The organism is Cryobacterium sp. PAMC25264 (assembly GCF_019443325.1).
Classification (GTDB): domain Bacteria; phylum Actinomycetota; class Actinomycetes; order Actinomycetales; family Microbacteriaceae; genus Cryobacterium.
In genome coordinates, this window is sequence record NZ_CP080383.1 from 2,571,992 (window position 1) to 2,628,261 (window position 56,270).

At 68.9% G+C, this 56,270-nt stretch carries 52 protein-coding genes, 1 tRNA gene, 5 pseudogenes and 1 riboswitch (2 of these 59 running past the window's edge); of the genes and pseudogenes, 25 read left to right on the top strand and 33 right to left on the bottom strand.

The features are described 5' to 3' along the window. On the bottom strand, nt 1-323 hold the 5' portion of the coding sequence (locus KY500_RS11910) for a folate-binding protein YgfZ (RefSeq protein ID WP_219900760.1). Its footprint begins 859 nt before the window's first position; the window shows 323 of its 1,182 coding nt (coding positions 1-323); it begins with the start codon at nt 321-323; the stop codon falls past the left edge of the window. 177 nt (nt 324-500) lie between these two features. Here KY500_RS11910 and KY500_RS11915 point away from each other — a divergent pair, with 177 nt between their 5' ends. After that, a complete protein-coding gene (locus tag KY500_RS11915; protein WP_219900761.1) occupies nt 501-1,160 on the top strand; it encodes a Pr6Pr family membrane protein in 660 nt (219 codons plus the stop codon). An 11-nt stretch (nt 1,161-1,171) separates the two neighbouring features. Here KY500_RS11915 and KY500_RS11920 read toward each other — a convergent pair whose 3' ends face one another. From KY500_RS11920 to KY500_RS11930, 3 genes are all read right to left on the bottom strand, one after another. Continuing rightward, nucleotides 1,172-2,074 carry an IS982 family transposase gene (locus KY500_RS11920; protein WP_219900762.1) on the bottom strand — a complete coding sequence of 301 codons (903 nt, stop codon included), beginning with the start codon at nt 2,072-2,074 and terminating at the stop codon, nt 1,172-1,174. A gap of 108 nt (nt 2,075-2,182) precedes the next feature. Further along, nucleotides 2,183-2,839 carry an FABP family protein gene (locus tag KY500_RS11925; RefSeq protein ID WP_219900763.1) on the bottom strand — a complete coding sequence of 219 codons (657 nt, stop codon included), beginning with the start codon at nt 2,837-2,839 and terminating at the stop codon, nt 2,183-2,185. Between the two features lie 270 nt (nt 2,840-3,109). After that, nucleotides 3,110-3,346, bottom strand: coding sequence for a hypothetical protein (locus KY500_RS11930; RefSeq protein ID WP_219900764.1), 237 nt, complete (start codon nt 3,344-3,346; stop codon nt 3,110-3,112). 100 nt (nt 3,347-3,446) lie between these two features. On the opposite strand from KY500_RS11930, the pseudogene KY500_RS11935 reads away from it, so the two are divergent. From KY500_RS11935 to pstB, 8 genes and pseudogenes are all read left to right on the top strand, one after another. Beyond that, nucleotides 3,447-4,138: pseudogene (locus KY500_RS11935) on the top strand (DNA-binding response regulator). Then, nucleotides 4,113-5,018, top strand: a complete 906-nt coding sequence (mshD, locus tag KY500_RS11940; protein WP_255579237.1) for a mycothiol synthase — start codon at nt 4,113-4,115, stop codon at nt 5,016-5,018. The pseudogene KY500_RS11935 and the gene mshD overlap by 26 nt, the downstream one beginning before the upstream one ends. A gap of 56 nt (nt 5,019-5,074) precedes the next feature. Continuing rightward, the gene (locus tag KY500_RS11945) at nt 5,075-7,249 is read left to right on the top strand and encodes an RNA degradosome polyphosphate kinase (RefSeq protein ID WP_219900766.1); all 2,175 of its coding nucleotides are present in this window, start codon (nt 5,075-5,077) and stop codon (nt 7,247-7,249) included. Next, nucleotides 7,246-8,190, top strand: a complete 945-nt coding sequence (locus KY500_RS11950) for an NUDIX hydrolase (protein ID WP_219900767.1) — start codon at nt 7,246-7,248, stop codon at nt 8,188-8,190. Before KY500_RS11945 ends, KY500_RS11950 begins: the two co-directional genes overlap by 4 nt. Before the next feature lie 213 nt (nt 8,191-8,403). Further along, nucleotides 8,404-9,501 carry a phosphate ABC transporter substrate-binding protein PstS gene (gene pstS, locus KY500_RS11955; RefSeq protein ID WP_370626804.1) on the top strand — a complete coding sequence of 366 codons (1,098 nt, stop codon included), beginning with the start codon at nt 8,404-8,406 and terminating at the stop codon, nt 9,499-9,501. 146 nt (nt 9,502-9,647) lie between these two features. Then, nucleotides 9,648-10,591: pseudogene (gene pstC, locus KY500_RS11960) on the top strand (phosphate ABC transporter permease subunit PstC). Further along, nucleotides 10,591-11,679, top strand: coding sequence for a phosphate ABC transporter permease PstA (gene pstA, locus KY500_RS11965; protein ID WP_219900769.1), 1,089 nt, complete (start codon nt 10,591-10,593; stop codon nt 11,677-11,679). The pseudogene pstC and the gene pstA overlap by 1 nt, the downstream one beginning before the upstream one ends. A gap of 43 nt (nt 11,680-11,722) precedes the next feature. Then, nucleotides 11,723-12,501, top strand: a pseudogene (gene pstB, locus KY500_RS11970) (phosphate ABC transporter ATP-binding protein PstB). A 311-nt stretch (nt 12,502-12,812) separates the two neighbouring features. Here pstB and KY500_RS11975 read toward each other — a convergent pair. The 4 genes from KY500_RS11975 to KY500_RS11990 all read right to left on the bottom strand — a co-directional run bounded on the left by KY500_RS11975 (nt 12,813) and on the right by KY500_RS11990 (nt 16,608). Next, nucleotides 12,813-13,703: an aminodeoxychorismate lyase gene (locus tag KY500_RS11975; RefSeq protein WP_219900770.1), complete on the bottom strand. Its 891-nt coding sequence runs from the start codon at nt 13,701-13,703 to the stop codon at nt 12,813-12,815. Nucleotides 13,704-14,166: 463 nt separating this feature from the next. Further along, on the bottom strand, nt 14,167-15,120 hold the full coding sequence (locus KY500_RS11980; RefSeq protein ID WP_219900771.1) for an anti-sigma factor domain-containing protein: 954 nt from the start codon (nt 15,118-15,120) through the stop codon (nt 14,167-14,169). Continuing rightward, on the bottom strand, nt 15,117-15,698 hold the full coding sequence (locus KY500_RS11985) for a sigma-70 family RNA polymerase sigma factor (protein ID WP_245976986.1): 582 nt from the start codon (nt 15,696-15,698) through the stop codon (nt 15,117-15,119). Before KY500_RS11985 ends, KY500_RS11980 begins: the two co-directional genes overlap by 4 nt. Before the next feature lie 280 nt (nt 15,699-15,978). Next, nucleotides 15,979-16,608 carry a DNA-directed RNA polymerase subunit beta gene (locus KY500_RS11990; RefSeq protein ID WP_066597405.1) on the bottom strand — a complete coding sequence of 210 codons (630 nt, stop codon included), beginning with the start codon at nt 16,606-16,608 and terminating at the stop codon, nt 15,979-15,981. A gap of 146 nt (nt 16,609-16,754) precedes the next feature. On the opposite strand from KY500_RS11990, the gene KY500_RS11995 reads away from it, so the two are divergent. Then, nucleotides 16,755-16,827: transfer RNA gene (locus KY500_RS11995), tRNA-Lys, on the top strand. Nucleotides 16,828-16,840: 13 nt separating this feature from the next. Here the strand turns inward: KY500_RS11995 and KY500_RS12000 are convergent. Then, nucleotides 16,841-17,164 carry a hypothetical protein gene (locus KY500_RS12000; protein ID WP_219900772.1) on the bottom strand — a complete coding sequence of 108 codons (324 nt, stop codon included), beginning with the start codon at nt 17,162-17,164 and terminating at the stop codon, nt 16,841-16,843. 255 nt (nt 17,165-17,419) lie between these two features. Between KY500_RS12000 and KY500_RS12005 the strand changes: the two genes are divergently transcribed. Both KY500_RS12005 and KY500_RS12010 read left to right on the top strand, forming a co-directional pair. Beyond that, nucleotides 17,420-17,842, top strand: coding sequence for a DapH/DapD/GlmU-related protein (locus KY500_RS12005; RefSeq protein ID WP_219900773.1), 423 nt, complete (start codon nt 17,420-17,422; stop codon nt 17,840-17,842). Nucleotides 17,843-17,923: 81 nt separating this feature from the next. Continuing rightward, on the top strand, nt 17,924-20,236 hold the full coding sequence (locus KY500_RS12010) for an FdhF/YdeP family oxidoreductase (protein WP_219900774.1): 2,313 nt from the start codon (nt 17,924-17,926) through the stop codon (nt 20,234-20,236). A 139-nt stretch (nt 20,237-20,375) separates the two neighbouring features. On the opposite strand, the gene fdhD is transcribed toward KY500_RS12010, so the two are convergent. After that, nucleotides 20,376-21,224, bottom strand: coding sequence for a formate dehydrogenase accessory sulfurtransferase FdhD (gene fdhD, locus KY500_RS12015; RefSeq protein ID WP_219900775.1), 849 nt, complete (start codon nt 21,222-21,224; stop codon nt 20,376-20,378). A gap of 286 nt (nt 21,225-21,510) precedes the next feature. Between fdhD and KY500_RS12020 the strand changes: the two genes are divergently transcribed. Together KY500_RS12020 and KY500_RS12025 are read left to right on the top strand one after the other, a co-directional pair. After that, complete coding sequence (locus KY500_RS12020; protein WP_219900776.1) at nt 21,511-22,356, top strand: ThiF family adenylyltransferase; 846 nt, start codon at nt 21,511-21,513, stop codon at nt 22,354-22,356. Between the two features lie 4 nt (nt 22,357-22,360). Then, the gene (locus KY500_RS12025) at nt 22,361-22,636 is read left to right on the top strand and encodes a DUF6457 domain-containing protein (RefSeq protein ID WP_219900777.1); all 276 of its coding nucleotides are present in this window, start codon (nt 22,361-22,363) and stop codon (nt 22,634-22,636) included. A gap of 106 nt (nt 22,637-22,742) precedes the next feature. Here KY500_RS12025 and KY500_RS12030 read toward each other — a convergent pair whose 3' ends face one another. Beyond that, complete coding sequence (locus tag KY500_RS12030) at nt 22,743-23,075, bottom strand: cupin domain-containing protein (protein WP_219900778.1); 333 nt, start codon at nt 23,073-23,075, stop codon at nt 22,743-22,745. 60 nt (nt 23,076-23,135) lie between these two features. Then, entirely contained in the window at nt 23,136-23,585 is a 450-nt protein-coding gene (locus KY500_RS12035; RefSeq protein ID WP_219900779.1) for a MarR family winged helix-turn-helix transcriptional regulator, read from the bottom strand. Between the two features lie 70 nt (nt 23,586-23,655). Between KY500_RS12035 and KY500_RS12040 the strand changes: the two genes are divergently transcribed. Then, complete coding sequence (locus KY500_RS12040; protein ID WP_219900780.1) at nt 23,656-23,901, top strand: hypothetical protein; 246 nt, start codon at nt 23,656-23,658, stop codon at nt 23,899-23,901. Between the two features lie 403 nt (nt 23,902-24,304). Here KY500_RS12040 and KY500_RS12045 read toward each other — a convergent pair whose 3' ends face one another. The 5 genes and pseudogenes from KY500_RS12045 to KY500_RS12065 all read right to left on the bottom strand — a co-directional run bounded on the left by KY500_RS12045 (nt 24,305) and on the right by KY500_RS12065 (nt 29,230). After that, the gene (locus tag KY500_RS12045; RefSeq protein WP_219900781.1) at nt 24,305-25,312 is read right to left on the bottom strand and encodes a serine hydrolase; all 1,008 of its coding nucleotides are present in this window, start codon (nt 25,310-25,312) and stop codon (nt 24,305-24,307) included. 84 nt (nt 25,313-25,396) lie between these two features. Further along, nucleotides 25,397-25,999 carry a hypothetical protein gene (locus KY500_RS12050; protein ID WP_219900782.1) on the bottom strand — a complete coding sequence of 201 codons (603 nt, stop codon included), beginning with the start codon at nt 25,997-25,999 and terminating at the stop codon, nt 25,397-25,399. 50 nt (nt 26,000-26,049) lie between these two features. Then, nucleotides 26,050-27,366: a DUF445 domain-containing protein gene (locus KY500_RS12055; protein WP_219900783.1), complete on the bottom strand. Its 1,317-nt coding sequence runs from the start codon at nt 27,364-27,366 to the stop codon at nt 26,050-26,052. A gap of 75 nt (nt 27,367-27,441) precedes the next feature. Beyond that, nucleotides 27,442-28,388 (bottom strand): annotated as a pseudogene (locus tag KY500_RS19805) (aldose 1-epimerase family protein). 14 nt (nt 28,389-28,402) lie between these two features. Then, complete coding sequence (locus KY500_RS12065; protein WP_219900784.1) at nt 28,403-29,230, bottom strand: DeoR/GlpR family DNA-binding transcription regulator; 828 nt, start codon at nt 29,228-29,230, stop codon at nt 28,403-28,405. An 85-nt stretch (nt 29,231-29,315) separates the two neighbouring features. Between KY500_RS12065 and galT the strand changes: the two genes are divergently transcribed. The 3 genes from galT (at nt 29,316) to KY500_RS12080 (ending at nt 32,371) form a co-directional block, all read left to right on the top strand. Then, nucleotides 29,316-30,533 (top strand): galactose-1-phosphate uridylyltransferase, encoded by a 1,218-nt coding sequence (gene galT / locus KY500_RS12070; RefSeq protein ID WP_219900785.1) that lies wholly within the window; start codon nt 29,316-29,318, stop codon nt 30,531-30,533. After that, a complete protein-coding gene (gene galK / locus KY500_RS12075; protein WP_219900786.1) occupies nt 30,530-31,690 on the top strand; it encodes a galactokinase in 1,161 nt (386 codons plus the stop codon). The genes galT and galK overlap by 4 nt, the downstream gene beginning before the upstream one ends. A gap of 177 nt (nt 31,691-31,867) precedes the next feature. Further along, nucleotides 31,868-32,371 (top strand): hypothetical protein, encoded by a 504-nt coding sequence (locus tag KY500_RS12080; RefSeq protein ID WP_219900787.1) that lies wholly within the window; start codon nt 31,868-31,870, stop codon nt 32,369-32,371. 43 nt (nt 32,372-32,414) lie between these two features. Here KY500_RS12080 and KY500_RS12085 read toward each other — a convergent pair whose 3' ends face one another. After that, the gene (locus KY500_RS12085; protein ID WP_219900788.1) at nt 32,415-32,897 is read right to left on the bottom strand and encodes a YbaK/EbsC family protein; all 483 of its coding nucleotides are present in this window, start codon (nt 32,895-32,897) and stop codon (nt 32,415-32,417) included. Nucleotides 32,898-33,094: 197 nt separating this feature from the next. On the opposite strand from KY500_RS12085, the gene KY500_RS12090 reads away from it, so the two are divergent. After that, entirely contained in the window at nt 33,095-33,628 is a 534-nt protein-coding gene (locus KY500_RS12090; protein ID WP_219900789.1) for a gamma carbonic anhydrase family protein, read from the top strand. Between the two features lie 78 nt (nt 33,629-33,706). Here the strand turns inward: KY500_RS12090 and KY500_RS12095 are convergent, their stop codons facing one another. The 8 genes and pseudogenes from KY500_RS12095 to KY500_RS12130 all read right to left on the bottom strand — a co-directional run bounded on the left by KY500_RS12095 (nt 33,707) and on the right by KY500_RS12130 (nt 42,593). Continuing rightward, a complete protein-coding gene (locus KY500_RS12095; protein ID WP_219900790.1) occupies nt 33,707-34,591 on the bottom strand; it encodes a bifunctional methylenetetrahydrofolate dehydrogenase/methenyltetrahydrofolate cyclohydrolase in 885 nt (294 codons plus the stop codon). Nucleotides 34,592-34,752: 161 nt separating this feature from the next. Next, a complete protein-coding gene (gene glyA / locus KY500_RS12100; protein WP_219900791.1) occupies nt 34,753-36,066 on the bottom strand; it encodes a serine hydroxymethyltransferase in 1,314 nt (437 codons plus the stop codon). A 15-nt stretch (nt 36,067-36,081) separates the two neighbouring features. Then, nucleotides 36,082-36,171, bottom strand: a riboswitch (ZMP/ZTP riboswitch). A 5-nt stretch (nt 36,172-36,176) separates the two neighbouring features. Next, nucleotides 36,177-36,515, bottom strand: coding sequence for a monovalent cation/H(+) antiporter subunit G (gene mnhG / locus KY500_RS12105; RefSeq protein ID WP_066597443.1), 339 nt, complete (start codon nt 36,513-36,515; stop codon nt 36,177-36,179). After that, nucleotides 36,512-36,784, bottom strand: a complete 273-nt coding sequence (locus tag KY500_RS12110) for a monovalent cation/H+ antiporter complex subunit F (protein WP_084021193.1) — start codon at nt 36,782-36,784, stop codon at nt 36,512-36,514. Before KY500_RS12110 ends, mnhG begins: the two co-directional genes overlap by 4 nt. Beyond that, nucleotides 36,781-37,434 (bottom strand): Na+/H+ antiporter subunit E, encoded by a 654-nt coding sequence (locus KY500_RS12115; protein WP_219900792.1) that lies wholly within the window; start codon nt 37,432-37,434, stop codon nt 36,781-36,783. The genes KY500_RS12110 and KY500_RS12115 overlap by 4 nt, the downstream gene beginning before the upstream one ends. Next, nucleotides 37,431-38,989: pseudogene (locus KY500_RS12120) on the bottom strand (Na+/H+ antiporter subunit D). The gene KY500_RS12115 and the pseudogene KY500_RS12120 overlap by 4 nt, the downstream one beginning before the upstream one ends. After that, the gene (locus KY500_RS12125; protein WP_219900793.1) at nt 38,986-39,528 is read right to left on the bottom strand and encodes a sodium:proton antiporter; all 543 of its coding nucleotides are present in this window, start codon (nt 39,526-39,528) and stop codon (nt 38,986-38,988) included. Before KY500_RS12125 ends, KY500_RS12120 begins: the two are co-directional and overlap by 4 nt. Continuing rightward, entirely contained in the window at nt 39,525-42,593 is a 3,069-nt protein-coding gene (locus KY500_RS12130; RefSeq protein WP_219900794.1) for a Na+/H+ antiporter subunit A, read from the bottom strand. The genes KY500_RS12125 and KY500_RS12130 overlap by 4 nt, the downstream gene beginning before the upstream one ends. Nucleotides 42,594-42,828: 235 nt before the next feature. On the opposite strand from KY500_RS12130, the gene KY500_RS12135 reads away from it, so the two are divergent. After that, nucleotides 42,829-44,286, top strand: coding sequence for an amino acid permease (locus KY500_RS12135; protein WP_255579941.1), 1,458 nt, complete (start codon nt 42,829-42,831; stop codon nt 44,284-44,286). Between the two features lie 85 nt (nt 44,287-44,371). On the opposite strand, the gene KY500_RS12140 is transcribed toward KY500_RS12135, so the two are convergent. Both KY500_RS12140 and KY500_RS12145 read right to left on the bottom strand, forming a co-directional pair. Continuing rightward, nucleotides 44,372-45,637 carry an MFS transporter gene (locus KY500_RS12140; protein ID WP_255579246.1) on the bottom strand — a complete coding sequence of 422 codons (1,266 nt, stop codon included), beginning with the start codon at nt 45,635-45,637 and terminating at the stop codon, nt 44,372-44,374. A gap of 167 nt (nt 45,638-45,804) precedes the next feature. Next, a complete protein-coding gene (locus KY500_RS12145) occupies nt 45,805-46,236 on the bottom strand; it encodes a riboflavin kinase (RefSeq protein ID WP_219900796.1) in 432 nt (143 codons plus the stop codon). A gap of 264 nt (nt 46,237-46,500) precedes the next feature. Between KY500_RS12145 and purU the strand changes: the two genes are divergently transcribed. Continuing rightward, nucleotides 46,501-47,373 carry a formyltetrahydrofolate deformylase gene (gene purU / locus KY500_RS12150; RefSeq protein ID WP_219900797.1) on the top strand — a complete coding sequence of 291 codons (873 nt, stop codon included), beginning with the start codon at nt 46,501-46,503 and terminating at the stop codon, nt 47,371-47,373. A gap of 14 nt (nt 47,374-47,387) precedes the next feature. Further along, complete coding sequence (locus KY500_RS12155) at nt 47,388-47,753, top strand: YrdB family protein (protein WP_219900798.1); 366 nt, start codon at nt 47,388-47,390, stop codon at nt 47,751-47,753. Nucleotides 47,754-47,777: 24 nt separating this feature from the next. Here the strand turns inward: KY500_RS12155 and KY500_RS12160 are convergent, their stop codons facing one another. From KY500_RS12160 to KY500_RS12170, 3 genes are all read right to left on the bottom strand, one after another. Beyond that, entirely contained in the window at nt 47,778-49,037 is a 1,260-nt protein-coding gene (locus tag KY500_RS12160) for an MFS transporter (RefSeq protein WP_219900799.1), read from the bottom strand. 69 nt (nt 49,038-49,106) lie between these two features. Continuing rightward, complete coding sequence (locus tag KY500_RS12165) at nt 49,107-51,002, bottom strand: heavy metal translocating P-type ATPase (RefSeq protein WP_219900800.1); 1,896 nt, start codon at nt 51,000-51,002, stop codon at nt 49,107-49,109. A 230-nt stretch (nt 51,003-51,232) separates the two neighbouring features. Next, nucleotides 51,233-52,447, bottom strand: coding sequence for an NADP-dependent isocitrate dehydrogenase (locus KY500_RS12170; protein WP_219900801.1), 1,215 nt, complete (start codon nt 52,445-52,447; stop codon nt 51,233-51,235). 164 nt (nt 52,448-52,611) lie between these two features. Between KY500_RS12170 and KY500_RS12175 the strand changes: the two genes are divergently transcribed. Together KY500_RS12175 and KY500_RS12180 are read left to right on the top strand one after the other, a co-directional pair. Continuing rightward, on the top strand, nt 52,612-53,064 hold the full coding sequence (locus tag KY500_RS12175) for a GNAT family N-acetyltransferase (protein ID WP_219900802.1): 453 nt from the start codon (nt 52,612-52,614) through the stop codon (nt 53,062-53,064). Nucleotides 53,065-53,082: 18 nt separating this feature from the next. After that, nucleotides 53,083-53,403: an MGMT family protein gene (locus tag KY500_RS12180; protein WP_219900803.1), complete on the top strand. Its 321-nt coding sequence runs from the start codon at nt 53,083-53,085 to the stop codon at nt 53,401-53,403. Here the strand turns inward: KY500_RS12180 and KY500_RS12185 are convergent. After that, on the bottom strand, nt 53,378-54,559 hold the full coding sequence (locus tag KY500_RS12185; protein ID WP_219900804.1) for an NAD(P)/FAD-dependent oxidoreductase: 1,182 nt from the start codon (nt 54,557-54,559) through the stop codon (nt 53,378-53,380). The genes KY500_RS12180 and KY500_RS12185 overlap by 26 nt on opposite strands. Before the next feature lie 297 nt (nt 54,560-54,856). Here KY500_RS12185 and KY500_RS12190 point away from each other — a divergent pair, with 297 nt between their 5' ends. After that, a complete protein-coding gene (locus tag KY500_RS12190) occupies nt 54,857-55,309 on the top strand; it encodes a cupin domain-containing protein (RefSeq protein ID WP_255579247.1) in 453 nt (150 codons plus the stop codon). A gap of 69 nt (nt 55,310-55,378) precedes the next feature. Here the strand turns inward: KY500_RS12190 and KY500_RS12195 are convergent, their stop codons facing one another. Further along, nucleotides 55,379-56,270 carry the final stretch of an ABC transporter ATP-binding protein gene (locus KY500_RS12195; protein ID WP_219900805.1) on the bottom strand. It continues 914 nt past the right edge of the window, so only the last 892 of its 1,806 coding nucleotides appear in the window; its start codon lies beyond the right edge, outside the window; it ends in the stop codon at nt 55,379-55,381.

The following is a 56,270-nucleotide window of genomic DNA, read 5'->3' on the forward strand; positions in this document are numbered from 1 at the left end:
TCGTCGACAAGCGCGATGGCGTACTCGAGGTGCCCGGATGGGTCCAGCAGCAGAGTCTCGGTGGACTGGCCGGGGGTGAGACCGCGCAGCTCCTGGCTGGACATGGAGTTCAGCCACGTGAGCCGGTCGGGGCCGGAGATGGAGAGCACCCCACGGTGGGACAGGTCGACGACTGCAGTGCCGCCCAACAGCCGACGCTGTTCGGCGTTCGGTCCGCCGTAGTGCGCGGCCACGCCGGCGTCGATGCCCTCGGCTCCGACGGCACCGTCCAGGCTCAGCAGCGGTGAGATGGCGGCGGGTACGGACGGGGCGGCGGTGCTCATCGGGTCTCCTTCGTAACGGCGTCTACAACGGCGTTGGGTGGCGGGCACTCGATGCGGCGCCTCGATGCGGGAGGGTCGACAGCGGGAACGCGAGGCCCATATGCTAACCCAACGGGCTGTGCGGCATCGGGTATTCCCGCCCGGCGGCCGGAACCCGTGAGACAACGAAAGTCACCGATGACACTTCCCGCCCGTTACGTCGCGGCCCTCCGCCTGCTCGCGGCGCTGATCACGGTAGTGGCGGTGGCCGCCACGTTCCTGGACACGGCAGGGCGCGGCACGGTGAACCCGTTCAACTTCTTCGGCTTCTTCACCATCCAGGGCAACATCCTGGCGGCCGTCACGCTGGGAATCACCGCCGTGCTCGGTCTGCGGGGCCGACGGGTGTCCCCCGGGCTTGACCTGGCCCGGGCGGCGACCACGGCCTACATGATCGTGGTCGGGCTCGTCTACAACACCCTGTTGACCGGGCTCACCGGCGGGGTCACGCTGCCGTGGGCCAACACCATGCTGCACGTGGTGTTCCCGCTGTATTGCCTGCTGGACTGGCTGCTCGTGGCCGATCGGGGCGCTCAGCCCTGGCGGCGGCTCTGGACAGTGCTGGTCTACCCGGTGCTCTGGACCACCGTGGTATTGCTGCGCGGGGCGACGGATGGCTGGGTGCCGTACCCGTTCCTCAGCCCGACCATGGGGTATGGCTCGGTCTTCGGCTACGTGCTGCTCATCGCGGTGGCCTTCATCGCCGCCGGCGCGGCGGTGTTCGGACTGAGCCGGGTACGCATCATCACGGTGCCGCCGGGGGCCGGCACACCCGGACCGGCCTGGGGTTCCGCCTAGATGAGTGAGTCCTAATGGTCGTAGGCGATGAGGGATCGTTTATTGGGTGCTTGGATGAGCCAGTTGTGCCAGATTCCGGCGGCGAGGGCGAGTAGTCGGCCGGCGATTCGGGAGTAGAGGCCGTGGAGGGTGCGTCCGCCGTGGTCTTCGAGGGTGAGTTGGCCTTTGAGGGTGTCGAAGACGGACTCGACCCATTGGCGGATGCCGCCGAGCTTGCCGAAGCGTTTCTTCTCGTCTTTGCGGTCGGGGCGGATGAGGTGAGCGCCGAGTTCGTTGGTGATGAACGCCTCGAATTCGCGGCCGGCGAAGCCTTTGTCGCCGATTATGACTTGGCCGGGGTGGAGCAGGTGACGGTCGTGTTCAAGCATCGCTTGCGCGGCTTCGCGTTCACCGATTTTCGGGTTGGCCAGGCCCCAGATCACGGGCATGCCATCAGGGGTGCAGATCAGATAGAGCCGGAATCCCCAGAAGAAGCGGGAGTGAGAGGCGCAGTAGCCGTAGCCTGCGTGGCCGGCGAGGTCGGAGCGTTTCACGGTCTCGCGGGACTTACCGCAGGGCACTGGGGTGGAGTCAATCAGGCGGGTGATCTCGCCCCAGGACGGGGTATCGCGGGCCAGCTCCGTGATCACAGCGGAGAGCAGTCCGGAGGCCTGGCGGACGCGTTTGCCCCACCCGGATTGTTGAGGCAGGTTCGGGAACATCTCGCCCAGGTGGCTGTGGGCGTAGCGGATCCATTTACGGTCCGATGCGATGCCGAGCAAGTGTTGGGCCACGACGAGGCAGAGCAGCTCGACGTCGTTCAGGACGGGCTTGCGGCCGGGGTGTCGGTCTCGGGAAAAGCCGAGCGCGGGCATGATGCGGTCGTCGAGATGGACGTAAAGTGTGGTCAGGAGGGTGTTGAGGTCAGTTTTCACACACAGGGTTTAACACCCTCCGTCTTCGGTCCTCGGGATTAACGCGCCGGTAGTTCATATGGACTACAACGAGCCGTCCCCCAGCGAGATCAATTAGGACTCACTCATCTAGGAGGAGGCCCGACTGAGCCGGCCGGAGGCGTGCGTGCGCAGGTCCTGGCCGAGCGCGGCGATGTCCCACGCCCAGAGCAGGTGGCTGTCGACCAGCCCATACAGCCGGGTCGCGGCCGCGTACGGCTTGGCGCCGCTGGTCTGCACGATCGCGTCGGTGGCGAGGTCGATCCGGGGGCCCTTGACCTGGCCGAGGTAGAGCTCCAGGATTCCGCCGGGATGCACCAGGCTCACCTCGATGTCGAAGCCGCCGTCGGCGTTCCGCAGGGTCTCCACCGCCTCGGCGGTTTGGAACGGGGCCGGACCCACACCGGGGAGCAGGCCAGGGCCCGCGTCACCCGCTTGCTGCGGACGGCTGAGCCGCCAGTACCCGGTCTCGGTCACCAGTGGAGTCGCCGCCGGTGCGGGGCCGGGGACGCTGTCGGAGTCCGGGCCGGACGCATCCGTCGTCGGCGCCTCGGGCTCGAGCCAGGTGTACGAGCTGTAGTTGAGGTGCGGCAGGCCGTCATGGCTGAAGCTGATGCGCTGCCCGAACTCGCGGGTGACGGTTTCGCCGTCGACCGTGTAGTCGAGGATTCCCGATCCTTCCCAGACCCCGATCAACCAGGACAAGGGGACGAGCTCGGACGGCAAGCCGACCGGAAGTTCGTACACGTTACCGCTGGCCGCGGAACAGCTTGAACAGCACGACGCCGGAGACCCAGGCGATCGACAGGCTGGCCAGCGCGAGGAGGCCCAGGAACAGGATTTCGAGTGCGAGCGTTGACATGCCCCAACTCTAGCCTCTGGCGGGCGCGGCACGCCGGAATCGGGCGGAGAGTCTGCGGTGCGGTGTCTTCGCGGCCTCACGGGATCTCGACAGGCTGGATCAACGCGACAGTCTCGATCACCGCTACGGGCTCGATCGATGTCTGTGGGGGCGGCTCAGACCAGACCGTTGAGGGCAAACACGCCCGTGGCTGCGGCCAAAACTGTGACGGCGCCGACCACGCTGAGGGTGACCCGGTGCACGTAGCCCTCTTTCTGTCCGGTGGACAGCTGAGCGGCCAGTGTGAGGATGGTGCAGCCCGCCAGCGACAGGCTGACCCAGACCAGCCGGTTTTCCGGGGCGACGAGCGCGCCGGTCAGCACCGCGCAGACCACGGCGACCAGCCAAATCATCACTACACTCAAACGCTTCCAGCTCACTGTCCCATTCTGCACGCCCGAGTGTCTTTCCGTGGCACGCTAGGATTAGCCGCACGATACTTGGAGGACCTGCGTGGCGCAGCTGTTGATCCTAACCTCGGCTATGAACGACGAAGTTCTTCCAGCCCTGGCGTTGCTGTCGCACAGCACACGACTCATTCCGGCACAGCCGGATCAGCTCATCACCGCGCCTGATTCCGACCTGATCCTGGTCGACGCCCGGTCCAATCTGATGGCCGCCAAGTCGCTCTGCCAGATCCTGCGCACCACCGGAAGCAGCGTGCCGTTGCTCCTCGTGATCACCGAGGGCGGCCTCACCGCCGTCAGCCCCGACTGGGGCGTGGACGACGTGGTGCTCGACACGGCCGGACCCGCCGAGGTGGATGCGCGCATCCGCCTGGCCGCCGGGCGCACGCCGCACAACGAGCCCTCCCCACCATCCGTGCCGCCGGCGTCGTCATCGACGAGGCCAGCTACTCGGCCAAGGTGCACGGCAAGCCGCTCGATCTCACCTACAAGGAGTTCGAGCTGCTGCGCTTCCTCGCCGCGCACCCCTCCCGCGTGTTCACCCGCGAGCAGCTGCTCAGCGAGGTGTGGGGCTACGACTACTTCGGCGGAACCCGCACGGTCGACGTGCACGTGCGGCGCCTGCGTGCCAAGCTCGGCGACCAGGAATCCCTGATCGGGACCGTGCGCAACGTGGGCTACCGGTTCAACGTCTATGAGGAGGACGGCGAACGTGTCGCTCACTCTGTCGGCTCCTGACCTCTCCGACACGGCCTTCGCGGCCCGGTTCCACGATGTCGCCGACGCGAGCGCGCACACGGACGGCTATCGCCCGTTCAACGAACAGGCCATGCTCGACGCCCGCTCCGGCCGGCGCTCGCCCCAGCTGCTGATCGAGGGCGAGGACGCCGTCGGCGCCGCGATCTTCGGCCGCGGCGAGATCGACCTGGTCGTGCACCCGCGCTACCGTCGCCGGGGCCACGCCACGGCTGCGCTCCGCCGCCTGTTCGAGGACGAGGGCGGCATGTCGGGCGACCTCACCGCCTGGGCGCATGGCGACCACCCCGCGGCACGCCGCCTCGCCGACAGGTTCGGCTTCAGCGCCGAGCGCACCCTGCTGCAGCTGGAACGCCCGCTCACTGACGCGGACTCCGAGGCCGCCCCGGAGCTGCCGAGCGGCCTGATCATCGACACCTTCCGCCCGGCACCGGCCGGCGACGCCGCGGAGTGGGTGCGGTTGAACGCCCTGGTCTTCGCCACGCATCCGGAGCAGGGCGCCATCACCGAGGCCGACCTCGCCGACCGGATGAATGAGCCCTGGTTCGACGCGGGCGACCTACTCCTGGCCCGCGACACCCAGACCGGCGAGCCCGGCCGGATCGTCGGCTACAACTGGCTCAAGATCGAGCCCGGCGCCACGCTCGGTGAAATCTACGTTCTCGGTGTGCACCCGGATGCCGCGGGAGCCGGCCTCGGCCGCGCCCTCATGCTCGCGGGCCTGGGGCGCCTGCGCGAGCGCGGTTGCACGGCCGTCGAGCTCTACGTCGAGGCCGAAAGCGCCGGCCCGGTGCGGCTGTATCGCAGCCTCGGTTTCGCCGAGGCCACCGTGGATGTGCAGTACCGCAGGGCACCGCGTTAAGACTCCGTTCACCGTGGGCGTCGCGCCCGCTCGGCGCCGGGTGTCAAGATGGACAGATGGACGGCGACAACATCCCAGGCACCTCGGGGCTCGAGAGTGAACTTGACGACGATTTTGACCCTCAGATCGGCAAAAACGATCCGGCACTCCCGAGCGAGCGGTACCTCGACCGCGAGCTGAGCTGGCTGGCCTTCAACCAGCGAGTGCTCGAGCTGGCCGAAGACCCGGCCCTGCCGGTGCTCGAACGCGCGAACTTCCTGGCCATCTTCGCCAGCAACCTCGACGAGTTCTTCATGGTTCGCGTCGCCGGTCTCAAGCGCCGCATCCTCACCGGGCTGGCCGTGCCCACCAACATCGGCCGCGCCCCACAGGATGTGCTCTCCGACATCTCCAAAGCCGCCCACGTGCTGCAGGACCGCCACGCCCACGCGTTCCAGGAGCTCGTGCGCCCGGCCCTGGCGGAGCACGGCGTGGACATCGTCACCTGGGACAGTCTGAACGACGAGGACCGCCGGTCGCTGCGCGGCTACTTCTCCAACCAGATCTTCCCGGTGCTGATGCCGCTGGCCGTCGACCCGGCGCATCCGTTCCCCTACATCTCCGGCCTCTCGCTCAACCTGGCCGTGCGGTTGCACAGCTCCAAGACCGGCAAGCAGGAGTTCGCCCGGCTCAAGGTGCCCTCGATGCTCCCCCGCTTCGTGCGGGTGGACCGCACCGAGTCCGTCGACAAGGTGCGCTTCATCACCCTCGAAGACCTCATCGCCAACCACCTGGGTGACCTGTTCCCCGGCATGGACATCCTCGAACACCACGTCTTCCGGGTCACCCGCAACGAAGACGTCGTGATCGAGGAAGACGACACCGAGAACCTCATCAAGGCCCTCGAGAAGGAGCTGCTGCGCCGCCGGTTCGGCCCGCCTATCCGTCTCGAGGTCACCGAGGACATGGACGAGGTGACCCTGGGCCTGCTCGTGCGCGAGCTCGACGTGACCGAGCAGGAGGTGTACCGGCTGCCCGCGCCGCTGGACCTCGGTGGCCTGTTCGACCTGCGCATCGATCGCCCTGACCTGCACTACACGAAGCACGTGCCCACCACGGCCGCGCAGTTGCTCACCGGCGAACCCAACGAGACCCCGGACATCTTCCGCGCCATCAGCCGCGGCGACGTGCTGCTGCACCACCCGTACGAGTCGTTCGCGACGAGCGTGCAGGCGTTCCTCGAGCAGGCCGCCGCCGACCCCAACGTGCTGGCCATCAAGCAGACCCTGTACCGCACCTCGGGCGACAGCCCCATCGTGGAGGCGTTGATCGCCGCCGCGGAGTCGGGCAAGCAGGTGCTCGCGCTGGTGGAGATCAAGGCCCGCTTCGACGAGCAGGCCAACATCTCTTGGGCACGCAAGCTCGAGAAGGCCGGTGTGCACGTGGTCTACGGGCTCGTCGGGCTCAAGACGCACTGCAAACTCGCGCTCGTGGTGCGCTACGAGAAGGGCGTGCTGCGCCACTACAGCCACATCGGCACGGGCAACTACAACCCCAAGACCAGCCGCATCTACGAAGACATGGGCCTGCTGACCGCGGATGACCAGGTCGGCAAGGACCTCACCCGGCTGTTCAACGAGCTCTCCGGCTACGCCATCGAGAAGAAGTTCAAGCGTCTGCTGGTGGCCCCGCTGCACCTGCGCAAGGCCCTGCTCAAGCGCATCGCCGACGAAACCGCGAACGCGGCGGCCGGCAAGCCGTCGGGCATCCGGATCAAGGTGAACTCGATGGTCGACGAGGACATCATCGACGCGCTCTACCGGGCCAGCCAGGCCGGAGTGCCCGTCGACGTGTGGGTGCGCGGCATCTGCAGTCTCAAGCCCGGTGTGCCCGGCATGAGCGAGAACATCCGGGTGCGCTCGATCCTGGGGCGCTACCTCGAGCACTCGCGGATCTTCTGCTTCCACACTCTGGGCGAGCCGCAGGTGTTCATCGGCAGCGCCGACATGATGCACCGCAACCTCGACCGCCGGGTGGAGGCGCTCGTGCGCCTGGTCGACCCGCGGCACCTCACCGAGGTGGACGCCCTGTTCACCCGGGCCATGGACGAGCGCACCTCGTCGTGGTGGCTCGACGAGAACGGCGAGTGGACCCGGCACCACCAGGACGCCGAGGGCAAACCCCTCGACGACATGCAGAACAGGCTGATGCAGCAAATCGGGCAGCGGAAGCGCCCGGTGAGCCGCCGATGAGCGACGCCGCCACGGCCGTGTACGCGGCCGGCGCCGTGTGCTGGCGCCTGATCGACGGCAAGATGCACGTGCTGCTGATCCACCGCACCGTGCACGGCGACATCACCATCCCCAAGGGCAAGGTCGACCCCGGCGAGACGCTGCCGGTCACGGCAGTGCGGGAGATCGAGGAGGAGACGGGCCTGGCCATCGCGCTGGGCGTGCCACTGGGCGTGTCCGAGTACCCGATGCCCAACGGCAAGGACAAGATCGTGCACTACTGGGCCGCCGAGGTGCTGCCCGAGCACATCCTGCGTTCCACCTTCGTGCCCAACGGCGAGGTGGCCGCCCTCGAGTGGGTGACCATCAAGAAGGCCAGGACCTACCTCAGCTACGGCCAGGACGTGGAGATCATCGACGCGTTCGCCCGGCTTGTGGCGCAGGGCATCACGAGCACCTTCGCGATCATCGCACTCCGCCACGCCAAGGCCACTCCGCCGCACGACTGGTCGGGACCCGACGCCACCCGCCCGCTCAGCGAACGCGGTGTGACGCAGGCCGCGGCCCTGGCCGGCACCGTGAGCGCATGGCATCCGCAGCGCATCTTCACGAGCACCGCCACCCGCTGCGTCACCACCGTCGCCCCGCTGTCGGCGGCCACCGGTGTGCCGTTCAAGCGCACCGACCTGATCAGCCAGGACGCCTGGGAACAGGGCACCTCGGATGTGCGCCACAGCGTGGGCAAACGCGTCCGCGCCCGCAAGACCGCCGTGCTCTGCAGCCACGGACCGGTGTTGCCCGACATCCTGCGGGAGATCGCCCTGGCGACCGGCTCGCCGGTGACCCAGCAGGTCTCCAATGCCGCAGCGCTCGCGCCCAGCGGGTTCTCTGTCGTGCACCTCTCCAGTGACAACCCGAGCGCGGGGATCCTGGCGATCGAGACCCACCCGCCGCGCCTGTAGACCGCCGAGACCAGAGCGTCCGCAGCCCCGGAACGGGCTGCGGGCGCTCTGTCGTCGAGCCCGAAGCGACGGATGCCGTTTACCTCCCGTTCACCCGGGAGGGGGAGTGTCGTTAACCACAGCGAATAGCGTCTGACGAGGGCCAGCACCGGCCCATGTTCGCGGGATTCTCCTGCGATCGCGTTCCCTGTATTCGACCTGAAAAGGATCCTTGTGAATCTCATGCGTATTGGCCGCCCCGCGGTCATTGCCATCGCCGCAGCCCTCGTTCTCTCCTCCTGCGCGTCGAACGAAACACCCGCCAGCACGGGTTCCGACGCCCCGACCGAGAGCACCCTGACCGGCACGATCAACGCCGCAGGCGCCTCGTCGCAGGGCTCGGCCCAGGAGGCCTGGATCTCCGCCTTCCAGACGGCCAACCCGGACGTCACCATCAACTACGACCCGTCGGGCTCCGGCGCCGGTCGCGAGACCTTCATCGCCGGCGGCAGCGACTTCGCCGGTTCGGACTCCTACCTCAACGACGACGAGCTCGCCGGCACCTTCGCCGCCTGCGCGCCGGACACCACGGCGGTGGACCTCCCCGTCTACATCTCCCCCATCGCCGTGATCTTCAACATCGAGGGCGTCACCGACCTCAACCTCGACGCCGCCACCCTGGCCAAGATCTTCAAGGGCGACATCACCACCTGGAACGACCCGGCCATCGTCGCGCTGAACGCTGACGCCAAGCTTCCGGCCACCGCGATCACCGCCGTGCACCGCTCGGACGACTCGGGCACCACCAAGAACTTCTCCGACTACCTCAACCAGAACGCCGCTGACGTCTGGACCGAGAAGCCGGCCGACCCGTTCCCGTACCAGTCCGGTGAGGGCGCCCAGGGCACCTCCGGTGTCGTCGACGCCGTCACCAACGGCACCGGCACCATCGGCTACGCCGACGCCTCGCGCGCCGGTGACCTCGGCGTCGCCAAGATCAAGGTCGGCGAGGAATTCGTCGGCTACACCGCCGAGGCCGCAGCCGCTGTGGTCGCCGACTCCCCCCTCGTTGACGGCCGTGCCGACAACGACCTGGCCATCAAGCTGAACCGCACCACCACCGACGCGACGCACTACCCGCTCGTTCTGGTCAGCTACGCCGTGGTCTGCACCGAGTACGCGGACGCCGACCAGGGCGCCCTCGTCAAGGAGTACGTCAGCTACATGGCCAGCGAGGCCGGCCAGGAAGTGGCCGCGTCCGCTGCCGGCGCCGCACCGCTCTCCAGCGACCTGCAGTCCAAGGTCGCCGCGGTTCTCGACACCCTCAAGTAAACATCCGCTGAGCCCACACCTCAGCACCCTGCCCGGCCGGGCTTCCGCGTTGCACGCGGTCGCCCGGTCGGGCACACTGAGGCGTGGGGTCAGGCTTCAGATCCACCCGTACCGGTAAGACCCAGCCCCTCAGGGAGACGCTCGGAATGACGACCGCAGTTGACCGTATTGCGATCAAGGCCAAGGAACGACCGGGCGACCGTATCTTCTCCACGGCCACCGTGGTGGCCGGCAGCCTCATCTTGGCGGTGCTCGCCGCCGTCGCCGCCTTCCTCCTGATCCAGAGCATCCCCGCCTTCGTGGCGCCGGCGGATGCCTTCAAGGGGGAATTCACCAACTTCTGGTCCTATGTGCTGCCGCTGGCCTTCGGCACCGTCTGGTCGGCGTTCCTGGCGCTACTGATGGCCGTACCCGTGGCCATCGCCGTGGCCCTCTTCATCTCGCACTTCGCCCCGCGCAAACTCGCGCAGGGCCTGGGGTACCTCATCGACCTGCTCGCCGCGGTCCCCTCGGTGGTCTTCGGTCTCTGGGGCATCGGCGTGCTGGCCCCGCTCGTGCAGCCGTTCTACGCCAACCTTGTCGACTGGTTCGGCTGGTTCCCACTCTTCGCCGGTCCGGTCTCCGGGACCGGTCGCACCATCTTCACCGTCGCCATCGTGCTGGCCGTGATGGTGCTGCCGATCATCACCGCCATCTGCCGCGAGATCTTCCTGCAGACCCCGGTGCTCTACGAGGAAGCCTCGCTGGCCCTCGGCGCCACCCGGTGGGAAATGATCACCATGGCCGTGCTGCCCTTCGGCCGTGCCGGCATCATCTCCGCCGCCATGCTGGGCCTGGGCCGCGCGCTCGGCGAGACCATGGCCGTTGCCATGGTGCTCTCCCCAGCCCGCAGGTGATCTTCCAGCTGCTCACCTCACAGAACTCCACCACGATCGCCGCGAACATCGCGCTGAACTTCCCTGAGGCACACGGCGTGGGAGTCAACATCCTGCTCGCCACCGGCCTCATGCTCTTCGTCATCACGCTGGTCGTCAACATGATCGCCCGCGTGATCATCAACCGCCGCAAGGCCTTCTCTGGAGCGAATTGATGAGCACCATGACCGTCTCGGCTCCCGTCAGCAACTCCCTCACCGCCGGTAAGCTGCCCAAGAACACCCCCGTGATGGTGCTCGTCGCCAGCTGGGTCGTCGTGGGTGCGTTCTTCGTGGTGATCTTCCTCTCCGGCGCCACGGAGAGCTTCAACTGGGCCGGCACGCTGTTCTTCGGCACCGTGCTGTACTGCATCGCCCTGTTCCTCTTCTCCTACTTCGTCGAGGGCGTGCGCCGGGCCAAGGACCGCCTGGTCACCGCGGTTGTCGCCATCGCGTTCGTGGTCGCTCTGATCCCGCTGATCTCCCTGGTGGGCACCACCGTCGTCAACGGCCTGCCCGCCTTCCTCACCCCCACCTTCTTCACGGAGTCGCAGCGCAACGTCGTCGGCGCCGGCGGTGGCGCCCTGCACGCGATCGTGGGCACGCTCTTCGTCACCGGGCTCGCCACGCTCATCTCGGTGCCGATCGGACTGCTCACGGCCATCTACCTCACCGAGTACGGTCGCGGCCGGCTTGCCCGCGGCATCACGTTCTTCGTCGATGTGATGACCGGCATCCCCTCGATCGTGGCCGGCCTGTTCGCCTACGCGCTGTTCTCGCTGCTGTTCAACGACCCGGGCATCCGGTTCGGCTTCGGCGGGTCGGTGGCGCTGTCGGTGCTGATGATCCCCGTGGTGGTGCGCTCGAGCGAGGAAATGCTCAAGCTGGTGCCCAATGAGCTGCGCGAGGCCGCCTACGCCCTCGGCGTGCCCAAGTGGCTCACCATCGTGAAGGTCGTGCTGCCCACCTCGCTGGCCGGCATCGTCACCGGTGTGATGATCTCGATCTCCCGCGTCATCGGCGAGACCGCACCGCTGCTGATCATCGCGGGCTTCACCGCCAGCATGAACTACGACATGTTCAGCGAACGGATGATGACCCTGCCGGTGTTCGTGTACAACCAGTACGCCAGCCAGGGTGCCGACTCGCAGGCGTACATCGACCGTGCCTGGGCGGGCGCGCTCACGCTCATCGTGATCGTGATGCTGCTCAACCTCATCGCCCGACTCGTCGCGCGCACCTTCTCCCCTAAACTCGGCCGCTGACGCCGCCACCACTCGCACAGTTCACCCAGATTCGAAGGAATACATGTCCAAGCGCATTGAAGTCAACGACCTCGACGTCTACTACAGCAAATTCCTCGCCGTCGAGGGCGTGACGCTCACCATCGAACCGCGCACCGTGACCGCTCTGATCGGTCCAAGCGGCTGCGGCAAGTCGACGTTCCTGCGCACCCTCAACCGCATGCACGAGGTCATCCCGGGCGCCCACGTGGACGGTGAGGTGCTCATCGACGGCAACAACCTCTACGGCCCGGCGTGGACCCGGTGCTCGTGCGCCGCCAGGTGGGCATGGTCTTCCAGCGGCCCAACCCGTTCCCCACCATGTCGATCGGCGACAACGTGCTTGCCGGCGTCAAGCTCAACAACCGCCGGATGCCCAAGAGCGACGCCGACGCACTGATCGAGAAGTCGCTGCAGGGCGCGAACCTCTGGAACGAGGTGAAGGACCGCCTGGACAAGCCCGGCTCGAGCCTCTCCGGCGGCCAGCAGCAACGTCTCTGCATCGCCCGTGCCATCGCCGTGCAGCCCGACGTGATCCTGATGGACGAGCCCTGCTCGGCCCTCGACCCGATCTCCACGCTCGCGATCGAGGACCTCATCGAAGAGATGAAGACCGACTACACGATCGTCATCGTGACGCACAACATGCAGCAGGCCTCACGCGTCTCCGACCGCACCGCGTTCTTCAACATCGCAGGCACCGGCAAGCCCGGCAAGCTCATCGAGTACGACGACACCACCACGATCTTCTCCAACCCCACCGTGCAGGCCACCGAGGACTACGTCTCCGGCCGCTTCGGCTAAACCCGCACCACGCAGAAACGCCCGGCAGGCCTCTCGGCCCGCCGGGCGTTTCTGCGTCCCAGTCCGCGAGTTGGTCTCACACACGCGCCCCTACGTTGGTCGAGCTCGTCGAGACCCCGCGAGACAGTCCACAAAACGCTCCCCCACGTCGGTCGAGCTCGTCGAGACCTAGTCACCAGGTCTCGACGAGCTCGACCGACGAGATGGGCGCGGAACGAGACACGTCACCTGGTCTCGACAAGCTCGACCGACGGAATGGTGACGTGCCGAGGCACGTCACCAGGTGCTCGACAACCTCGACCGTCGGGCCGCTAGGAGGCGGTGCGGGCCAACAGGGACGCGTTCAGGGTGCGGGTGAGCTCGTCGTCGTGGGGGAACTCCACGCCGTCCAGCGCGGTGACGGCGACCGCGAGGCGCACGCTGGAGACCAGCCACGCCGCATCCGCCGACCGGAGCTCGTCGACCGTGACGTCCCGGTACTCGACGCTCTCACCGTGAGCGGTGAGGTACTCGAACACGCTCTGCTGGGTGGTGCCGTGCAGGATCGCGCCGCTCGGTGCCGGGGTGACGTAGCGTCCGTCGGTGCGCAGGATCACGCTGGAGGTGGGGCCCTCCATGACGTAGCCGTCGTGGGTGAGGAAGATCGTGTCGTCGGCGCCACGTCGCTTGGCTTCCCGCAGTGCGGCCATGTTGATGGCGTAGCTGAGGGTCTTGGCGCCCATCAGCAACCAGGGAGCCTGCTCGGCGACACCACGGGGGTAACCGCGGTCAAGGGTGACAACCTTAACGCCGTTCTCCCGCACGGCCGTGAAGTCGGCGGCCCGCGTGGCGTGCAACCAGGCCGTGGGCGCCGGGCCGTGCTCGACGCCGCGGCTGAGCACGAACTTGAGCGCCAGCTCACCGTCGCCGGGGATGCGGTCGACGGCATAGGCGATCGCCGCCCGCCACTGCGCCGGGTTGGGCACCGGCAGGTCGCAGATCTGCGCCGAGTTGATGAGCCTGCTGATATGCGGCTCGACCTCCTGCGGATGCCCGTTGACCACACTGAGGGTCTCGAAGATGCCGTCGCCGCGCTGCGTGCTCAGCTCGGCCACGCGCAGCGCCGGGGCGCCGGAATCGATCTCGTGGAACGTGTCGACGAAGTCGGTGCGGGTGGAGTCTGCGGGCTCCGGATCGATGAGCAATGTGAAAGGCAGGGTCATGTACCGAGCCTACCGAGTTGCTCCATAACGCCCCCTCGACGCTCGCGAGAGGGACGTTCGCCGCACGTCGCGATGGCGGATGCCCGCGAAGTGCTTCACGATGCTCCCTCCGCTGCCGGGAAGGGGCGCTTTTCCGCACGTCGCGACGGGGGATGCCCGCGAGTCGCTTCAGGGAGCCCTCGACGAGCGGTCTCTAGACCTCCGGGCAGCTCGGCGGCAGGGCAGGCTGAGCGTGCGAGACGCTCCGAGGAGGGGAAGCACGTGAGTTGCCAGTTGAGGCCTCGTGCGACGCCCTGAGAGGGCGGCAACTGGCAACTCACCGGAGTGCACGGGTGTGAGTTGCCAGTTGGGGCCCTCTGGGGCACCGCGACGGGGCCTCAAGTGACATCTCACCGCCAGGGGCGCCAGGGCGGACAGCGCACGCCAGCGCCCGCAAGCCCGCCCGGGCGGCGGGCGCGGGCACCTAGGAGCTTTGGATGGCCACAATCGGGTCGGTGGTGGGCTGCTCGGAGCCGCCCTTGGGTTCGACGGTGACGCCCACGGTGTCGCCGGCGGTCATGGTTCCGTCCAGGACCCGCCAGGCCGTGCCGGAGCCGTCGGAGTCGAAAGTCCCCGCCGAGATCGGTCCGGCCGCGCCGATGTACCAGAGCTGGTAGTCCTGGTCGTCGCCGAGGGAGGGCAGGTCTTCGACGATGATCGCCGACAGGCCGAGCTCGCCCGACCACACCAGGGTGGCATCCTGGCCGGTCGCGGTCTGCGCTGCGGCCCGTTGGCTGTCGGGCGACGCCTCGATCTCGGCCAGGCTCGAGGCCTGCTGCTGGGCGAAGTCGTCGTTCGGGTTGCCGTACAGGGCCTGCCCGGCGACGGTGCCGCCCACGAACAGGGCGACGGCCGCGGCTGCCGCGACGAGGTATCCGGCGGGACGCTGGAACCAGCGGCGCTGGGCACGGTCGGCGGCGGAGCCTGAGCCCCGTCCGTCGCCGGCGCCGGTAACGTCCGAGCCCGACGCTGCCGGGTTCTGGCCCGCAGCGCCCGGTGCGGTGGGCGCAGCATGCGAGGGGGCGGAGCCGATCGGGATGGCCGCGGGCGGCGCATCCGTGGTCGTATCGGTGGGGGTGGGCGGTTCGGCGGCAACCCGCGGAGCAAGCTGGGGGGTGCTGGCAAGTTTGGCCATCAGGCTGGCCTTGAGGGCGCTGGAGGGCTGCACCGGGGCGACGGACAGGCCGAGGGCCACGGCGGTGTCGCCCAACTCGGCGGCCTCGGTGCGGGCCTCAACAGACTGGGCGAGGTAGCGCTCGTACACGGCGGCCTCGTCGGGGCTGAGGGCGTGCAGAGCGTAGGCGCCGGCCAGGTCGGCCGGGTTGTCGACGGAGCCGTTGCCGGTCAGGTCACCGGTGGACTTGTCGTGGTCGTTCACGAGGTCACCCCCAATTCATCTCGCAAGCGGATTAACCCGTCGCGGAGGCGGGTCTTCACCGTGCCGAGGGGGATATGCAGGAAATCAGCGACTTCACGGTGACTGTACCCGCTGAAGTACGACAGACTCACGGCCTGACGTTGCAGTTCGGTCAGTCTGGACATCGCTTTTTCCACCCTTTCGTGCTCGATGCGTACCTCAACGGTTTCCGCGACGTGGTCATACGGCACCGCGAGGTCGCGGATGCCCACTTTGGTATCCCTGTCGCGGCCGGCCTGCGACGACCGGATTCGGTCGATCGCACGTCGGTGCGCCATGGTCATGATCCAGGTCGAGGCCCCGCCACGCTGTGACTCATACCGCGCAGCCGTCTGCCAGATCTCCAGGAAAATCTCCTGGGTCACTTCTTCGGACTGTGCGTGATCGATCAGCACGCGCTTGACAAGGCCAAGCACCCGCGGGGCGATCTGGTCGTAGAGCTCTCCGAACGCCGACTCGTCCCCCTCGGCTACGCGGGCGAGCAGCTCTTCTTTCGAAGGCGCCGTCGACGAGGAGTCGAGGTTGAATTCAGCAGTCATGAGATCCAGCATGTCAGGTCCAGTCCCCTTCCATGCAGAGGGTTCGGTGCCGAGTCCTGCATGGATTGGTGTGGAATCAAAAAATGTTGCGTGTCTGTGACGCCCGCCGGAGCCGGTGAGCGGCATCCGCGGGAGCAGAGTGAAGGCCGGACCGCAGAACGCCTCTCGGCGCGAGGCCGTTCTAGACGGCGAATATTGGAGCCCGGGGTTACTGCGGTCCGGCCAGCATCAAGTGTAAACGACGTGGGCCCCGACTTCATTCCCGGATGCCTCCACGCACCTACTCGAGCGAGTCGCTGCGCCAGAGTCGGGCGCAGGAGGCGAATTCCTGTGCGGTTGTCGAGAATCGCAGGGCGCGCGTGGTGAGCTCGGTGGAGCGGCCCGGTTCGGTGGCGTCGAGGTCGTCGGCCACGCTGGCGCAGCCGGCGCCGATCACCCGGCAGAACGCCGCCGCCCGGTCCAGCGCGATGGCAAAGTCGCCGGTGAACACGCCACGGAGAATCTCGTCGGCGAGCTGAATGATCTCGGCGGGGCCGGTCGGCACGATGGCCCCCGCCACAATCGGGTCGATGGTGACGGCCACGTCGATACCGCGTTGGTACAGGTAAGACGTGCCGTCGGCATCCTGCCGGATCAATAGCCGCACCAGGTAGATGCGCCAGAGCGCGCCGGGCAGGCTGCGCGGCGTGGCCCGGGACCAGAGCTCGGCGACGGCGTCGATGCCGTGCTCGTCGGTGTAGGCCACAAGGCGTTCGACGACCTCGGGGTCTGGACTGTCGCGCACCCGTGCGATCAGGGCCTGCGCCGTCTCGTGCGCGATCCGGCTGATCTGGGCGGGATCCTCTCCGCCCATCATCGACTCGAACTTGGCGCCCGAGAACTTGGTGGGCTTGTGGAAATCGTCGGCCATCGCGCTCCTCCTGGCTGTCTCGGCCGGCGGCGTCGGTGTTGCCGCCGGGTAAATCGTGGGTGGGGTGGTCGTGCCGGCGTCTGTGGCGGATGCATCCACGCTAGTCACAAAAACCGTCCGGCAATCCACGCTAAGTTATTAACCGCGGGCCTCTAGCTCAGTTGGTAGAGCAAAGGACTTTTAATCCTTGGGTCGTCGGTTCGAGCCCGACGGGGCCCACTTTCAGTGTGATTCAGTGTGACCAGGTTTGCCTGACCCACGGACGCCAGGGGCGGGGAAACTGCCGCTCAACCCTGCCGTAGTGGTCCACGGTGAGGATGAGCGATTCGATCTTGCGGTTGAGGATGCTCAGGGCGACGACGAACAGCCACAGACCCCAGGTGACAAAGGTCAGGAACACGTTCAGCCAGAACCTGATGCGCTTCGTGCGCTGCAACACGGCCTGATTGCCGGCCACACTGCTGACCGTCCAGCCCTCGGCCGCGAACCGGGCGACCTCGTAGTTGAGCAGCTCGGTGCGCTGCTCGGCCGTCAAGGTCCCTACGTCCAGCGACATACCCGCCTCATTCCATCGATACGGGCAGCATAAGGCCGTGACGCGATCGGCGCAGCCCCTGATGCGCGCCAGCCCGGCGCGGTCCGAACCCGGCAGTTAGCTGGGACTGGGCGCCCGCACGGAATGTGCTGCGAGAACCCGGTGTTTCCCCCAGTGTTGACGCACGGTCTGTTGTGCTGGGGTACTGCCGCAGCCGCGTATCGTGCGTGCAGCAGCAGAGTGACGCACACAGCGAGCGCCACGGGAGGAGAACCAGTGCGCAAGAACATTGACGTCGAAGTCGACACCGGTGTCATCGAAAAGTACCGTAGGCACCCGAACGGCAACGGCTGGGTATCGGGAAAATCCACCGTGCAACCGAGCGCGTTCATCTCCGAGTCCGCGTACATCGAGTCCGGTGCCACCGTGGGCCGGGAGGCCTGGATCGGCCCGGGCAGCTGGATCGACCACGGTGTCGTCGTGGGGGACAAAGTCTTCATCGGCCAGAACGTGCACATCGGCGAGGGCAGCCTCGTCAGCGGCGGTGCCCACCTGGGCAGCCACGTGCGCATCGGCCGCAACGTGCGCATCGCCGCCGGCGTGCGGTTGGACCGGGACACCCGGGTTCCGGACAACACCGATGTGGCCACCGGCAACGTGGGAGCAGACGGCCGCAGGTCGCACGGTCTGGCCGCCTAGGCATCCGTTTGACCCGGTAAAACCGAAAAAACCCGGCGGGCGCATGTCAGCATCGGGCTCCGAGAGGAGCAGGATGGACACATGACACGTCGCGCACCGGTCAAGGACATCAACGAAGACGACCTCGTCGTCGGCACCCCGAAGAAGGCCGCCGCCGGTCTCGAGGCGGTGGTCGTGGCGCTGGAGCGCGGCATCGCCCAGGCCGGCGTGAGCCGCACCGCCCGGGCGCTGCTTCGCCTCAACCAGCGAAACGGCACCGACTGCCCCGGCTGCGCCTGGCCGGAGTCGACCGGGCACCGCAAGACCGCCGAATTCTGTGAGAACGGCGCCAAGGCCGTGGCCGAGGAGAACACCCTCCGCACGGTGGATGCGGCCTTCTGGGCCGAGCACTCGCTCACCGAGCTAGCCGGAAAGACCGAATACTGGCTGGGCAACCAGGGCCGCATCTCCCAGCCCGTGGTCGTGCGCCCCGGCGACACGCACTACTCCCCCATCACCTGGGACGACGCGTTCGAGCTGATCGGCGAGAAGATTCGCGCCACCACCCCCGACCGCACCGTGTTCTACACCTCGGGCCGCACCGCCAACGAGACCGCGTTCCTCTACCAGCTGTTCGCCCGCTCCATCGGCACCAATAACCTGCCTGACTGCTCGAACATGTGCCACGAATCCTCCGGGTCTGCACTGAATCCCACCATCGGCATCGGCAAGGGCACCGTCTCGCTCGACGATATCCACGTGGCCGAGCTGATCCTCGTCGTGGGCCAGAACCCCGGCACCAACCACCCGCGGATGCTGTCGGCCCTGGCCGAGTGCAAGGCCAACGGCGGCAAGGTCGTCGCCGTGAACCCGCTGCCCGAGGCCGGGCTGTTCAACTTCAAGGACCCGCAGACCCCCACCGGGCTGGTGGGCCACGGGGTGCCGCTGGCCGACGAGTTCCTCCAGATCAAGGTGGGCGGCGACCTGGCCCTGTTCCAGGCGCTCGGCCACCTGCTGCTCGAGGAGGAGGCCCGGGTGCCCGGTTCCGTCGTGGACCAGGAGTTCATCGACGCCAACACCGACGGCATCGAGGCCTACCGGGCCGCGCGCACCGAGATCGACTGGGTCGAGACGGAGAAGGCCACCGGCCTATCCAGGCTGGACATCGGCGTGGTCGCGAAGATGATGGCCGCCTCCAACGCCACCATCATCTGCTGGGCGCTGGGCCTCACCCAGCAGCCGCACTCGGTGAACACGCTCAAGGAGATCATCAACCTGCTCCTGCTGCAGGGCAACTTCGGCAAGCCGGGCGCGGGCGCCTGCCCGGTGCGCGGGCACTCCAACGTACAGGGTGACCGCACCATGGGCGTGTGGGAGAAGCCGAAGGAGCCGATGCTCGCCGCGCTCGACGCCGAGTTCGGCATCGTCTCCCCGCGCGAGCACGGCCTCGACTCGGTCGACACCGTCGAGGCGTTCGAAAACGACGACGTGGACGTGTTCGTGTCGATGGGCGGCAACTTCGCCCTCGCCTGCAGCGACACCGACGCACTCGAGGCCGCGATGCAGCGGGTGGGCCTGACGGTGCACATCTCCACCAAGCCCAACCGGTCGCACGTGATGCACGGGGTCACCTCGCTGATCCTGCCGACGCTCGGCCGCACCGACACCGATGACAAGCATCCGGCCGGCCGCCAGGTCTTGTCGGTGGAGGACTCAATGTCGATGGTGCACTCCACCCAGGGCCGGCTCGACCCCGTGTCGGATCACCTGCTGGCCGAACCGGTGATCGTGGCGCGGATGGCCCGGGCCACGCTCGGCGACGACCACCCGGTGGACTGGAAGGCGATGGCGGAGGACTACGACGTCATCCGCGACCACATCTCCCGGGTGCTGCCCGGCTTCTTGGACTTCAACAAGCGGTTGCGCGACAAGAACGGCTTCGTGCTGCCCAACCCGCCGCGCGACACCCGCAGCTTTGCCACCGACATCGGTCGAGCCCGGTTCACGGTGAGCCCGCTCGAGTACCTCACGCCGCCGCCCGGGCACCTCATTCTGCAGACCATGCGCAGCCATGACCAGTACAACACCACGTTCTACGGGCTGGATGACCGCTACCGCGGCATCAAGGACGGCCGCCGGGTGATCCTCATCCACGCCGACGACGTCACCGAGCTGGGTTTTCACGACCGGGACCTCGTCGACGTGATCAGCACCTTCGGCGGGCAAGAACGCCGGGCGGACAAGTTCCGGCTGGTGGTGTACCCCACGCCGCGCGGCTGCGCGGCAGCGTACTTCCCCGAGGCCAACCAGCTGATGCACCGGGAGCTCGTGGCCCGGGAGTCGAACACGCCCGGCTACAAGGCGATGAGCGTGCGGTTCATTCCGCACGAGGTGCCGGTGCCGGTTCTCAGCTGAGCTGAGGCGCGCGTCCGGGCCTGTTCCGCGTCGACGGAGGGCAACTGTTACCCGTTCGGACTTCTGCACCCGGTGTGCCGGGTGCAATTGTCCGGTTCGGGACCAGTTATGGCGGGGCGGGCGGTGCGAGCGACCCGGGCTACACCGCCGCGAGCGCGCCCTGCACGATGCGTTCCTCGCCGGCGTAGATCACCATGGAGTCGCCGCGGAGGAAACCGACCAGGGTGAGGCCGACGTCGTGGGCGAACTCGGCGGAGAGCGACGACGGCGCCGACACCGCCGCAAGCACCGGGATGCCCGCCATCAACGCCTTCTGCGCCAGCTCGAAACTGGCACGGCTGGACACCATCAGCACGGTGCCCCGCAGGGGCAACAGGTTCTCCTTCACCGCCCAGCCGATCACCTTGTCCACCGCGTTGTGCCGGCCCACGTCTTCGCGCAGCACAAGCATCTCGCCCGTGGCGGCGTCGAACAGGGCGGCCGCGTGCAGGCCCCCGGTCTTCTCGAACACCGACTGCGCCTCGCGCAGCTTGTCGGGGAAGCCCGTGAGCATCTCAGCATCGACGCGCACGGCATCCGGTCGCACGTCCCAGGTGGACTTGGTGCGCACGGCGTCGATGCTTTCTTTGCCGCACAGGCCGCAGGAACTGGTGGTGAGGAAATTGCGCTGCGTGCTCGGGTCGGGGGCGGCCACGCCCGGCGCCAGGCGCAGGTCGAGCACGTTGTAGGTGTTCACGCCCTCGGCGGTGGCGCCGGCGCAGTAGCGGGCGACAGCGAGGTGCTCGCCCTGGCTGATGATGCCTTCCGAGACGAGGAAGCCCGCGGCGAGGTCGACGTCGTGGCCGGGGGTGCGCATGGTGACGGCGAGGGAGCGGCCGTTGACCCGCAGTTCGAGGGGCTCCTCGACCGCGAGGACGTCTTCGCGGCGGATGGGTGCGTGGCCCACCGTGAGCCGGGTGATCTTGCGTCGTGCCGTGACCCTGTTCATGGGTGCCCTCCTCGAGAGTGCGGTCCGAGTGCGCCTGGGCGCAGCGGGACCTCTCTTCGAGCCTAAACCTCCATCTCGTTCAACGGGTCGCCTCTGCGGCCCCGCCCGGGCGGGCCGCTCGCGAGAGCGGCACTATGGCGGCTTCAGCGGCGCTGAGGCGGCCTCATGGCCGCTCTCGCGAGACGTGCAGTCCGCGGGAGGGATGGCGGGCAAGACGGGGCACAGCGTGAGGGAAGAGCGGGGCGGCGTGGGCGGGGCGGGGTGGATTGCCGCGTACCGTGGTGTCATGGCACTTCCTCCCCTCGTCGAACCCACCGGTCCGCTCAGTCCCACCGAAACCGCGCGCCTCGCGCAGGTGCGCAGCCTCCCGCAACTGCGGCTGCCCGCGATCGAAGACCTCGGGCACCGGCGGCTCGCCGCGGCCCGCGTGTTGGTGCTCGGAACCTCCGGGCTCAGCGCCCCCGCCCTGCGCACCCTCGCCGCGGCCGGCGTCGGCGCCATCGGGCTGGCCGACGTGGGCCCGCTCGACGTGGACTCCCTCGTGCTGGCCACCACCACCATCCTCACGCTCTCGCCGGACACCGCCGTCACAGCGCACGACGAGGAGATCACCGCCGAGTCGGCGGCCCGCATCCTGGGCGGCTACGACCTCGTGCTCGACGGCAGCGACCTCACCCCGCAGCCATTCCTGGTGGGCGACACCTGCGCGTCCCTCGGGTTGCCGTTGGTCTGGGGTTCGGTGGCGCGCGGCAACGCCGAACTGTCGGTGTTCTGGTCCAGCCCGCCGCGCCGCAGCGGCCAACGCTCCACGCGGTTGCGTGACTTCTTCGGCACGGATGCGGCCGGCACCGCCGCATCCGTCGACCCGGGCGTGCTCGGCGCGCTGCGCGGCCAAGCCGGAGCCCTGCTGGCCGCCGAGGCGATCCGCCTGATCACCGGCACGGGCGAACCCCTGATCGGCCGGGTGCTCACCATCAACGCCGACACCGGACGTTTCGACGCCGCTCCCCTGCCCGTGCTGCAGCCCGGCCAGCCCGGCGCCTCCGCGCCCTCCGGCGACACCAGCTCCGCGGCCGAACCGGTCTCTGCGTTATCCACCGTTGCATCCACCGTTGCATCCACCGAGGAGTGACACCATGAGCACGAACACCCCCCTGCCGCCCGAAGCCCTCGACGAGTGGCTTGCCGCCCTCGCGGCGCACCTGGGCCTGGATGCGGAGATCATCCCCACCGGGCTGCTGCTCGACGTGGCCAGGGACGTGGCGCACAACGTGGCCCGGCCCGCGGCCCCGCTGAGCCTGTTCCTCGTCGGCCTCGCGGCGGCGCAGGCCGGCGGCTCGGCCGACGACATCACCGCGGCGAGCGCCGCCGCGACCGAGCTCGCCCTGGGCTGGCCGGCGACGGCCGAGTAGCGGCCCCGTTCAGCGGCACCTGACCATAGCGCTCCCAGCCCACGGCTGACGGCGGCCGCGGTGGGCGTGTGCGTCCGTGCGACCGGACGCGGCATCCGTTTCTTGATCAGGGCAGTTTGGCCACCGTGAGCAGGATGGTGGCGTCTTCTTCAGCCTCGAGGCTGTGCCGTGCCTTGGGCATGATGAGCAGGTCGCCCGTGCGAGCCTGCCAGGCGTCCTCCCCCACGATCAGGCGCACCCTCCCGCTGAGCACGTAGACGGTGGCATCGCCGGGGCTCTCGTGCTCGGCCATGACCGTGCCCTTGGCCATACCCATCACGGTCTGGCGCAGCACCTTCTCGTGGCCGCCGAAGACCGTGGCGGCGGCGCGCCCACTACTTCCGGACGTGGCGGCGGCGAGCTGCTGGCGGGCGAGGGCCTCGATCGAGATCTTCTTCATGGCGCCAGCGTACGACGCCCGGGGCCGCCGCGGGCGGCTTCCGGCCGGCGAATCTGCCGGCTACGGCCGCGGTGTGATTGCCGTCGTGGCGTGAATGACCTCGGTGAGACTGTCGCGCAGCGCGATCAGGGACTCCGGTGACATCTCCAGGGTGCGGGCCACCCGCTCAGGGATGGACTCGGCGATCCGGCGCAGCTGGCGGCCGTGCTCGGTCAGGGTCACCTGCAGCGCGCGTTCGTCGGTCGTCGACCGTTCGCGGCGGAGGTACCCGACCGCCTCCAACCGCTTGAGCAGCGGCGACAGGGTGGCCGGCTCGAGGCGCAACGCGTCGGCCAGGCTGCGGAGCGTGCGCGGGTCCTGCTCCCACAGGGCCAGCATCACCAGATACTGCGGATGCGTGAGCCCGAGCGGCTCCAGGATCGGCTTGTAGAGGGCCACCGTGGTGCGCGCCGCGACCGTCAGTGCGAAGCAGACCTGGTTCTCCAGGGCTAACACGTTGGGTTGCGTCATCGGGTCTTTCGGGATCATCAATCGGCAGGCATCCGGCGCCCGCCAAGATTTACTTAGTACACTAACTATTATGACGTCAGCCAAGAAACGCAAACCCACCATCAGGGAGGCCGGCGGCTTCACCGCGTGGCTGAACGGTCGGCTGCTGCCACTCATCGGCCCGCCGCCGCTCGGCCCCTATGACGACGAGGTGCCGGTGCAGGAGCGCCCGATCGCGCGGTGTCCGCTCTGCGGGGCCCCGATGACCGAGCACGACATCGACCGCAGCGGCGAGCGCACGCAGCTGCGCTGCCCCCTGCCAACCCCCGCTGCCTGAGTCACCGGCCCCGTTCCCGCGCAGCCGCGCCTGACCCGCGCAGCGGCGTCTGACCCGCGCAACACCGCACAGACGAGATCCGCGGGCACCACGCCACAACGCCCGCGGCACGCCACCCGCGAACCGGCGCCCGACCCGCGCGTCCCCATCCGCTACCAAGCACCCGCATCCCGCACCCGAACCCGGCACCCGGTTCCGTTACCCACCGGACGAGACCCGCGCAGCGGCGCCTAACCCGCGGTGCCCCCGCAAAGCCGAGATCCGCGGGCACCACGCCACAACGCCCGCGGCACGCCACCCGCGAACCGGCGCCCGACCCGCGCGTCCCCATCCGGGGCCCGTCACCCACCGGCGGGACACCCGCGCAGCGGCGCCCGACCCGCGCAGCGGTCGGGACGGGCGGTTAGAACTGGGCGTCGAGCTCGACCACGAGGTCCCAGGCACCCTCTTCGGCGTTGCTGAGCACCACGACGTCCAGACCCGAGGTGGGGTAGTGCCGCAGGATGCCGCTGGCGCCGGCGTTGACGCCGTCCTTGTAGTACGAGCGCACCGAGCCGTTCTCGTTGAGGTCGAACTCCAGGCCGAAGCCGTACTTCACGTCGTCGTCGTAAGCCACCTGCGGGGTGAAGAACTCGTCGGTGTATTCCTTGGAGAGCAGCTGCCCGCCGCGCACGGCGTTGAGGAAGTTCATCAGGTCGCCGGCGGTGGCGTGGGCGCCGCTGTCGGGCGAACCGATCGCCGGGGAGCTGTAGATATTCGAGACCCAGCTGCCGTCCTCGCGGCGGTCCCAGCCCTCTGCGACCCGTTCGACGCCGTCGCGGCGGTCGAAGAACCCGGAGTCGGTCATGCCGGAGCGGGCGAAGATCTCCTCGCGCACGTAGTCGCGGTAGCCGAGTCCGGAGACCTTCTCCACGGCGAGGCCGGCGAGGATGTAGCCGACGTTGCAGTCCACGCACTCCACACCCGGCGCGGCCAGCGGCAGCTTCTGGCTGAACAGCGGCAGGTAGTCGCGGGTCTCGATGAGCGAGTAGTTGGGCGTCTGGGCCCAGAAGTCGGCGTAGCTCTCGCCCGCCTCCTCGTCGACGTCGTCGGCGATGCCGCTCGTGTGCGTGAGCAGGTGCAGCAGGGTGACGTCGGTGCCGATGGTGCTGCCGGCGAGGTCGACGTACTCGTGGATCGAGGCCTCGAGGTCGAGCCGACCGGCGTCGACCTGCTGCAGTACGGCGACGCTGGTGAAGAGCTTGGTGATCGACGCGGTGTCGAAGCGGGTGTCGAGGGTGTTGGGCACCTGCCAGCGCGGGGTGGCGAAGCCGCGGGCCGCCTCGAAGATGGTGCGGTCGCCGTCACGCACCAACACCACACCGGAGAAATCGCTGTCGTCGAGAAAAGTCTGTATCGCCTGGGTATCCACCCTTCGAGCGTAGCGAACGGGCAGCGGGCCGCGGTGCCGCTGCGACGGATGCCCCGGGCCGCATGGGGGCTGCCTGCGCGAAACTCAGCCGGTCCGGCCGGGGTGCCGGGCGGTCTTCGCCAGCTTGGCGAGGTCGATCGCCGCGACGGCGCGCATCCGTTCGGCCCGCACGGCCTGGTAGCCGGGCTGGCGGGGGTCGATGCGCTGGGCGAGGAGCCGGGCGGAGAGGGCGTCGTTGATCTCCTGCAGGGCATCCGCGTGGGCCTTCGCGACGAGGTCGGTCACCCGGCTCTCGTCCGCGGCGAACTCTCGCAGCCGCTCCGCGACGTGGTCGTGCAGGGTGCGGCGCCGGCCGAGGCGCACCACGTCGCGGCGTTTGTTCTCCAGCTCGCGGCTCTTGCCCGCCCCGGTCGTGCGGGCCAGGTACGAGCCGAGCCGCTCGACCCGGGTGGAGTCCTCGTCGTTCTCCTGGGCTACGTGTTCGAGTTCGTGCCGGGCCAGCGCGGCGTAACGCTCGGGGTCATAGTCGCTGTGGTCGCGCAGGGCGCCCACGATGATGCCGTTCTTCACGGCCATCCGCACCGCGGAGAGGGCGATCAGCATGCCCTCGTCGACGATGCGGGCAGTGGAGGGCGCACCGGAAGCCGGGGCAGTGCCACCCCCGGGTTCGGTAGAGCCGGTGTTCACGGTTTAAGTATGGCTCACCGGACGGACCGTGTCGCGGGCGGCGACTCCCGTCAGCCGCCGAACAACACCAGGGCGCCCTGGGCCAGCGCGAAGATCAGCAGACCGGCCAGCGCGCCGACGACGGTGCCGTTGATACGGATGAACTGCAGGTCCTTGCCCACCTGCAGCTCGATCTTCTCGGTGGTTTCGGCCGGGTCCCAGCGCTCCACAGTCTCGGTGATCACGCCGGCGATCTCGTGCCGGTACTTCTGCAGCACGTACCCGGCGGTGTCGGCGAGCCACCGATCGATACGCGCGCCCAGCGACCGGTCGGCCACGAGCCTGGATCCCACGTCGAGCACCGTCGACTGCACGCCGGCGCGCTCGGCACTGTCCGGGTCGGCCAGCGCCGCCAGCAGCGACGCCTTGAGCGACTCCCAGGCATCCCCGGCGAATTCGCGCAGCTTGGCGTTGTCGACCAGTTCGAGCTTGAGTACCTCCACGCGCTCGATCATGGTGTCGTCGAACTGCAGGTCGGCCATCAGCTCGGCCAGGTACCGGTCGATGGCTCCGCGCAACGGATGTTCCGGCTCGCGCTGCACCGTCGACACGAACGCGAGCACCTCGCGGTAGGCCTTGTCGTCGACCATCTCGCCCACGAAGCCGGGCAGCCAGCGTGGCAGCCGGGTGGAGACGGACTCGCCGAACGCCTCGGGGTGCGCGGTCAGCCAACTGTGCGCCTTGTCGAGCAGCAGGTCCACGGCGGCGTGGTGCCGGCCGGACGCCACCAGGTGCTCCCCCAGCCGGCCGAGGCTCGGTCCCCACTCTGGCCGCAGCAGGTGCTCACGCGCGACGCCCTCGAGGAGATTCTTGATCTCGTCGTCGCTGAGCAGGTCGAGCAGCCCCGAACCGGCGTGCGCGATCTCGTCGGTGAGCCGCTGCGCGTTGGCCGGCTGCACCAGCCAGGCGCCGAGCCGCCTGGACACCCCGATGGACTCGAGCTTGCCTCGCACGACGGCGTCGGAGAGGAAATTGGACTCCACGAACTCGCCGAGGCTCGCGCCGATCTCGTCTTTGCGGTTGGCGATGATGTTGGTGTGCGGGATGCGCAGCCCGAGCGGATACCGGAACAGGGCCGTGACCGCGAACCAGTCGGCGATGGCGCCCACCATGCCGCCCTCGGCGGCGGCGCGCACGTACTCAAGCCACGGGTAGCGCTCTTCGAGGGCGAACGACACGGCGAAGATCAGTGTCATCGCCAGCAGCAGGCCGAGGGCCAGCCGCTTCATTTCCACGAGCGCCACCCGGCGTGCCTCGTCCGGTGCGCTCAGGGGCGCCCGGGGGCCGGGCCCGGTCAGGGTGGGTGAGGTCAGGGACGGTGCTGCCATGGGTCTGGTCGTTCCTCGTCGATCCGGGGCCGCCCGAAGCGCGGCGCTCCCGCCACCCTAGGCCGGGTTTCTCAGTTACGCGAAACCCGTCGGGGCGATTCCCCAGCGAACGACCCATTCCTCGCCAGGGGCCAGCCAGCGTAGGCCCTGGCCGGAGTTGAACGCATCCGCCGGCGCGGTCATCGGCTCGATCGCGACGGCCTGGCCGATCCGCACGGAGTCGCCGCTGCGCACGGGGAAGTTGCGCGGTGTGAACGCCTGCACGTAGGCCATGTTCTCGTCGCCCCACAGGGTGACGCGGCGGCCGTCGGGGGCGGTCAGCGAGTGCTCGCCGCGGCCGTTCTGAACGAGCACGCCGCCGAAGCCGTCGTCGAGGTCGAGGTCGGCCACCCGGGCTCCGTCGCGTAGGTCGAAGCGGGTGCCGGCCACATCGCTGACGCCCACCGGGTTGAGCCGGGCATCCACGTCGATGTGGGTACCGGCCGCGAGCCGCAGCACCAGGTCGCCGGTGGGCACATCGCCGATCTTCAGGTACGGGTGGGTGCCGAGGGCCACCGGGGCATCCGCTGTACCGACGTTGCGGATACCGTGGTCACGGCCAGGCCGTCGACCGTGAGGGTGTAGGTGACCGTGGTGTCGAGCTGATACGGGTAGCCGGCTTGCGGGTAGACCGTGGCGGCCAGGGTCACCGCGTTGTCGGTCTGTGCGACCAGGCGGTAGGCCGTGACGGCGAGGAGACCGTGGATGGCGTTCATCAGTGCCGGCTCGGTGATCGCCAGCAGGTGCCGCACGCCGTTCTGGGTCCAGATCGCGTCGCGGATGCGGTTGGGCCAGGGCATCAGCACCGTGCCGGCGCCGAGGGGCGGTACCGTGTCCGGGCCGAAGCCCTCCACCAGGTCGATGCCGTCCAGCGCATATTCACGGAGGCCTCCGGCGACCTCCGTGACCGTCGCGGTCGCCAGGCCCTGCGGGGTGGCGCAGACAAGGGCGTACTGGGTTCCGGTGGCGGCGGCAAGCGGCATGGGTGTCTTTCGGATCAGCTCGGCTGGAGCACGGCGAGACCGGCCTCGCGGAGCGGGGCCAGGGTGAGCGGGTCGGCGGCCGCATCCGTCACCAGGGTGTCGAAGGCGGCAAGCGGACCGATCCGGCCCAGGTGCACCTGCCCTAGTTTGGCACCGTCGGCCACAATGATCGCGCGCGCCGCGGCGGCGAGCATGAGGGTCTTCACGCCGGCCTCCGGCAGGTTGATGTTGGTGACCCCGCCGTCCACGTCGACGCCGTTGCAGCCGATGAAGGCCAGGTCGGCGTGCACCTGGCTGAGCACGGTGGCCGCGAGCGGGTCGACGAGCGAGTGCTGCAGCGGCCGGAGCGAACCGCCGGTGACGATCACGGTGAACCGTGGGATGGCCGCCTCCAGGGCGAGGGCGATGCTCAGGCCGTTGGTGATGACGACGACGTCGGTGAGGTCGGTGCGGGCCACGAGCGCCCGGGCCACGGCCAGGGTAGTGGTGCCCACGTCGAGGATCACGCTCTGCCCACTCGAAACCAACGAGGCGGCGAGCCCGCCGACCTGCTGCTTGGGCACCACCGACGACGCCAGGGCCTCCTCGAAGGAGAACTCCCGGTCGGGCCGGCTGGTGGTGGAGATGCCGGCCGGCACCGCGCCGCCGTGGATGCGCATCAGAGTGCCGGTGCTCTCGAGCTGGTCGAGGTCGGCGCGGGCGGTGACCCCGGAGACGCCGAAGGTATCGCTGAGTTCACTGACGCGCACGAAACCGCGAGCGTCGACGAGCCGCTGAATCTGCTCCCGGCGCTGGTGCGCGGGCAGGGCATCACGGTCGGGCGGATGTTCGACTGAGGCCATGTCCTCATCTTCACTTAGTTTCTCTATCTTTTCAATACGCAAGCACTGGTTTCGGTTGCGCAAATCGACTAGCGTTGATCCCGCCATGACTGACCTCACCCACACCCCAGACTTCGTCGCCGACGCCGGCATCGCGCGTCACCCGCACACCCTCGCGGACGGTCGCGACCTCATCTACTTCGATGACCCCGACACCACGCTCTCGCCCGACCGGGCCCCCGACCTGCGCGACCTCGCTCCGCGCCCGGCGAACGCGCGCATGCGCCAGGACCCGCTCAGCGGCGAGTGGGTCTCCATCGCCGCGGCCCGGCAGAACCGGGTGTTCCTGCCGCCGGCGCACCTCGACCCGCTCGCGCCGTCCACGCCGGAGAACCCCTCTGAGGTGCCCAGCAACTACGACGTGGCCGTGTTCGAGAACAAGTCGCCCTCGTTCGGGCCCCTGCTCACCGATGACGACGCGCCCACCGGACTCGACGACCTGCGCACGATCGGGCTGGGGCGCATCCGCACCTCGGTCGGCCGCTGCGAGGTAGTCTGCTTCAGCCCCGCCACCGAGGGTTCGTTCGGCAGCCTCTCGGTCACCCGCGCCCGCACCGTGATCGAAGCCTGGGCCGAGCGCACCCACAAGCTCTCGCAGATGCCGGGCATCGAGCAGGTGTTCCCGTTCGAGAACCGCGGCGAGGCCATCGGCGTCACGCTGCACCACCCGCACGGCCAGATCTACTCCTACCCGTACGTCACCCCGCGCACCCAGCGCCTGATCGACTCGATCGAGAGCTACGGTCCCACCCTGTTCGCCGACATCCTGGAAAGCGAGCAGGCCGGCGACCGGGTCATCCTGCGGGGTGAGCACTGGACGGCGTTTGTGCCGTTCGCCGCGCGCTGGCCCGTCGAAGTGCACATGCTGCCGCACCGCCACGTGGCCGACTTCGCCGGCACCACCCTGGCCGAGCGCGACGAGCTCGCGGTGCTCTACCGCCGCCTGCTGCGCGGCATCGACCAGCTCTACTCCACGCCCACGCCATACATCGGCGCGTGGCACCAGGCGCCGGTCAACGTGCACCGCGACGACATCCGTCTGATGCTGCAGCTCACCAGCCCGCGCCGGGCCGAGGACAAACTGAAGTTCCTGGCCGGCTCCGAGGCCGCCATGGGCGCCTGGATCGGCGACGTCACGCCGGAGCAGGCGGCCGACAACATCCGCGCGGCGATCGCGCGCTCGGATGCAGCGGATGCGGCCGCCGATGCCGCCTCCGCCTCCGCAGACTCCACCGACAGCAGCACCGGAAAGGCCCACTCGTGAACGACAGCACCCCGAGCACCACGAGCGGCTTCCGCGACCGGTTCGACCGCGAGCCGGCCGGCCTGTGGTTCGGCCCCGGCCGGGTCAACCTGATCGGCGAGCACACCGACTACAACGACGGTTTTGTGTTCCCCTTCGCCATCAACCGTCGTGCTGTGGTCGCCCTCACGCTCCGCGACGACCGGATGCTCCGGGTCGCCAGCTCCTTCACCGAGGAGATCGTGGAGATCTCGCTCGACGACCTCTCCCCCGAGACCGTGTCGGGCTGGTCGGCGTATCCGCTCGGCGTGGCGTGGGCGCTCGGCCAGAAGGGCGCCGACCTGTCTGCCGTGACCGGCTTCGACATCTTCATCGACTCCGATGTGCCGATCGGCGCCGGGCTGTCCTCCTCCGCCGCGATCGAGTGCGCCACCGCCGTGGCCCTGGACGAGGTCTGGAACCTCGGCTTCGACAAGCAGGTGCTCGTGCGGGTGGGCCAGCTGGCCGAAAACGAGGTCGTCGGCGCGCCAACGGGCATCCTCGACCAGTCGGCGTCGCTGCTCGGCGAGACCGACTCGGCCGTGTTCCTGGACTGCCGCAGCTTCGAATCCGAGGTCATCCCCCTCGGCTTCGACGACGCCGGCCTCGAACTCCTCGTCATCGACACCAAGGTCAGCCACGCGCACGCGACGGGCGGCTACGCCTCACGCCGCGCGTCCTGCGAGACCGGGGCCCGGCTGATGGGGGTCCCGTCGCTGCGCGACCTCACGGTGGATGACCTACCCCGCGCCGCCACGACGCTCGACGACGAGACCTTCCGCCGGGTGCGGCACATCCTCACCGAGAACCAGCGCGTGCTCGACACCGTGCGGGTGCTGCGCGAGGAGGGCCCCGGTGCCATCGGCACGCTGCTCGACGCGTCACACGCCTCGATGCGCGACGACTTCGAGATCTCGGTCGCCGAGCTCGACCTGGCCGTGGACACGGCTCGCGCTGCCGGAGCCCTCGGCGCCCGGATGACCGGTGGCGGCTTCGGCGGCTCGGCCATCGCGCTCACCCCGCATGCGTTGATCCCCGCGGTGCAGCAGGCCGTGTCCGAGGCCTTCACGGCCGCCGGTTTCACCGCCCCCGACATGTTCGTCGTGCGCGCCGCGGCCGGGGCGGCCCGCCTGTCCTAGCCGGCCGGCTGCATCCGTTCGCCGGCACCTGCGCCGCGTCCGCGTGCTCGTGCTCGTGCTCGTGCTTCCCGCCTTCGTGTCGCTCACGAGGGCGGGAAGTGCGCACGTGAGTGTCCGGGTGCCCGGAGTGTCGGTGGTGCGGCTCACGATAGCCGCATGGACAAGCCACTTCTCAGCATGGACGACGCCATCCTGACCGTTTTCGGCGTGTGCACCCGACGGAGCACCGGCGTGAAACGCGTTCGTGTCGCTCAGATCGAGGTCGGCCTTCGCGCCTACCTGGAAGCCGGCGCCGCAGACCTTCTCACCGCCGAGGAACTGACCTTGCTGGCCGCTGAGCGCGAGTTCGCGCCGGAGGGTGCGGCCTGTCGACTGTTCTCGTCGACACTGCTGACTGCAGCCCTCCCGGGTTTCCTCATGCCGCCCTATCTCGTGCCGGACTTCCTGCTGCGCGAGGCGCAGTTGAGCATGGTCGGCGCCTTCATCGATTTCCTAGTGCCCGCGAATCGATACGACCATGGCTCGGACCGTCTCCGGACGATGCTCCGCCGAACCCTCGCTGAGGCCATGCAGGACCTCAAGCGTGAACGGCAGGCCCAGTCGCTGGAGCGACTCCTGGGTCAGCTCAGTGCCGAACAGCTCGAGCATATGGAGCGCTTGCGCCGAGATGCCCCCGACTAGGGTCTCCGTTCGAGCACCCTGACCCAGCGTGGTCTGGACCCCGCTACTGCGGCGGAACCACCGGCGTGGAGGTGCCCCCGGTGATGCGCAGGAGCTCGGCGAACGTGGTGGGGAACACAGTGTGCGCGTGGCCCGCGGCCGCCCAAACCACCGGGTAGCCGGCGAGATCCTCGTCGACCAGGGTGCGAATCGGCGACGGATGCCCGAGCGGCGCGACGCCCCCGATGACCTGCCCGGTGGCTTCCTTCACGAGGTCCTTGGCGGCTCGGCCGATGCTGCCGCCGAGGCGCTCCCCCAGCCAGGCGGTGTCCACCCGGTGCGCCCCGGAGGTCAACACCAGCAGCGGCGCGCCGTCGAGCGTGAAGATCAGCGAGTTCGCGATGGCACCCACCTCGATGCCCAATGCGGCGGCCGCGGCGGACGCAGTGGTGGCCGCGTCGTCGAACCACCTGATCTCGGGGTCGACACCCTGCGCGTTCAGCGCCAGGCGCACTCGCTCGACGGCCGGATGCGCGGTGTTCACCATCCCTGAATCCTAAAGCGCAGCATCCGCCCGCGCACGTCGCCAGGTCTGAGGCTCGACCGCAAGAAAGGACAAAGGTCGATAAACAGGACGAAATGTCGAATTCTGTCCTTTATAGCTCACTTTCTCCTTTTTTCGCCGCGTCGTACGCCTGCGAGCAGGGCAGGGGTGAGCGACGGATGCGCAACTAGGGTGGAGCCATGACCGCCGACAGCGCCGCCCGCCTCATCATCCTGCCCGACCGTCCGGGGCCGCACGTGGCCCAGAGCGCGTTCGTCGCCGCCGGCGCCGTCCTGGTGGGCAACGTGAGCCTTGCCGAGCACGCCAGCGTCTGGTACAACGCGGTATTGCGTGCCGAGGTCGAACCGATCCGTATCGGGGCGGGCTCCAATCTGCAGGACAACGTCTCCTGCCACGTTGACGGCGGCTTCCCGCTGATCGTCGGCCGCGACGTTTCGGTGGGCCATGGCGCTGTGCTTCACGGCTGCACCGTCGAGGACGGCGCCCTGATCGGCATGGCCGCCACCGTGCTCAACGGGGCCGTCATCGGCGCCGGGTCGCTCGTGGCCGCCGGGGCCGTGGTGCTCGAGGGCACCATCGTGCCGCCGGGCTCCCTCGTGGCCGGCGTGCCGGGCAAGGTGCGACGCGAGCTCACCGCCGACGAGATCGACGGCATCCGTCACAACGCCGAAAGCTACCTCGGCCACGCGGCCCTGCACCGCCTCGCGACCTGACCCACCCCCCGCGAACTGTGACTTAAGCACCAGAATCGGGCCGATTTTGGGGCTTAGCTCACAGTTCGCGGAAGGGGGCTAGGGGTTGAGGAGGCGCTCGGAGGCCTTGACGACGTTCGCGAGGAGCATGGCGCGGGTCATCGGGCCCACGCCGCGGGGGTTCGGCGAGAGGTGGCCGGCCACCGAGGCGACGTCGGGGTGCACGTCTCCGGTGAGCACGCCCTTGCCGGTCTCCGGGTTCTGCACGCGGGTGATGCCCACGTCGAGCACGGCGGCGCCGGGCTTGATCCAGTCGGCCTGCACCAGGTGCGGCACGCCCACGGCGGCCACGACGATGTCGGCGCGACGCACCTCGCCGGCCAGGTCGACCGTGCGGGAGTGGGTGAGGGTGACGGTGGCGTCCAGGCCCTTGCGGGTGAAGAGCAGACCCAGCGGGCGGCCCACGGTGAGGCCGCGGCCGATCACGACGACGTTCTTGCCGGCGATGGGCACCTCGTAGCGGCGCAGGAGTTCCACGATGCCGGCGGGGGTGCACGGCAGCGGCGAGTCGAGCTCGCCCTCGATGCCCAGCACCAGGCGGCCCAGGTTGGTGGGGTGCAGGCCGTCAGCGTCCTTGGCCGGGTCCATCAGTTCGAGCATGGCGTTCTCGTTGTGGCCGACGGGCAGCGGCAGCTGGATGATGTAGCCGGTCACCTCACGGGCGGCGTTGAGGTCGGCGATCGCGGCGCGCACATCCGCCGAGGTGGCGGAGCCGGGCAGGTCGATGCGGATGGACTCGATGCCCACCTCGGCGCAGTCGCGGTGCTTGCCGGCCACGTAGGAGCGGGAGCCCGGGTCGTCGCCGACGAGCAGGGTACCGAGGCCCGGCATGATGCCGTGCGCGGCCAGCGCGCGGACGCGCTCGGTGAGTTCGAGCTTGACCTGGGTCGCGGTGGCGACGCCGTCGAGGGTGAGTGCGGTCATGCGAAATCCGATCTGTCGGTGGTGCTGCGCGGGTGCCGGAGTGCGGCAGGACCACGCCGAACGCGCATCGACCCGGCGCACCTGGTGCGCGGGTGATGCCGGGTGCGGGTGGTGACGGATGCGTTCACGGCGGTGGGCGCATCCGTCAGCACCCGAAAGACCTACTGGGCCAGACCGGGGTAGAGCGGGAACGCGTCGGTGAGGCCCTTCACCCGGGCGCGGAGCGCGGGGATGTCGGCGCCGGGCTTGAGCGCCTCGGCGATGACGTCGGACACCACGGTGAACTCGGCGTCGCCGAAGCCGCGGGTGGCCAGGGCGGGCGTGCCGATGCGGAGGCCGGAGGTGACCATCGGCGGGCGCGGGTCGAACGGCACCGAGTTGCGGTTGACGGTGATGCCCACCTCGTGCAGCGCGTCTTCGGCCTGCTGGCCGTTGATCTCGGAGTTGCGGAGGTCGGCGAGCACCAGGTGCACGTCGGTGCCGCCGGTGAGCACGTCGATGCCCGCGGCGCGCGAGTCGTCGGCGGTGAGCCGGTCGGCGAGGATCCGGGCGCCGCGAAGGGTGCGCTCCTGGCGTTCCTTGAACTCGGGGGTCGCGGCAAGCTTGAACGCGGTGGCCTTGGCAGCGATGACGTGCATGAGCGGGCCGCCCTGCTGGCCGGGGAAGACGTTGGAGTTGAGCTTCTTCGCCAGCGCGGTGTCGCGGGAGAGGATGAAGCCCGAGCGCGGGCCGGCGAGGGTCTTGTGCACGGTGCTGGACACGACGTCGGCGTAGGGCACCGGTGACGGGTGGAGGCCTGCGGCGACGAGGCCGGCGAAGTGTGCCATGTCGACCCAGAGCTTGGCGCCCACCTCGTCGGCGATGGCGCGGAATGCGGCGAAGTCGAGCTGGCGGGGGTAGGCCGACCAGCCGGCGATGATGACCTGCGGCTTGTGCTCGAGGGCCTTGTCGCGCACCACGTCCATGTCGACGCGGAAGGTCTGCGGGTCGACGCCGTAGGCGACCGGGTTGTACAGCTTGCCGGAGAAGTTGAGCTTCATGCCGTGGGTGAGGTGGCCGCCGTGCGCGAGCTCCAGGCCCAGGATGGTGTCGCCGGGGGTGGCGATGGCGGAGAGCACCGCGGCGTTGGCGGTGGCACCGGAGTGCGGCTGCACGTTCGCGTACTCGGCGCCGAAGAGGCTCTTGGCGCGGTCGATGGCGAGCTGCTCGGCCACGTCGACATACTCGCAGCCGCCGTAGTATCGGCGGCCCGGGTAGCCCTCGGCGTACTTGTTGGTGAGTACCGAGCCCTGCGACTGCAGGATGGCGCGGGGCACGAAGTTCTCGCTGGCGATCATCTCGAGGTAGTCGCGCTGGCGACCGAGCTCGAGCTCGAGGATCGCGGCGATCTCGGGGTCGACGACCTCGAGGGAGTCGTTGAAAGTGGAGGGTACGGAACTGGTGAGCACAGTGTCGGACACGGGAAAACTCCTCATACATATAGATGGATGTGTCGTGGCCCAGGCGTGCGGCCACTAACCGTGTCAGTCGCTCCCCGATGGTGACCCATCTTTCGTGCTACGCCAGTTGCGACTCGGCCATACTATCAGCCGCGTGCGTCCCGGAGCTCGTCGAGCACCAGCAAATCCGGCCGCAGGTGGTCGGTCTGGTACGCGGCACGGGCCACCAGGTGCGCCGCCATGGGCGCGGTGAGCGACTGGAACAGCACGATCGCGACGACGAGGGTGACGGTGCCGACGCTGAAGTTCGTCACGGCGATGTCGAGGGTGACCGCCATCAGGCCGAGGATCTGGGGCTTCGTGGCCGAGTGCAGCCGGGTGAGCACGTCGGGGAACCGGAGCAGGCCGACGCCGGCGGCCAGGCACATCACGGCGGCGAGCAGCACCAGGACGGCGGTGACCACGTCGCTCCAGACGGCGCTCATGCGCGGTCCCGTCCGGGCAGGAACCGGGCCACGCTGAGCGAGCCGAGCACCGCGAAGAGCGCCAGCACGAGCAGCACTGGCAGATTGTCGGTGTGCCGGTTGAACGCCATCTCGGCGCCCAGGGCGCAGATGATGGTGGCCACGAGCACGTCGGAGGCGATCACCCGGTCGAGCACGCTCGGTCCACGGATGATGCGGTAGACGGCGGCCAGGGCGCCGGCGCCGAAGAGGATTCCGGCGACGATGGCAACGATGTCCATGGGGGTCATGCGGTGGCTCCGTTCTCGGGATCGGTGGAGGAGTGTGTGCCGGGGCCGCGCGGGTCGTGCGGGCCCGGGGCGCCGGGGGCGCCGTCGCTGCGGTGCTCGTCGGCGCGCACCTGGCAGACCCGCTCCACGTCTTCGCGCGAGCCGAAGGCCATCACGATACGACGCTCGGTCGCGAGCACCCGGGCGCGGAAGGCGTCGACCTCCACCTCGTTGTGCATGTTGATGACGTGCAGGTACAGGGTCGAGTCGACCCGCTCGATGTCCACCACGATGGAGCCCGGCACGATCGAGGTGGCCACGGCGGTCCAAGTGAGGATCAGGTCGCTGCGGGTGCGCAGGTGCACGGCGAGGATCGCGTTACTCGCGGTGTACCGCGGGCCGAGGGCGAGCCAGGACACATCCACGGATGCCCGCACGATGTCCCAGATCAGCTTGACGAACAGCCAGACGCTGCGCCACGGGTTGAACCGGCCGCTGAGCTGCACCGCTGGCAGGTAGAACACGACGGAGACCACGGCCGCGAACACCGCGCCGGTGACGAGGTTCAGCCAGGAGAACGTGCCCCAGAGCAACGACCAGAGCAGCACCAGGCCGAGGAACAGTGGCAGCTGGCTGATCAGTCCGCCGAGGCGTTCGCGCACGCTGCTCACGGGGTGCCTCCCGGGAAGACGGCATCGATGTAGACCGCCGGGTCAGAGATGTTCGCGGCGGCGCGGGTGGCCAGCTCGAACGCCGGGCCGGCGAAGATCGTCAGGCTCACCGTGAGGGCGAGCATGGTGGCGGTCGCGGCGGTCATCAGGGCGGAGGTGGTCTTGGTGGTGACCGTGCCCTCGTCGTGCGGGTCGTCCTGCAGGGCGTCGAGCACGGCGGAGTCGTAGTTCTCCACATCCCGTCGCGGCCGCCAGAACGCCATGTTCCAGGCGCGGGCCAGCGCGTACAGGGTGAGCAGCGAGGTGGCTGCTCCCCGGCCAGCAGCACGTAGCTGAGGGCGCCGCCCACCTGCACACCCGCGTCGAACAGGGCCACCTTGCCCAGGAACCCGGAGAACGGCGGGATGCCGCCGAGGTTGAGCGCTCCGATGAAGAACAAGACGGCGACCAGCGGCGCGGCCTTGAGCATCCCGCCCAAGCGGGCCAGCGAGGTGGTGCCGCCGATGCGTTCGATGAGTCCGGCGCAGAGGAACAGCGTGGTCTGGATCATGATGTGATGCACCACGTAGAAGATCGTGGCCGCGATCGCCGCCTCGGTGCCCAGGGCGATGCCGAAGATCATGTAGCCGATGTGGCTCACCAGCGTGAACGAGAGCAACCGTTTGATGTCGGCCTGGGCGAGAGCACCGAAGATGCCGATCACCATGGTGAGCAGCGCCACGATCATCAACGGCAGCGAGAACTGGTTGTCGGGAAACAGCAGCGTCTGAGTACGCAGGATGGCGTACACGCCCACCTTGGTGAGCAGGCCAGCGAACACTGCGGTGACCGGGGCCGGCGCGGTGGGGTACGAATCCGGCAGCCAGAACGACAGCGGGAACACCGCCGCCTTCACGCTGAAGGCGATGAGCAGCATGAGCCCGAGAATCATCTGCACGTCCCCGGGCAGCAGCGGGATGCGCTCGGCCAGCAGCGCCAGCGTCACGGTTCCGGTCGCACCGTAGATGAGCGCGATCGCGGACAGGAACAGGATCGACGAGATCAGGCTGACGACGATGTACGTGACACCGGCCCGGATGCGCGCACCCGTGCCGCCGAGGGTGAGCAGCACATAACTGGCCGAGAGCAGCATCTCGAAGCCCACGTACATGTTGAACAGGTCACCGGCGATGAAAGCGTTGAACAGTCCGGCCGACAGCACCAGGTAGGTGGGGTGGAAGATCGACACCGGGGTCTCCCGGTTGCTGTCGACGATGCCCTGGCCCACGGCGAAGAGCAGAACGCCGAGCAGCATCAGGGCCGACACCAGAAGCATGATGGCCGATAGCCGGTCCACGACGAGCACGATGCCGAACGGTGGCTGCCAGCCGCCCACATTCACCACGGCCGGGCCGTTCTGGTCGACGAGCACCAACAGGACGCTGCTGATCACGACGACCGCGGAGAGCGTGAGCACGCTCACGGCAACCTGGTAGCGGGAGCGGCGGCCGAGTGCGATCGCGAGGGCGGCGCCGAGAAGCGGGATGGCGACGACGAGGGGCACGAGTACGTTCATCGGGTGCCGCCCTCGCGGTCGGTGCGCGCGGCGTCGCCGGTGGCGGGTTCGCGTTCGTCGGAGCGGTCGGTCGCGTCGACAGCTGAGCTGTCGTCGTCGCTGCCGTCCTCACTGGCGTCCAGCGACGCCTGCACGGCGGCCTCGTCGTCGGTGGAGGAGCGGAAGGTGAGTTCGGAATCTTCGCTGGTCTCGGCGGCGTGCTCGTCGGTGAGGGTGTCGCCCTCGTCGCCGAGCTGGGCCAGCCACCAGGAGCGGTAGATCAGGGCGAGCAGCAGGGCGGTGATGCCGAAGTTGATCACGATGGCGGTGAGCATCAGCACCTGCGGCAGCGGGTCGACCATGGTGTCGTCCAGGGACGTGCCCGTGACGATCGGCGAACTGCCGGGGCGTCCGCTCATGATGAAGATCAGCAGGTTGGTGGCGTTGCCCACCAGCAGGAATCCGATCAGCACCCGGGTGAGGCTGCGTTCGAGCATGATGTAGATGCCCGCGGCGTACATCGCGGCCATGACGATCACGAGGGTCAGGGAGGCGCTCATCGGGTGCCTCCTGCCGGTGCGGTGTCTTCCGCCGTGTCGGCGGGCTGGGTGATCGGTGCGGTCTCAGGTCCGGTGCCCGGCGCCGGGGCCTCGGCGGGGGTCCACTCGGACGAGGCATCGAAACCCATGGCGTCGCCGGCGTCGCTGGAGGCGTTGCCGATGGCGGGAATCGGCTGGTCCGGGTCGTCGTCACCCGGTTCGTCGAGCTCGCTCTGCCGGTCGATTTCGCTGCCGAGGCTGCGCAGGATGTCCAGGCTCAGGCCGATCACAACGAGGTACACCCCGATGTCGAAGATGCTGGAGGTGCCGAAGGAGAGGTGCCCGAGCAGCGGCACGTCGGCCTGGAAGTACGCGGATTCGAGCGGGGTGCCCGAGACGAAGATCGAACCGACGGCGGTTCCGACGGCGAGCACCACGCCGAGTCCGAGGATCTTGCCCGGGTCGATGGGCACCGCTTCGCCCAGCTCGTACCGGCCGCCGGCCAAGTAGCGGGCCACGAGGGCCAGGCCGGCCAGGAGGCCGCCGGCGAAGCCGCCGCCGGGCAGGTTGTGGCCGGCGAAGAGCAGGTAGATCGACACGACGATCGCGGGGTGGAACAGGAGCCGGACGAGCACCTCGATCATGATCGAGCGGTTCTCGGGAGACTGGGTGCGCCCACCGAGCAGCCAGGACTGCCGGGTCACGGCACGGCCGGCGGAGCTCGCGTGCGGGTCGGCCACGATGCGGCGACGGTTCTTCGGCTCGCGACGCTTGCGGGACTCCCGCAGGCGCGGCATCTGCTCGCTGCGGCCGGACACGAACAGCAGGCTGGCAACACCGGTGGCCACGACGATGAGCACCGAGATCTCGCCCATGGTGTCCCAGGCGCGGATGTCGACGAGCATGACGTTGACGATGTTGTTGCCGTGGCCCTCCACGACGGCCAACCGGGCCAGGTCCTTGGCCATGTCGGGCCATTGGCGGGCGCCGAGCGCGATGACGGCGATGGTGCCCATGGTCAGGCCCACCAGGATACCGATGAGGGCGCGACGGCGGCGGTGCATGGGCCGGTTGTGCTGGGCGATGCGGCTGGGCAGGCGGCGCAACACGAGGACCACCACCACGAGGGTGATCGACTCGACGAGCGCCTGGGTGAGCGCCAGGTCGGGGGCGCCGTGGAAGGCGAACAGGGCGACCAGCCCGTAACCGGTGACGCCGGCCAGTAGCACCGCGGTCATCCGCTGCCCGACCCGGGCGGCCATCACGGAGGCGATGATCATGACCAGGCCGATGATGACCTGGGCCGGGTAGTCCCAGAGCACCACGGCGTCGGGCCAGGTGCGGTTGACGAAGGAAACCGCGCCGAGGGCCAGCACGAACACCACGAGGATGGTCGAGAGGTACTGCGGCAGGCCGCCCCTCTGGGCGAGGTGGGTGGTGCGGGCGGCGATCTTGTCGACGAAACGCACGGTGTGGCCATAGCCGTGACCGGCGTCCACCCAGGCGGGCACGGTGGCCTGCCAGCGGGCCACACGCTTGCGCTGCCAGAAGATGACCAGGCCGAGGACCACGACCACGATGCTGAGCAACAGCGCCGGTTCGAAACCGTGCCACAGCATGAGGTGCGCCTCGCCCTCGCCGGGCATGGTGTCGGCGTATTGGGCGAGCACCGGGTCGAGCAGGAAGATGAACGGTCCGAGCACGATCGTGGCGACGGTGAGGATGCCGGGGGCCAGCATGAAATCCCACCGGCTGGAGTGCATCGGGGTGTCGCTGATCGACGGGCGGGTGCCGAACGCGCCCCAGAAGAACTTGGCGCTGTAGGCGACCGTGAGCACCGACCCGACCGCGGTGCCGGCCAGGGCGATCCAGCCCCAGCCGTCGCCGGACTGGCCGGCTTCGAGGAATGCGGTGAAAACGGATTCCTTGGCCACGAAGCCGAGGAGCGGCGGGAGCCCGGCCATCGACGCGACGGCGATGAGCGCGATCGCGGCGAGGGCTGGTTCACGGCGACCGATGCCGGAGAGCTTGCGCCAGTCGCGGGTGCCGGCGCGATGGTCGATGATACCGACCACGAGGAACAGGGTCGCCTTGTACAGCGCATGCGCGAGAAGCAGCGCCACCCCGGCGAGGGCGGCATCGCGGGTGCCGAAGCCCACGACCACCATGAGGAAGCCGAGCTGGCTGACGGTGCCGTAGGCGAGCATCAGCTTGATGTCGTGCTGGCGCAGCGAACGCCAGGCGCCCACGAGCATGGTCCACACGCCGATGGTCACCAGGACCGGAAGCCAGCCGGGTGAGTCGGCGTAGCCGGGTGCGAAGCGGGCGGTGAGGTAGATGCCGGCCTTCACCATGGCGGCGGCGTGCAGGTAGGCGCTCACCGGAGTGGGTGCGGCCATCGCGGCCGGCAGCCAGAAGTGGAACGGGATGAGCGCGGACTTCGACAGGGCGCCGACGAGGATCAGCAGCACCGCCCAGATGGCGACCGGCGTACCGGAGGGGTTCGCCACGATCGCGGCCAGCGAGGTGGTGCCGGCGTCGACGGAGATCATCACGACACCGATCAGCATCACCAGGCCACCGAAGGTGGTCACCAGCAGGGCCTGCAGGGCGGCACCGCGACTTTCCCGCTTGGTGGTGTAATGCCCGATCAGCAGGTAGGAGAGCACGCTGGTGATCTCCCAGAACATGAACATGACCAGGATGTCGTCGGCGGTGACGAGCCCGTACATGGTTCCGGCGAAGGCCAGCAGCAGCGCAGCGAACCGGCCAAGGCTCGGCTCGTCGGCGTCGAAGTAGCGGGCGCAATAGATGAGCACCAGGGCGCCGACACCGGTCACGACGAGGGCGAGCAGCCAGGCGAGCGCATCCACCCGGAAGGACAGGCTGATGCCGAGCGACGGGATCCACGGGAGACTCTCGGTGGCGGCCCCGCCGGCGGCGACCGTGCTGGTCTGCGTGAGGGTGTAGCCGAACGCGATCGCGGGCAGAACGGCGACCACGTAAAAAACGCGCAAACCGAGCAGCCGGGTGAGCGTGGGAGTCAGCACGGAAACAAGCAAGAAAACCAGGAGGATTGTCGCCATGCGGCCTCCCGGCTCTCTACGAAAGAGTGTCGTCTCTACGGTCAGAGTGTCGCTATTCAGTGTACAGGAGTGGGCCTTTCGACCCTGACCATCTCTTAGCCGTCGGCTAGTGTTACCGCAACCCCCAGAATGGATGCGTCACGTGACCACGAGCACCACCGGGCCGGATCGGCCGGAGAACGACGTCACCCCCACCGAACGCCCCGCGCATCACTCCGGGCACGACGAAACACCGCTGGAGCACATCGACGACGCGTTGAGTGTGCACGAGGACCAGGGGCTGCATAAGGGGCTCAAGGCCCGGCACGTGCAGATGATCGCGATCGGCGGCGCCATCGGCACCGGCCTGTTCCTCGGCGCCGGTGGCCGACTAGCCAGCGCAGGGCCCGCCCTGGTCTTCGTGTACGCCATCTGCGGTTTCTTCGCGTTCCTCATCCTGCGCGCGCTCGGTGAGCTGGTGCTGCACCGGCCCACCTCGGGATCCTTCGTGTCGTATGCGCGGGAGTTCTTCGGTGAGAAGACCGCGTTCGTCACCGGCTGGCTGTACTGGCTCAACTGGGCGATGACGGCCATCGTGGACGTGACGGCGGTGGCGCTGTACATGAACTTCTTCGGCCGCTACTGGGCGCCGTTCGGCGAGGTGCCGCAGTGGCTGTTCGCGCTGATCGCCCTGGCCGTGGTGATGAGCCTCAACCTGCTCTCGGTGAAGGTGTTCGGCGAGCTGGAGTTCTGGTTCGCGCTGATCAAGGTCGTCGCGATCGTGGTGTTCCTGCTGGTCGGCACCTGGATGGTCATCTTCGGCACCCCGGTGGACGGAGCCGCCGTTGGCTTCTCCCTCATCTCCGACAACGGCGGCTGGCTGCCCAACGGTCTGCTCGCCTCGGTGCTCGTGGTGCAGGGCGTGGTCTTCGCCTACGCGTCGATCGAGCTGATCGGCACCACAGCCGGCGAGACCGAGAACCCGGAGAAGGTGATGCCGAAGGCCATCAACACGGTCATCGTGCGCATCGCGGTGTTCTACGTCGGCTCGATCCTGCTCCTCTCGCTGTTGTTGCCGTATACGGCATATGAGACTGGAGTGAGCCCGTTCGTGACGTTCTTCGGCTCGATCGGCATCGACGGAGTCGACGTGATCATGAACCTCGTGGTGCTCACCGCGGCGCTGTCGTCGCTGAACGCCGGACTGTATTCCACCGGGCGCATCCTTCGATCGCTGTCGCTGGCCGGGTCGGCGCCGCGCTTCGCCGGCAAGGTGAGCCGTAACGGGGTGCCGTTCGGCGGCATCCTGCTCACCGGTGTTGTCACTCTGCTCGGGGTGGCGCTGAACGCTGTCGTGCCCGACGAGGCGTTCGAGATCGTGCTCAACATGGCCGCGATCGGCATCATCAGCGCGTGGGGCATGATCGTGCTCTGTCAGCTGCGACTGCAGGCCTGGGCCAAGGCGGGCATCCTCACCCGGCCGGCGTTCCGGATGCCCGGCGCCCCGTTCACCGGCTACCTCACCCTGGCCTTCCTGGCCACGGTTCTCGTGCTGATGGCCTTCGACTGGCCGGTCGGCACGCTCACGATCAGCTCGCTGGGCCTGATCATCCCGGCGCTGGTGCTGGGCTGGTACGCCTGCCGGGGCCGCATCCTCGAGATCGCGGCGTCCCGTCCCCCGCTGCCGGCCCGCGGGGCATCCTCACGCCCCTAACTGTTCCCCGTCCGGACAGTTGCACCCGGTGCGCCGGGTCCAGTTGTCCGCTTCGGGACCAGTTGGCCGGCCGTCACGGCCGGGGTCAGAGCGCGCGGCGGCGGATGACGACGTCGCTGGCCAGCACGAGTGCCAGGGCGAGCACGATGATGCCCACGTAGACGAACGGCACGGAACCCAGGCCCACCTGGTCGAGCAGGAAGGCGCCCACGAAGGCGCCCAGGCCGATGCCGACGTTGAACGCGGTGGTGTAGACGGCGCTGGCGGTGTCGCGGATGCGCACCGACGCGGTGTGCAGCAACCGGGTCTGCAGCAGCGGCGGGAAGGTGCCGAACGCCAGTCCCCAGACCAGGAAGGCGCCGATCGCCACGGGCAGCGTCTGGGTGAACAGCGCCAGCACGGTGACGCTGACGACCGTCACCGACATCCCGAGCACCAGGCCCAGCTGCGGGCGCTTGCTGAACACGACGCCGCTGATGAACAGGCCGATCGCCCCGGCGATGCCGTACGCGAACAGGAGCGGCGCCACGGCGTCGCTGCCCACCCCGAGGGTGTCGCTGAGGAACGGCGCGATGTAGGTATAGAAGGTGTAGTGCCCGATCATCGTGAGCGCGGTGATCACGCAGACCAGCGCGACCGGGCCGATGGTGGGGTCGCGGGGCAGCTTGGCCACCGTGATGGTGCCGGTCTCCGTCGTGACGGACTCGGTGCGCTTGCCCGTGTAGTGCTCGACCTTGGGCAGGAACCGCCAGATCACCACGGCGCCCACGAGCATCAGGCCGGCGAGCACAATGAACGAGAGCCGCCAGCCGAGCAGGTGGCCGAGGAAGGTTCCCAGCGGCACACCGAACACGAACGCGAGGGTGCCACCGGCGATGGTGATCGACACGGCCCTGGCGATCTGGTCCTTGGGCACCAGGTGCGCGGAATAGGCGCCCACGACGCCCCAGAACAGGCCGTGCGCCAGTCCGCCGATCACCCGGGAGATGACCACGAAGGTGTAGTCGGGCGCGATGGCGGTGAGCACGTTGCTCAACGCGAACACGATGAGCACGAGAACGATCAGGCCGTGTCGGGGCATCCGTCGGGTCAGCAGCGCCAGCGGTGTGCTGGTGAGCACGACGGTGAACGCGAACCAGGACACGAGCAGGCCCACGTCGGACTGGCTGACCCCGAGCGAGGTGCTCATTTCGGGCAGCAGACCGGTGGGCAGCATCTCGGAGGTGACCGAGAGAAAGACGGCGGCGGAGAGGGCGATCAGGCCGATCCAGGGGAAGGCTCCGGTAGGTGCCTTCTGGTCGGGGCGGGGCATACCGGTGGACGGCAGCGAGATGGGCGCAGTAAATGACATGGGTGCTGTGGCTCACAGACAGGTTCCGCTTGCCCTCGGCTCCGGCGGCTGTCACGGCCGGGCTGAGCGGGTTCTTCAAGCGGTGCGCGCCGACGTGCGCGCCCGGGGCCACGCGTGTTCCGCCGGCCGTGAACCAGCCTAGCCGGATATCTCGTCCAGTGACGGGCTCAGGCGGCGGCGCGGGCCCCGGCGGCGTACCAGTGGCGGGTGTTCTCAACGTCGATGGCGAGCTGGTCGACGAGGGCGGGTGTGTCGACGAAGGCCACCTCCGCGCGCAGGAACAGCCGCAGCTCCACGGACAGTTCCTGGCCGTACAGGTCGCCGGCGAAGTCGAGCAGGTGCGCTTCGAGCAGCGGGTGCCCGGCATCGCCGTAGTACGTGGGTCGGGTTCCCACCGACACGGCCGCGAGCACGCCGGCGGCCGGCAGCCCCTCGCCGTGCACGATGGCGGCCCAGATTCCGGTGTGCGCCGAGAGGCCGGCCACCTCGATGTTCGCCGTGGGGAAGCCGATCACCCGGCCCCAGGCGTTGCCGTGGATGACGGTTCCGGTGATGGTCGTCGGCCGAGTCTCGAGCGCCAGCAGGGTTCCTTCGGTCATTGTGTGTCTACCTTCCGCTTCGCGTCGTTCCGGGGTACCTCGCCAGTGTGGCTGTCTGGTGTCTATCCCAGCATCCGGGAGTTTCGTCGCGATAACCACAACGTTGCCGGATCATTGCGCCGCTTTACGTGCTCTCCCGGCCGCTGAATTCCGGCCTGCACTCGGGGATAACGCGCTGGCATCCGGGGCATTCCCGAGCGCACGACCTGGTTAGCCGCCGGATTCGCCGCCGAGCGGGGCCACCGCGCCGGGTAATCTGGTGCGATGAACCCCAGCCTGCCGCCCGCGCACCATCACCACCTGGTCGTCACCCTCGTCTGCCCCGACCAGCCGGGCATCGTGCACGACGTCAGCGGCGCCATCGTGGGCGCCCGCGGCAACATCACCGAGAGCCAGCAGTTCTCCAGCGCCGACACCGGCCGGTTCTTCATCCGCCTACAGGTGGAATCCCCCGCCGACCGCGCCGAGATGCAGGCCGCCCTCGCGCCCGTCGTGGAGAAGTACGGCATGGCGTCGGTGATCGACGTCGTCGGCCGGCCGCTGCGCACCCTGGTGCTCGCGTCCACCGCCGGTCACTGCGTCAACGACCTGCTCTTCCGCCAGCGCGGGGGCCAGCTGACCGTGGAGGTGCCCCTGGTGCTGAGCAACCACGGCACCCTGCGCGACCTGGTTGGCTTCTACGGCGTGCCGTTCGAGTCGCTGCCCATCACGGATGCCGCCAGCAAGGCCGCCTTCGAGGCCCGCGTCGTGGAAGCCGTCGAGGAGTTCGACATCGAACTGGTGGTGCTGGCCCGCTACATGCAGATCCTCTCCCCCGAACTCTGCGCGTACCTCGAGGGCCGGGCCATCAACATCCACCACTCGTTTCTACCCGGCTTCAAGGGCGCCAACCCCTACAAGCAGGCGCACGCCCGCGGGGTGAAGCTCATCGGCGCCACGGCGCACTTCGTCACCAGCGAACTCGACGAGGGCCCGATCATCGAGCAGAACGTCGTGCGGGTGGACCACTCCCGCACGCCCGCCGAGCTCGTCGCGATCGGTCAGGACGAGGAGAGCCGCACGCTCACCCAGGCCGTGAAGTGGTTCGCCGAGAACCGCGTGCTGCTCGACGGAGTGCGCACCATCATCTTCAAGTAGCCCCGCCGGTAGGATTGGCGGGTGAACGACACCCGCCCCACCCCGCCGTCGGCGTCAACGACGTCCTGCGTTTTGTGCTCGAACTCTTCGCCTTCGTGAGCCTGGCGCTCTGGGGGTTCCTGGCCTGGCCGCTGCCGTGGCCGGGCATTCTGTTCGGCATTCTCGCGCCGGCGTTCGCGATCCTGGTCTGGGCGCTGTTCCGGTCGCCGAAGGCCGTGTTCCGGCTCGACCCGTTCGGTAAAGCGATCGTGGAGATCTTCGTGTTCGGCGCCGCCGCCCTCGCCTGGTGGGACCTCGGCCAGCCGATCGTGGCCGCTGTCTTCGCCGTGGTCGCGACGATCAGCGGCGTGCTCTCCGGGCGCCAGGAACTCGGCGCCTGAATTCCCCGCACTTCCGCGACCAGGTCAGCGGTCGGCCGGGTCGGTGACCGGGGGCTCCGGGGCGGGCTGCGCAGGCAGGCCGCCGGGCATCCGCAGCGCGTAGAGCGAGGTGGCGGCGAACAGCAGCCCGCCGAGCAGGAAGGCGGCCGGATACGACACGGTGTCGGCGAGCAGGCCGGCCACGAGCGGGCCGACGATGGCACCGAAGTCGGAGAACATCGAGAAAATCGCCACCGGGCGCCCGCCCGCGCTGCCGGCGGCGTCGCCGACGGATGCGGCCGGCGCGGTGCCCATGAACGCCGCGGCGACCCCGTAGACGCAGAGCAGCACGGTGAGCAGCACGATGTTCGGTGCGAACGGGATGGCCGTGATCGTCACGGCTGCCACGAGGAACGCCCCGATGATGGCCGGTTTGCGGCCGACGGTGTCGACGAACCGGGACGCCGGCGCCAGCGCCAGGGTCTGCGCGACCGCAGCGATCGCGAAGGCGATGCCGGTCCAGGCGCTGGGGCCCTTGAGCACCTCGACGACGAGAACCGGCACGAGCGCGCCGCGCACGCCGAACGACGACCAGCCCTGGGAGAAGTTGGCCAGGCAGGCGGCGCGGAAGCGGGGGTCGCGCAGCACCGTGCGGAGCGGCAGCAAGGGCGCGGCCGCACCGGTGCCGCCGGCCGCGACGCGGGTGGCCGGCTGCAGCAGCACCAGGCCGATCACCCCGGCGACGGCGAGGGTGCCGGCGTAGAAGAAGAAGGGTGCGGTCAGCGAGATGGTGGCGAGAAGACCGCCGATGGCGGGCCCGGCCATGCCGCCGATGAGGAAGCCGCCCTGGTAGAAGCCCACCGCCCGGCCGCGGATGCCCGGGGCAGTGGTGCGCAGCAGCAGGGTCATCGCCGCGACGGTGAACATCGCTGAGCCGATCCCGCCGACTCCACGCAGCAGAAGCAGCTGTGGGTAGCTGCCCGCGATACCGACCAGGCCGCTGGACACGGCGACGATACCGATGCCCACGGCGAGGATGGTGCGTTCGCCGGCCCAGTCGATGAGCTTGCCGCACACCGGGCTGGCCACGAAGCGCATCAGCGCGAACGCCGACACCACCGCGCCGATCTCCAGGTTGCCCACCCCGAAGCTCTTGACGTAGACCGGTAGCACCGGAACCACCACGCCGAAGCCCACCATGACGAAGAATGCGATGACACCGAGCACGTAGACGTCCCGGCCCAGCCGGGGTTCGTTCGCCGTTCGGCTGGTTCTGGAGCCGAACGGAAAACGGAGTCGTCGCATCACTCCAGAATATGCCGTCCCGGCGCGGCTCATGCTCGGGTGCGGGTGCGACCCGAGCGGGCGAGGTGCTTAGCGGGTGGGCACCGGCTGGGCTGCCGCGGGCACCATGGCGGCCTTCCCGCGGGCGCGCATGTCCCGGCGCCCGCCGATGGCTCGCAGGGCGTTGAGGATCGTGGCGAGGTCGACGAGCTCCTGCAGCAGCGCCCCGACTGTGGCGGGTATCAGTCCGAATGCGGCGACCACCATGAGCCCGAGGCTCAGCGCCATGCCCAGCCAGATGCTCTGCAGGGCGATGCGCACGGTGTCCCGGCCGATACCGACCGCCCGCGCGGCGCGGGACAGGTCGTCGAGCAGGATCACCGCATCCGCTGATTCACTCGCCGCGGTGGACCCCTTGGCACCCATCGCGATGCCCACGTCGGCCACGGCCAGCACCGGGGCGTCGTTGACGCCGTCGCCCACCATGATCACCGGGCGCTCCCGCATGGCACGCACGGCCTCGACCTTGTCCACGGGCAGGCAGTCGGCGCGCACCCGGGTGATGCCCACCTGCCGGGCGATGTGGTTGGCGGTGGGGCGGGCGTCGCCGGTGAGCATGACCGACTCGTGCACGCCGAGCCGGTCGAGGGCCTGAACGGTGGCGCGCGCGTTGTCGCGCACCTGGTCGCTGGCCACGACGCAGCCGGCGAACCGGCCGTCGACGGCGAGATAGATGGCGAGTTCCCCGCCCACGAGGTCGGCCGCGTAGCTGTCGTCGGCGTGCTCGGCCACGAAGGACAGCTTGCCCACCACAACCTGGCGGTCACCGAACCGGGCGGTCACGCCGTTGGCGGGTATCTCCTGCGCGGTCTCGGTGGAGACCAGGGCCAGGCCGCGCGAGTCTGCGGCCGCAAGAACGGATGCGGCGAGCACGTGCGAGGAATATTGCTCGGCCGACGCCGCGAGGGTGAGGATCTCGTCCTCGGTGAATCCCGGAGCGGGGATGACCCTGGCGATCGTGGGCGCACCGTAGGTGAGGGTGCCCGTCTTGTCGAACACCACGGTTCGAGCGCGGGCGAGATTCTCGAGCACTCCCCCGCCCTTGACGATGATGCCGTTGCGGGCTGCCCGGCTCATCCCGCCCATGAACGCGACCGGCGCGGCGAGCAACAGCGGGCAGGGTGTGGCGACCACGAGCACCTCGGCGAATCGCACCGGTTCGCCAGAAACGAACCAGGCTGCCCCGGCAATGGCCAGGGCCACAATGGTGAACGGTACGGCGTAACGGTCGGCGAGGCGCACCACCGGCGCCTTGCTCGAGGCCGCCTCAGCCACCAGGGCCACGATCTGCTGGTACTGGCTGTCCGCGGCGAGCGCCGTGGCCCGAACTGTGGCGGCGGCCTGGCCGTTGATCGAGCCGCTGAGCACCCGGTCGCCGGTGCGGCGCTCAACCGGCATGCTCTCCCCGGTGAGCGAGGACTCGTCGAACGCGGCGGATGCCGAGACCAGTTCGGCGTCGACGGGGACGATCTCCGCGGGCCGCACCAACAGCACGTCGCCGACCCGCACCGACGTTGCGGGTACGTCCTCCACGTCGGAGGAGCCGTCGCGCAGCAGGTGCGCGATCTGCGGAGCCCGTTCGAGCAGGGCGTTCAGCTCCCGCTGGGCCCGGCCCGCCGCGTAGCCCTCGAGGGCAGCGCCGCCGGAGAGCATCAGGACGATCACCAGGGTGGCTACGTACTCGCCCACCAGGATGGTGGCGATGATGGCCATGATCGCCAGGAGGTCCACACCGAATTGGCCCTGACGCATCCGCTTGACCATGCCGACACCCTGGATGCCGACCACGACAAGTCCGAGACCGGAGTACAGCCATTGCACGGCCACGGGCAGGCCGAGGGCCCACAGCGGAAGCCCGAGCAGGCCGACAAGGATGGTTGCCGCCACAACCGGGTACCGGCGGAATGCTCCAGCGAGCGTGGACATGGGTCCATTGTCGTCTCGGATGCGCGTGCGCACCAGCAAGGAGAGGCTGCCCTTGTGCCTCGCCGCTGCACCACCTCTGGGTGACCGCGCCCGCTATAGCGGTCGCAATCGCCGACTCGAGGTGCAGTGAGCCCGGTGTGGGGCACATCCGACCCCGGGCTGGGTGGCACGACGAAAGGCCCCGCCGAGGCGGGGCCTTTCGTCGTCAGCAGTGGCCGATGCCGGGCGGGTTACGCCAGGCGGGTCTGCAGGTTGTCGCTGATCGCGGCGAGGAATTCCTCGGTGGTGAGGTAGCCCTGGTCCGGGCCCACGAGCAGGGCGAGGTCCTTGGTCATCTTGCCGCTCTCGACGGTCTTCACGACAACGTCCTCGAGGGTGTGCGCGAACTCGGCCAGCGCCGGGTTCTCATCGAGCTTGGCGCGGTGCGACAGGCCCCGGGTCCAGGCGTAGATCGACGCGATCGGGTTGGTCGAGGTGGGCTTGCCCTGCTGGTGCTGGCGGTAGTGCCGGGTGACGGTTCCGTGCGCGGCCTCGGCCTCGACGACGCTGCCGTCGGGGGTGGAGAGCACGCTGGTCATCAGGCCGAGCGAGCCGAAGCCCTGCGCAACGGTGTCGGACTGCACGTCGCCGTCGTAGTTCTTGCAGGCCCAGACGTAGCCGCCCTCCCACTTCATGGCGGAGGCGACCATGTCGTCGATCAGACGGTGCTCGTAGGTGAGGCCGGCTGCCTCGAAGCGGTCCTTGAACTCGGTGTCGAAGATCTCCTGGAAGATGTCCTTGAACCGGCCGTCGTAGGCCTTGAGGATGGTGTTCTTGGTCGACAGGTAGACCGGGTAGTTGCGCTCGAGGCCGTAGTTGAGCGACGCGCGAGCGAAGTCGATGATCGACTTGTCGAGGTTGTACATGCCCATGGCCACACCACTACCGGGCGCCTGGAAGACCTCGAACTGCTGCGGGTCGCCGCCATCCTTCGGGGTGAAGGTCATGGTGAGGGTGCCTTCGCCCTCGAAGCGGAAGTTCGTGGCGCGGTACTGGTCGCCGAACGCGTGGCGGCCGATGATGATGGGCTTGTTCCAGCCCGGCACCAGGCGCGGGATGTTGGAGATGATGATCGGCTCACGGAAGATCGTGCCGCCGAGGATGTTACGGATGGTGCCGTTGGGCGAGGCCCACATCTTCTTCAGGCCGAACTCCTCGACGCGAGCCTCGTCGGGGGTGATGGTCGCGCACTTGACGCCGACACCGTGCTTCTGGATGGCGTGGGCCGCGTCGATCGTGATCTGATCGTCGGTCTCGTCACGCTTCTGGATCGACAGGTCGTAGTACTCGAGGTCGATGTCGAGGTACGGGTGGATGAGGGAGTCCTTGATGGCCTGCCAGATGATGCGGGTCATCTCGTCCCCGTCGAGTTCGACGACTGTACCTGCAACCTTGATCTTCGACAATGGATTCTCCTCAGTGAGTCGGGGCGTGGTGGCCGTCAACAATCCTAGCCGAGGGCGGTAACTGTCTCGACATCGAGAGAGTTGACCAGCCTTGCGGGGCACCGGGACCGGGTCCCCCACAAACCCGACTATCAGCCTTCGCGACCGGACGATACCCTAGGGGCATGCCTGAACTCCGACTGGAAGAACTGTCCGCACGCAACATCGTCGCGGCCAACAACCTGAGCCTCAAGCCCGGTCAGGAGCAATTCATCGCACCCGTCTCTTACTCGGTGGCGGCATCGGTGATCAACCCGAACACGGCGTGGCAACGTGTGGTGCTGCTCGACGGCGAGGTCGCCGGCTTCATCCACGGCAACTTCGACCCCGAATCGGCCCAGGAAGAATTCCGCGCCTGCATCTGGCGCATCAACGTCGACGCGGAAGCGCAGGGCATGGGCGTGGGCAAGTTCGCCGCCGAAGCCCTCGCCGAAGAAGCCCGCCACCGCGGTTTCGACCGCATCACGGTCATCTGGGAGCCCGGCGAGGAGGGCCCGGAGGCCTTTTTCCACCGCATCGGCTTCGTCGACATCGGCGAGACCGCGTTCGGCGAGGTCATCGGCGCCCTCACGCTCTAGGCCGCGACACCTCAGAACGTGCACCTGAATCCGGCCACCCCGTTCGTGGCGGCCGTGCTCGAGATCGTGGACTCCATCCCGCCCGGCCACGTGATGACCTACGGCGACGTGGCCGCCACCCTCGGTTCCCGCGCCGCCCGCGTGGTGGGCCAGACGATGGCCCAGTTCGGGGCGGATGCGCCGTGGTGGCGGGTGATCCGCGCTGGTGGGCATCCGCCGGTCGGGCACGAGGACCGGGCGTTGGAGCACTACCGGGCCGAGAACACGCCGTTGGTCACGACGACCGCGCCGGATGCCGGCTACCGGGTGGATCTCAGCCGAGCGCGCTGGCGCCCCTGACCGGTTCGACGGGGGCCGGCTCCAGGCGGGCTTGCCAGTCGGCGACGAGCTGCGGTTGGTCGATGCCGAGTACCGCGACCGGCACCGAGCCGCGCCGGTAGACCGCGACCAGGTCGCCCGTGGACGGGCTGCCCGCCTCGACGGTGACGTCTTCGCCGCCGCGCAGCCGGCCAGCGAACTGCACCTGCGCGCCGCCCTGCTCCGACGTCACCCGCGCAGGCGCCAGCGCGGCGGCCGGGTCGACCCCGAGCAGCGCGGCCATGGCGATGCCCGGCCGGTCGCGGGTGTCGCTCCAGTGCGGGATGCGCCGGTGCAGCCCGGTGGCCGGGTCGAACCAGGCCGCACAGTCGCCCACGGCCACGATGCCGGGCACCGCGGTGGCACCCGCCTCGTCGCAGACCACGCCGCCGCGCAAGTCGAGTCCGGCCTCGCCCAGCCAGCCCGCGAGCGGCACGGAGCCGATGTCGAGCAGCACCACATCGGCGCCGATCTCCTCCCCCGTGGTCAGCCGCACACCCGACACCCAGCCGGGTCCGATCAGCTCAGCGACCCGCAGGTCGGTGCGCACGGTGATGCCCCGGCGGGAGTGCAGCCGGTACACGGCGTCGGCGACGATTCCGCCGAATGTGGTGCAGAGCGCATCCGTGGTGCTGCCGAGCACCGTGACCTGCAAGCCCAGATCGCGCGCTGTCGACGCCACCTCGAGGCCGACGATGCCGGAGCCGACGACGATCATGCGGGCGCCGGGCAGCAGCTCTTCGCGGAGCGCGAGGGCGTCTTCGACGGTGCGGAGGGTGTGCACCCCGCGCGGCATCGGGTCGAAGCGGCGCGCGGCGGACCCCGTGGCGATCACGACGGCATCCGATTCGAGGGTGCGGCCGTTAGCGAGGGTCACCCGGTGCGCGGCCGCGTCCAGGGCCACCGCGGGCACGCCCAGCTGCCACTCGGCGCCGAGATCCTCCGAGGGGGCCTCGAGGGCCAGCTCGCCGATGGTGGTCTCCCCGGTGAGGAAGCCACGACCGAGCGGCGGCCGGTCATAGGGGCGGTGGCGTTCCCCGCCGACGATCGTGAGCGCTCCGGTGTAGCCGTGGGCGCGCAGGGCGGCCGCGCTGGCATGCCCCACCACCCCCGCGCCCACGATGGTGACTGAGTGCATGCTGGGTGATCCCCCGATCAGACAGGCGCGCCACCGGTTGCGATGGCGGCTCGAGGAACGAGCGGGCTCGGTCCTGGGCGGTTTGTGTGATGTGCTCTGGGTTCAGATTCGCGGCGCGGCCGTGGCGTGTCAAGCGTGTCGGGCGGGTTCTCGGCCAGTGGTTCGAAGCCTTTGACATGCCCGAAACACGACCGACTCAAACCCCCGCCCACACCCCCGCGAACTGTGACTTAAGCCCCGAAAATCCCGCATTATTGGGGCTTAGCTCACAGTTCGCGGCGGGTGTATCGTGCCTGCATGAATGCGGCCGACGATCACGCCCCGGATGCCCCGCAGAGCCACGCCGCGGACGCGCGACAAAGCCCGACCCCGAACCCACCGCGGGGAGAGTCACCCCCGTCCGGCGCGGAACCGGCCGACCCGGTGATCTCCAACCCGGAGCACTACCGGGTGCTGTTCGAGAACGACCGGGTGCGGGTGCTCGAGTACCGCGACGACCCGGGTACGACGACCACGCCGCACGGGCATCCGGACAGCGTCATGGTCACCCTGAGCGGCTTTCACCGCCGGCTCGCGAGCGGTGACCGGGTCTTCGACACGGTGCTGGATGCCGGCGAGGCACGTTGGCTGCCCGCTCAGACCCACTCGGGCGAGAACACCGGCTCAACACCCACCCACGCGATCTTCGTCGAGCTGAAGGGCGACCCCCTCGCCGGCCCCACCGGCGCCCCTCCCCTGGGCCCGTCCTAGCCCGCGAACTGTGAGCAAAGCCCCGAAAAACGGGAGTTTTTGGTGCTTAAGTCACAGTTCGCGGGAGGGTTAGACGAGGGACTCGCGCCAGGCGGCGTGCAGCTTGGAGAACCGGCCGGTGCCCGAGATGAGCATGTCGGGGGTGCCGTCCTCCACAATGATGCCGTTCTCCATCACGAGCACCCGATCGGCGATCGCCACGGTCGACAGCCGGTGCGCGATGATCACCGCGGTGCGGTCACTGAGCAGGGTCTGCAAAGCCTCCTGCACCAACCGTTCGCTGGGAATGTCCAGCGACGAGGTGGCCTCGTCGAGGATCAGCACCGCCGGGTCGGCCAGGAATGCCCGAGCGAACGAGATCAGCTGACGCTGCCCGGCCGAGACCCGGCCGCCGCGCTTGTTCACGTCGGTGTCATACCCGCCGGGCAGGCCCACGATGAAGTCGTGCGCGCCAACCGCCTGCGCCGCCGCCTCGATCTCCGCCCGGGTGGCCTCGGGCTTGCCGATCGCGATGTTATCGGCCACGCTCCCGCTGAACAGATACGCCTCCTGGGTCACCATCACGATGGCCCGGCGCAGGTCCTTGGGGTGCAGGTCACGCAGGTCCACGCCGTCTAACAGCACTCGGCCGTCGGACGGGTCGTAGAACCGCGAGATCAGCTTGGCCAACGTCGACTTGCCCGCACCCGTGGAGCCGACGAGGGCGATGGTCTGCCCCGGCTCCAGGGTGAGGTCGAAGTGCGGCAGGATGACCCGGTCGGCCTGGTACTCGAACTGCACGTTCTCGAATTGCACGGCTCCGGTCGACGTCCACAGGTCCACCGGCTTGATCGGGTCGGGCACGCCGGGCTGTTCCTCGAGCACTCCGGAGATCTTCTCCAGCGCGGCAGCGGCCGACTGGTAGGAGTTGTAGAACATCGCCATCTCCTCCATCGGGTCGAAGAACCGGCGGGTGTACAGC

Bases quoted from the DNA above. Each gene is read 5' to 3' on its own strand.
- fdhD (WP_219900775.1), bottom strand. From the start codon at position 21,224: ATGAACAGGGTCACGGCACGACGCAAGATCACCCGGCTCACGGTGGGC.
- galT (WP_219900785.1), top strand. From the start codon at position 29,316: ATGACTGACCTCACCCACACCCCAGACTTCGTCGCCGACGCCGGCATC.
- mnhG (WP_066597443.1), bottom strand. From the start codon at position 36,515: ATGAGCGCCGTCTGGAGCGACGTGGTCACCGCCGTCCTGGTGCTGCTC.
- pstA (WP_219900769.1), top strand. From the start codon at position 10,591: ATGAGCACCATGACCGTCTCGGCTCCCGTCAGCAACTCCCTCACCGCC.
- KY500_RS12130 (WP_219900794.1), bottom strand. From the start codon at position 42,593: ATGGCGACAATCCTCCTGGTTTTCTTGCTTGTTTCCGTGCTGACTCCC.
- KY500_RS11950 (WP_219900767.1), top strand. From the start codon at position 7,246: ATGAGCGACGCCGCCACGGCCGTGTACGCGGCCGGCGCCGTGTGCTGG.
- KY500_RS12000 (WP_219900772.1), bottom strand. From the start codon at position 17,164: ATGTCGCTGGACGTAGGGACCTTGACGGCCGAGCAGCGCACCGAGCTG.
- KY500_RS11945 (WP_219900766.1), top strand. From the start codon at position 5,075: ATGGACGGCGACAACATCCCAGGCACCTCGGGGCTCGAGAGTGAACTT.
- KY500_RS11915 (WP_219900761.1), top strand. From the start codon at position 501: ATGACACTTCCCGCCCGTTACGTCGCGGCCCTCCGCCTGCTCGCGGCG.
- KY500_RS12040 (WP_219900780.1), top strand. From the start codon at position 23,656: ATGACGTCAGCCAAGAAACGCAAACCCACCATCAGGGAGGCCGGCGGC.
- KY500_RS12175 (WP_219900802.1), top strand. From the start codon at position 52,612: ATGCCTGAACTCCGACTGGAAGAACTGTCCGCACGCAACATCGTCGCG.
- KY500_RS12010 (WP_219900774.1), top strand. From the start codon at position 17,924: ATGACACGTCGCGCACCGGTCAAGGACATCAACGAAGACGACCTCGTC.
- KY500_RS12030 (WP_219900778.1), bottom strand. From the start codon at position 23,075: ATGAAGAAGATCTCGATCGAGGCCCTCGCCCGCCAGCAGCTCGCCGCC.
- purU (WP_219900797.1), top strand. From the start codon at position 46,501: ATGAACCCCAGCCTGCCGCCCGCGCACCATCACCACCTGGTCGTCACC.
- KY500_RS11985 (WP_245976986.1), bottom strand. From the start codon at position 15,698: ATGACTGCTGAATTCAACCTCGACTCCTCGTCGACGGCGCCTTCGAAA.
- KY500_RS11975 (WP_219900770.1), bottom strand. From the start codon at position 13,703: ATGACCCTGCCTTTCACATTGCTCATCGATCCGGAGCCCGCAGACTCC.
- KY500_RS12020 (WP_219900776.1), top strand. From the start codon at position 21,511: ATGGCACTTCCTCCCCTCGTCGAACCCACCGGTCCGCTCAGTCCCACC.
- KY500_RS12080 (WP_219900787.1), top strand. From the start codon at position 31,868: ATGGACGACGCCATCCTGACCGTTTTCGGCGTGTGCACCCGACGGAGC.
- KY500_RS12160 (WP_219900799.1), bottom strand. From the start codon at position 49,037: ATGCGACGACTCCGTTTTCCGTTCGGCTCCAGAACCAGCCGAACGGCG.
- KY500_RS12095 (WP_219900790.1), bottom strand. From the start codon at position 34,591: ATGACCGCACTCACCCTCGACGGCGTCGCCACCGCGACCCAGGTCAAG.
- KY500_RS12140 (WP_255579246.1), bottom strand. From the start codon at position 45,637: ATGTCATTTACTGCGCCCATCTCGCTGCCGTCCACCGGTATGCCCCGC.
- KY500_RS12185 (WP_219900804.1), bottom strand. From the start codon at position 54,559: ATGCACTCAGTCACCATCGTGGGCGCGGGGGTGGTGGGGCATGCCAGC.
- KY500_RS12190 (WP_255579247.1), top strand. From the start codon at position 54,857: ATGAATGCGGCCGACGATCACGCCCCGGATGCCCCGCAGAGCCACGCC.
- KY500_RS12125 (WP_219900793.1), bottom strand. From the start codon at position 39,528: ATGAGCGCCTCCCTGACCCTCGTGATCGTCATGGCCGCGATGTACGCC.
- KY500_RS12145 (WP_219900796.1), bottom strand. From the start codon at position 46,236: ATGACCGAAGGAACCCTGCTGGCGCTCGAGACTCGGCCGACGACCATC.
- KY500_RS12110 (WP_084021193.1), bottom strand. From the start codon at position 36,784: ATGACCCCCATGGACATCGTTGCCATCGTCGCCGGAATCCTCTTCGGC.
- KY500_RS12055 (WP_219900783.1), bottom strand. From the start codon at position 27,366: ATGGCAGCACCGTCCCTGACCTCACCCACCCTGACCGGGCCCGGCCCC.
- KY500_RS12065 (WP_219900784.1), bottom strand. From the start codon at position 29,230: ATGGCCTCAGTCGAACATCCGCCCGACCGTGATGCCCTGCCCGCGCAC.
- KY500_RS11990 (WP_066597405.1), bottom strand. From the start codon at position 16,608: ATGGCCGACGATTTCCACAAGCCCACCAAGTTCTCGGGCGCCAAGTTC.
- glyA (WP_219900791.1), bottom strand. From the start codon at position 36,066: ATGAGGAGTTTTCCCGTGTCCGACACTGTGCTCACCAGTTCCGTACCC.
- KY500_RS12035 (WP_219900779.1), bottom strand. From the start codon at position 23,585: ATGACGCAACCCAACGTGTTAGCCCTGGAGAACCAGGTCTGCTTCGCA.
- KY500_RS12165 (WP_219900800.1), bottom strand. From the start codon at position 51,002: ATGTCCACGCTCGCTGGAGCATTCCGCCGGTACCCGGTTGTGGCGGCA.
- KY500_RS12085 (WP_219900788.1), bottom strand. From the start codon at position 32,897: ATGGTGAACACCGCGCATCCGGCCGTCGAGCGAGTGCGCCTGGCGCTG.
- KY500_RS11930 (WP_219900764.1), bottom strand. From the start codon at position 3,346: ATGATTTGGCTGGTCGCCGTGGTCTGCGCGGTGCTGACCGGCGCGCTC.
- KY500_RS12090 (WP_219900789.1), top strand. From the start codon at position 33,095: ATGACCGCCGACAGCGCCGCCCGCCTCATCATCCTGCCCGACCGTCCG.
- KY500_RS12025 (WP_219900777.1), top strand. From the start codon at position 22,361: ATGAGCACGAACACCCCCCTGCCGCCCGAAGCCCTCGACGAGTGGCTT.